Consider the following 57671-nt stretch of genomic DNA (forward strand, 5'->3'; position numbering starts at 1 on the left):
CGCAGGCTAACGGGTCAACGCGTATTGGCCATGCTTCTCGCTGGTGCAGCGTGGTCCGCTTTGCCGGCCGCGCATGCAGCTGCCGGCGACGCCGGCACGCGTGACTACGCGGCCGAAGACAAGCTGCTGGGGGGCCCGTCATCGTATGCCGGGTATGCCGATCCCTACGGCCAGGCGCCGAACGCAAATGGCAACGGCGCGAAAAACGGCGCGAAAGCGGGCACCGCCACCACATCTGCCGAGACCATGATGAACAACAATGCGGACCCCGCGCAAACCAATGCATCGTTTGTCAAGCCGGGCACGGTCGTCATGAAACGCGGCGCTCGGGTACAGGACGCGAACGGCAAGATCGTCGCCACGCCCGATACCGCCGCACAATCCGTGTACGGCGCGAACGGCGTCAAGGTTGCACGCAAGCCAATGGAGATCTACAAGTCGCCGTATTGAAGACGAACATACCCGCAGCAAATAGAAAAGCCGCCCGGCAAACATGCATTGGGCGGCTTGAAAATCCGGCATACATCAATCGATCTTCTCGATCTCCACGAGCTTCACCGCGGCACTCGCCTTGGGTGCGGCAACCCCTGAATTTCCCGTCTTGACGTCCTTGCGCTCCACCGTCCGCACGCCGGCACGTTCTCCCCGGAGCGTGCGCAACTTGTCGTCGAGCCGTCCGAGCACCCACGCCGGCGACAGATGCAGTTCCGCAAACACCCGGCCCTCTGCGCCGAGCGCTGCACGTTGCTCCGGGTTGGCCACCAGGGATTCGATCGCGGCAGCCAGCGCATCGACATTCTCGGGCGGCACGACCACACCACGCGATGAAACCACGTTATGCAATTCGGTTCCTGGGCGAGCCATTGCAATCACGACGCGCCCACTCGCGAACATGCCCGTGAGCTTGGACGGCATCACGAGATCTGCCGCATCGCCGCGTTGCGGGAGGACGTGGATATCGGCGAGATTGAGCAGTTCGTTCAGGCGTTCGACCGGCTGCAGCGCAATGAACCTGCAGTTGCTCAGGTTCTCGCAGGATTTCTCCAGGTCAGCTTTGGTCGCACCGTTGCCGCAAAAGACGAACGTGATGTCCTCGCGTCCAGCCAGCGCGTGCGCCGCGCCCGCAAGCACTTCTATGCCTTGCTTCGACCCCATGTTACCCGCGTACAGAACGACCTTGGCGTTCTCGGGAATGGCGAGCTCGTCGCGAAACTTGTTCGCACGTTGCAACGGATAGATCGCGCTGATGTCCACCCAGTTCGGCAAACGGAACATCTTCGATGACGACACGCCCTTCGTCATCGCGCGCTCGATCATCTTGTCGGAGATCGTCGATACCATGTCGAAGCGGCACAGGATCGCGCGCTCCAGGAACCGTGCGATCCGGCCCGCGCGTTCGCTCTTGAGCAAGCCAAGATCGAACGCAGCATCGACTTCGAAATCCTGAATGTGCAGCCACGAATGAGCGCCCGTCATTTTCGCGAGCATCAATGCGGCGGGCGCGTTGAGCATGGTCGGCGCAATCGTCATCACCACATCGGGACGCCACCTTGCCTGCTTCAAAAGCGCAGGCAACGAAGCCGCCGCAAACGATGCAAGATGAATCATCCGCTTCAAGCCACTCGGGTGAGCAGGCACCCATAACGGCGCACGCCAGATCCGCACGTGATTGCGCGTTTCACGTGCATTGCGCCACGCCGAAAAACCCTTGGCGATTTTCCATTCCGGATAATACGGAGGCGCGCATACCACACGAACCTCGTGGCCGTGCTGCTGCAGCGTCTCCGCCATCTCGGCAGTGTACTTTCCCGTACCCGTCAGCTCGGGCGCGTAGTTCAGCCCGTAGATTAGGATTCTCATCTTGCCTCCACTTCCGCCGGACAAGCGCGCTCCGGCGAAACGGATTTATGCCAGACATCACTCACGGGACTCGCTCCGGCGCGTGCGCGTCGGGGCGACCATGTGTGGCTCTCTTGGTTGTTGGGTCGAAACCGGAAGCGGATGGCGCAGTCAGTCGCTGAGCATCATCGCGCAGCCCCTTGCAATGTTTGCGGCCGCGGACGGCGGGTCGAAACGCTGGATCACATCCATACAGCGCCTCGCCGAACCTGCGGTATCGGCGAATGCTTCTATGGACTTGAGCATCGTGCGTTGCAAAGCCGGTACGTCACCGGCGGGGAATGCATAACCCGATACACCATCGATCACGAGTTCCGGCACGCAGCCGCAGCTCTCGCTCACAATCGACGGACAACCATGGCTCAACGCCTCGTTGACAACGAGACCCCACGGTTCGCTCATGCTCGGCAACACCATGCACGTCGCACCGAAGTATTCGATCGAAAGCGGCTCGTCCTGCAAGCTGCCGAGGAACGTGATCGAATCCGTCATGCTCATGTCCGCGACCTTGGCCTTGAGTTCGTCGCCCATTGGACCGGTGCCGACAATGCGCAGCGATGCATCGGGAATACGTTCTTTCAAGCCGCGGAACGCATCGATCAGCGTGCCAATGCCCTTCTCCGGCGACAACCGTCCCACGTAGACGAACACCGGCTTCGATCCCGCGCGGTAATGCATCCGGTCCTCCAGCGCGCGTTCAGGCGAGAACGAACGCGGCAACGCTGCTGCCTGGCACGGGATGAAAATCTTTTCCTGCTTTGCACCAAGCGACATCAGATATTCGCGGCTGCGTTCCCCGAAGCCGAAATAACCATCGCATAGCGAGAAGAACACGCGCTTCGGAATCGACGTAAGCATCTTGCGCGGCCGGTCACGTCCCGTGGAATCGCAGAATACGGCGCGGCGCTTGCCCGTGAGAATGCAGGCCGCCATCATCGCCCAGTATTCGGGGCGGTGATAACCCGGCAGCACGACCAGATCCGTCTTCGCCTTCAGCACTTCCCACGTAAGGCGCGCTGTCATGCGCCAGGTCGGAACGTCTTCATAACAGCCGTTGTAGAGCTTGCGCATCGGATAGCTGTGGAACGAATAATCCACGTCCGAAAATCCAATACGGTCATGTTCGGTATCGGCGATCTGCACCATCGAATACTTGATCGACCCCGAGCCTGAAATATTGTGCAGCGCAGACAAGACCGCGCCTTTATGCCGCGACCAGACGACATTATGGAAAATGGTGACCCTGGCGTTCATGTTCTAGTTATCCCTATTGGTAGCGTGTACTTCACGAGGCATGAGGCACCGCCGGCCTCATGCGTGAGCCGGCTGCTGGCTCAGCACCTCGTAGTGCTGCAAGAAGTCCTGGTAGGTCGCGCGAATGCCCTGCTCGAGCCCCGTCGATGCAAGCCATCCCATGTTGCCGAGCTTCGATACATCCAGCAGCTTGCGCATCGTGCCGTCGGGCTTGGTCGCGTCGAACACGAGTTCACCCTCGAAGCCGACAACGCTGCAGACCGTTTCTGCGAGTTCGCGGATCGACAGGTCTTCACCCACGCCCACGTTGAACACGCCTTCCTCATGCGCGCTTTCCATCAGGAACACGGACGCGTCCGCGAGGTCATCCACGTGCAGGAACTCACGGCGTGGCGTACCCGATCCCCATACCGTCAGCGTGCTTTCGCCGTTGAGCTTCGCTTCGTGCGCCTTGCGAATCAGCGCCGGCAATACGTGGCTGCTTTTCAGGTCGTAGTTGTCGTTCGGACCGTAAAGGTTGGTCGGCATCAGCGAGATGAATTTGCAACCGTACTGGCGGTTATAAGCCTCGCAAAGCTTCAACCCTGCAATCTTCGCAATCGCATACGCCTCGTTGGTCGGTTCCAGCGCGGAGGTCAGGAGGTACTCTTCCTTGATCGGCTGCGGACACGCTTTCGGGTAGATACAAGACGAACCAAAGAACACCAGTTTCGAAACATTCCAGCGGCATGCCGCATGGATCACGTTGGTTTCGATCGTGAGGTTTTCGTAAATGAACGATGCCGGCAGCGTCGAATTCGCAAGAATCCCGCCGACCTTCGCGGCCGCGAGCATCACGACGTCGATGCTCTCCTTCTCGAAGAACATGTTCACACCCACCTGATCCGTCAGGTCGAGCTGCGAACGCGTTCGCGTGATGATGTTCTTGTATCCTGCGTCGGTGAGCCGGCGCACCAGCGCGGAACCCACCATGCCCCGATGACCCGCTACAAAAATGCGTGCGTTTTTGTCCATGATTTTTTTACTCGTGGTGTTCAAGGGCTTTGAATCCGGCCAGCGTGACGAGGGCGTCACGCCGTGCGATCTGGTAATCCGAACGAACCATCTCCTTGACGAGCGCGGAGAAAGTCGTAGTGGGACGCCAGCCAAGTTTTGCGTGTGCCTTCGAAGGATCGCCAAGCAGGGTTTCGACTTCGGTCGGACGGAAATAACGCGGATCGACGCGGACGATCACATCACCCTTGACGAGTTTGGTTTCGCGCCCTTCAACCCGGTCGACGATACCGACCTCATCCACGCCCTTGCCTTCGAAGCGCAGATGCACGCCAAGCTCGGCCGCCGCCTGAATCACGAACTCGCGCACGCTGTGCTGCTCGCCCGTTGCGATCACGAAGTCTTCCGCCTTGTCCTGCTGCAGCATCAGCCATTGCATCTCTACATAGTCGCGCGCATGACCCCAGTCGCGCAGCGCCGAGAGATTGCCGAGATACATGTTCTCCTGCAGGCCGACTGCGATACGCGCCATGGCGCGCGTAATCTTGCGCGTGACGAACGTCTCGCCGCGCACCGGCGACTCGTGATTGAACAAGATGCCGTTGCACGCGTACATGCCATACGCTTCGCGATAATTCACCGTCATCCAGTACGCATACAACTTCGCAGCGGCATACGGACTGCGCGGATAGAACGGCGTGGTTTCGCGCTGCGGCGATTCCTGCACGAGGCCATAGAGCTCGGACGTCGATGCCTGGTAGAAGCGCGCTTTCTTCTCCATGCCCAGGATGCGGACCGCTTCGAGGATACGCAATGCACCCAGACCATCGGCATTCGCTGTGTACTCGGGCTCTTCGAACGACACCTGCACGTGGCTCTGCGCGCCCAGGTTGTAGATCTCGTCGGGCTCGGTGCGCTGCACGATATGCATGATGCTCGAGGTATCCGTCAGGTCCCCGTGGTGCAGCACCAGCTTCGGGCCGTCCTCATGCGGGTCGCTGTAGAGATGGTCGATGCGATCCGTATTGAAGAGCGAACTCCGGCGCTTGATGCCGTGTACCTCATAGCCTTTTTCCAACAAGAGCTGAGCCAGGTAGGACCCATCCTGTCCCGTCACGCCGGTGATCAAAGCGACCTTGTGTTTCATCTTGTGCCTCTCGTCTTTCTCAGTGAAAGTGGCGCGTCCCGCGCGCCGCGGCGTCAACGTGTCCAGGGCATCACTCAGGGATGCTCTCGTAGCCGTAGTAGTTGGTATATGAACTGCCTGACATCAGTTTCGATTGCGGCACGTCGGTGAGAAGCACACCCTTCATGTTCACGCCACCATGCTTCAGGCGCTTCATGGTTTCTCCGATTTCTTCGACCTGGTTGCGGCCATGGCGCACCACCAGCAGGCTCGTGCCAGCGTGTTTGCCGATCACGGTCGCGTCGGTGACCGCGAGAACCGGCGGGGTATCGATGATCACGAGGTCGTACTGGTGCTTCAGGAACTCGAGCACTTCGTGCATGCGGTCGCTCATCAGCAGTTCCGACGGATGCGACGGCAGCGAACCCTTGGTCAGCAAGTCCACGCCCGGCAGCACGTCATGCAGCACGGCCGCTTCGATATCCGAACCCATCAGCACGTCCGACAGACCCGGCATATGACGCACGCCAAAGTGCGAGTGAACGTCGCCGCGGCGCATGTCGCCGTCGATCAGCAATACGCGTTTGCGTGTCGATGCAACCAGCGTCGCCAGGTTGACCGAGAGGAACGACTTGCCGGCATCAGGACGCGAACCCGTGAGCATCACCACGTTGTTGCGGGCATCGGCCATCTGCAGTTGCAGCGAGGTCCGCAAGCCGCGAATGCCTTCAACCGCAGCATCTTCCGGCGATGTCGCAGCAAGCACGTGCAGGCCCTGACTACGCGAACCGACCTTCTGTTGCAGGCGAAGCTGCTGGTTGCTGCGCGGAACGATGGCGAACACACGCACGCCCAGACGGTTCTCGATTTCTTCCGGACGTTCCACGCCGCCGAACAGCGACTTGCGAACGAACGCCACGATGATGCCGAGCAGCAGTCCCGTACCCAGGCTGATCAGGATCACGATCAGGCGCTTCGGACGGACAGGATCATCAGCGGCTTCGGCGAAGTCAACCACACGCACGTTGCCCACTTGACCGGCCTTGGCGACGCGCAACTGCTGCGCGCTGTTGAGCAGGTTCGTGTAGAGCTCGGTATTCACGCGGACATCACGCAAGAGACGCAGCGCGGTCTGCTCGGTATCCGGCAGCACCGAAACGTTCTTGGTCAGCGAACCTTGCGCGGCTTGCAGTGCACCGATCTGTGCATCGAGCGCGGCCACCGACGGATGGTTCGCCGTGAAGCGCTGCGACAGTTCTGCGCGTTGCTGTTGCAGATCCATCAGCTTCGTCTTGTTGTCGACGACTTGCTGCAGCAGCAAACGGCTTTCTTCGCCGAGATCGACCGTGCCTTGCTTGTTACGGAAGTTGTTGTACTTCTGCTCGGCCTGGTCCAGTTGCGTACGCAGTTCCGGCAGTTGTTGCTCGAGGAACGCGAGGGTCTTGCCGGCTTCAGCGGAACGCGTATCCATGTCCTGCTGGACGAAGCGGCGTGCGATGTTGTTCACGATCGCCGACGTCAGCTTCGCGTCATGACCTTCGAGGCTCAACGCGATGATTCCCGACTGCAGCGTCGTCTCAGCAACCGTGAGGCGCTTTTGCAGCGCGTCCACCGTGCCGAGCGTCGATGCACGCGTCAGTTCGAACTTCGCGCCCGGCTCACCGGTCATCTGTTCGACGAGCAACGTCACCGGACCCAGCGCGCTCGAACCGTTCGCTTCCTGGCCGACCTTGCCGTTCAGGATGGCAATGCCGTCAGGATCGCTAAGGACGTAGCTGCCGCCCTCGCCTGCCGTCAGGATGTACGTCTTGTCGTACGCTTCTTTCGGCGTGTCGAACTTCGGCACCGAAATCGCTTCGTTGCCCCACGCAAAACCCGACAGCCAGCTCACCGGCGCCTGGCCATTGCGTGCGCCGAGAACGTCGCCGATCAGACCGCCCACAATCGGGAAATAACGCGGACGTGCCGTGATATCCAGATGCAGCTTGTTGACCGTGTCCTCGACCACGAGCCGCGAGCGCAAAAGCTCGATCTCAGCGGCGGTCGTCGACTTCGCGTCGAACATCTGCGAAACGGTTTGCACCGCGTTCGCATTGTTATTGTTATTGGCGCCTGCCTGGCTTTCAGTGACCTGGATCATCGCGTCGGCGCGATACACCGGCGGCGCAATGAACGCGTAGGCCGTGCCGAGCAGCAGCACTGCGAGCGTGACCATAACGATGATCCGCCAGCTCCCCAAGATGGCCGCCAGGTAATCGGACAAGCGCAGCTCGTCCCCCGTCGACACTACATCCGCATAGCGGTTTTCAAAATTGATGGCCATTTTTTGTCGCTCACTCAAACGATCAGACGATCAAACGAAACGCGCCGGCGCCTTTGAAAAGGACGGCGCCGGACACAGCTTCAGTAACTACTTGGTAACGATCGCGGCAGTCAGGCCCGCGTTGATTGCCGGGAGGAACAGATTCAGCACGCGGTTCGCACGGACCAGGCCGCTGTTATCGACGTAGACAATGTCTTTCGACTCCAGCGGGAACTGGTTCGCAAGCAGCATGGAAACCGGCGAACGCGCATCCAGGCGATAAATCACCGGCGTGTCCCCCGCTGTCGAGCGCAGCACGAAAAGCTGCTTCGGATTCGACGTTTCCTGGTTCAACTGGCCCGCTTGTGCAAGTGCTTCGGCAAGCGTGAGCGTGCCGTCGCGCAACGGCGGAACCGGTGCAGGCTTGTTCACTTCGCCCATCACGTAGACCGTGTTGTCTTCGCGTGCGTCCACATGCAGCATGTCGCCCGGTTGCAGCATGATGTCGGCGGGGTTCTTGCCGTTCTTCATCATCTGCGCAACGTTCACCGGGTAGGCCGTGCCGTTGCGCGTGATCGTCACGCGGCTCTGGTCGGCGGTCGGTGCAAAACCACCGGCACGGTTCACTGCTTCGGTCAGCGTCATCGGAATGTCGTTGACGGTCTGCGCACCAGGTGCACGCACATCACCATCCACATACACCTGCGATGACCGGAACGAAGCCACGCGAACCGTGACTTGCGGCTTCACGAATACCTTGCTCAGCTCGCCATAGATCTCGCGCTGAATCTGCTCGGCAGTCTTGCCCGATGCGTGGATTGAACGGTTCACATACGGAAACTGCACGTTGCCTTCGCCGTCCACCACGAAGCCGGGCGCCGCATCCGACGTCTTGGTGTTCTGCGCCGGCTGACCGACTGCAGCCGCGAGTTCAGGGTGATCCCATACCGTGATCTGCAGTACGTCGCCCGGTCCCAGCTTGTAGCCGGTCGCCTTCGCGAAGAGACCGAGCTGGCTGGTCGTCTTGTCCATGTTCTTCTGATCCGCGCGGATCTGACGGATCAGCGTCAGGTCGATCTGCTTGATCGGAATCTGGATGTCGCTTGTCACGTCGCCGTTGTCGGCGCTCGTGACAGGCAATGCAGCCGGTTCGATCATGTGCTGGCCAGGAGCCAGCGAACATGCAGAAAGCATCGCAGCGATCGCGAGGGAAAGGGCCACACGCGTTCCAGGCACGGCATGGCTGTTTTTGTTCGGCGCCGTGGCACCGGATATTTGTTGGCTGTTCATGTTGTCGTCCCCTGCTTCAATAAGCGTTGGTGTGGCGCAAACCTTTGAAGATCGTCGCAAAGATAATTTTCATATCAAGTCCGAACGACCAGTTACCCAAGTAGTACAAATCATGTGCAACCCGTCCCTCCATTTTTTCGATGCGATCAGTCTCGCCGCGAAATCCGTTGACCTGGGCCCAGCCGGTGATGCCTGGCTTGATCCGGTACCGATGGATGTAACCCGAGACGACTTTCTGATAAAGATCGTCATGCTCGAGTGCATGCGGACGCGGTCCCACCACCGACATGTCGCCGCGCAGCACGTTGAAGAATTGCGGCAACTCGTCGAGGCTCGTGCGGCGCAGGAACGCGCCAACACGGGTGATGCGCGGATCGTTGCGCGTGGCCTGCCGCAACTCCCCTTCTTTCTCCACGTGCATGCGCATGGAGCGGAACTTGTAGATGCTGAAGACACGGCCATCGGCGCCTTTTCTGCGCTGCTTGAAGAACACCGGGCCACGCGAACTGATCTTGACGGCGACCGCGCAAGCGATCATCACCGGCGCTACGGCAATGAGTGCTGCTGCTGCGAACACGCGATCGAAGATCTCTTTTTGCATCATCGCGTTCGGTGGCAATGGCGAAGCAGCCAGATTGATGGTCGGCACGCCGAGCAGGTTCGTCACGCTGCCTTCGAACAGCGAAAGCGTGCGGACGTCCGGCATGAAACGGATATTGATAAGGTCGTTGCGGAATTCGTCGACGAGCTTGAGGATCGTGCGTTCTTCCGTCAGCGGCAGCGCAAGCCATACTTCGCCCACGTTCTGCGTGCGGACATAATTGGCGAACGCTTCATGATCTTCGAAGACCGGCACGCGGGTATTCAGCTTGGCGCCAGTCTGTACGTTGTAGGCCGCCGTCGCACGAAAACCAGCGGCCGGTGCCAGGTCGATCTTGCGGACGATCTCGTCGCAATGATCACCGCAGCCTGCAACCGCCACCTGCTTCAGATTCAGGCCCGCGTTGCGGACCCGGCCGAGCACCGTATGGGTCACCATGCGGCCCGCGATCATTCCGGCACCCGCCAGCCCGGTCCAGTACACGAACCAGAGACGCGACACGAAGTCGATGCGGTGAAGCGAGAACATCAGCACCATCGCGCAAGCCTGCACAATGAGCCAGCTCAACGCGACCTGTCCGGCGAGCGCACTCTTCGAGCGGCCGCGCCATGATTCGTAGACGCCCAGCGCGGGAAACACGGCAAGCGAAAACGCCGCCGCGAAAGCCACGAACGCCAAATAAAAGCTGCGTTGCGATACATCGTCGAAACGGATCTGCGACGCCACGAGCGCACCCGCCACGATCATCGCGACGTCGAACATTCTCGCCAGCAGGTTGGTCATTCCGCGCATTTTTATTCTCCCCGAACCGCTCAAATCTTTCGCTTGACGGTTAATTAACTGCACCGGCCGTACTTGTCGTCAAATCTGACGATGTCGTCTTCGCCGAGGTAGGTCCCTGACTGCACTTCAATGATTTCGAGCGGCACGCGACCCGGGTTTTCCAGGCGATGACGCACACCGAGCGGGATGTAGGTCGATTCGTTTTCGCTCAGCAGAAACTCTTCTTCTCCGCGCGTCACGAGGGCCGTGCCACTCACAACGATCCAATGCTCCGCGCGGTGGTGATGCATTTGCAGCGACAGGCGCGCACCCGGATTCACCACGATGCGTTTAACCTGGAAGCGCTCGCCATGGTCGATGGAATCGTAAAAACCCCAGGGACGGCGAACCTTTCTGTGTGTATCGGCTTCGGGCGCCTTCTCGCGCTTGATCCGCGACACGAGGCCCTTGATGTCCTGAACGCGTGAGCGGTCAGCCACAAGAACAGCGTCATCGGTCTCGACCACGATCAGGTTGTTCGTCCCGACACACGCGACCAGCCTGCCACCTTCCGAACGCGCATAACTTGCGGTCGATCCTTCGAACAACACCCGGCCGCTTGACGCGTTGCCTTGATCGTCCTTGTCCATCGCATCCCAGACCGCATCCCATGAGCCGAGATCCGACCAGCCGGCTTGAAGCGGCACGACCACACCCATGAAAGGCGAATCGGGCTTGCCGAGATGCTCCATCACCGCATAATCGATGGAGTCAGATGGCGATTTCTGAAACGATGCAGCACATGGACGCAAGTATTCGTCAGTGTTAATCGCTTGTTCGTGCGACAAGACACATGCCGCGTACATCTCCGGCTGGAGCTTTTCGAGAGCGGCAAGCCATACCGATGCACGCACAATGAAGATGCCGCTGTTCCACCAGAAATTACCGGATGCGACGTATTGCGCGGCGAGTTCGGCTGCCGGCTTCTCGACAAAACGGTCGATGCGATGCGCGCCGTCTTCCAGCGCGTCGCCCAGACGGATGTAGCCGAAGCCGGTGTCCGGTCGTGTTGGCGGAATGCCGAGCGTGGCGATCTCGCCGGCTTGCGCGTGACGCGCGGCGGTATCGATGGCAGCATGCAGTGCCGGCACGTCTGCAATCGCGTGATCGGCAGGCATGGCAACGAGGATCGCGTCCTGGCCGTCAGCGCAAGCGGTGAGCGCTGCGAGCGTGAGTGCGGGCGCCGTATCGCGGCGCGCAGGTTCGACCACGATCCGCGCGCTCGCGCCGCTGTCGCGAACCTGTTCAGCCGTGGCAAAGCGATGTTCTTCGCCGCATACGATCACAGGCTCCGCAGCAACATCCCATGCAGCGGGAAAACCCTTCATGCGCAATACGGTTGCTTGCAGCAAGGACTCGGCGCCTACAACGCCAATGAGTTGCTTCGGAAAGTTTTCGCGCGATACGGGCCACAAGCGCGTGCCTGAGCCGCCTGCCAGGACCACCTGAACGAGACGCCGGCAGTCAGCCGGCAATCCTTCGGCGCCCGTGACTACGTCTCCTTCTCCCTGCCTCACCTTCGTGTTCATTTTAGTAATCCTATCTTCTTGAACGTCTTCCCCGGGTGAAGCTGCGCATTATGATTGCGCTCGCTGCACCGATGATTCGGCGCGGCCCGGTTCGAGCCGTCCTGCACGTCTATGGCCTGTGTCTGATCAGACGCCCGCGTCGCGGCGGCTTTGCATCCGGTATTCGGTAGGTGAAATGAGAAGGCGCTTGCGGAAGATCTTGGCGAGCCGATCGCCGTTGCCCATGCCGCTGCGACGCGCGATCTTGTCGACCGGCAGTTCGGAGTCGGTCAGCAACGTACACGTCACGGCAAGGCGCGCCTGCAGCAGATAGTCCGACGGCGTGATGCCCATCTCGATCTTGAAACGGCGCAGGAAATTGCGCTCGCTCATGGCCGCCACTTGCGCGGCGTCGACCACCGAGATCGGCCGTTCGCAGTTGTCCTGCAGCCAGCGGGCAGCCGCGCGAATCTTGTCGCCGGCAGAAGCCGTGCCGCTGTCGCCGAGTAACGGCACCAGCTTTGAAGCCGAGCCCGGCATCAAACGTTCGGCAACGCCGCGCGCCACGTCCACACCCAGATCGCGCTTGATCATCAGCAGCGCGCCCTTCATGGATTCATAGCGATCACCGGCTTCGCTTGCCTGCTCTTCGCGAACTGCGTTCATCATCGAATGTCCGATGCGGATTTGCGATTCCGCCGCGTGACCAATGCCGGCTGCGTCGAGCACCTTGCGCCCTTCTGCAATTGACTTGACCACGGTCGTCTTCGAATGAACGCGACGCAGCCATTCAACGATGCGTTCATCGCCCGCTGCGTTGTCCGCGCCCTTGCCGCCGGCCACGAACAACGCGTCGAAGCCGCCGTAATGACGCGCGTCGAGCCCGTCGGTCCAGACGCGCACCGACGAAGAACACGCCACGTTGCCGCCTTCGACGGAAAGGAAACGTACGTCGTAGTTCCAGTCGTTCCGGGCTTTCAGGACCGCCAGTTCGTTTGCGACATGGAAGACCTCAGCGACGATGCCGGCGCCGAGCAGCGAGAATCCGTCGTACAGCAGGATCGCGATGCGGCGGATCTCGGCTTGCGTGCTTCTGGGAGCCGGTTGCAGCCAGCCCATTACGGCGGGTTCAAGACTGGCGTAAGGCATGGCATTCCCCTGCGAACTTGTTGAATCCAACATGATTGGATAGTGCGTTCTCATTGCGGTGCATCATAGACACCCTCAAGTTTTATTAGGTTGTCGTGACTGAAAGTAGCGAGATGTTGGCGGAAAAATTCCGGCGTCGCCATTCAAATCCTTTCAATGCGTGCGCTGGCCATCATTCACCCCTTTTCCAATACGGCCGTTCGTTTCAAACACAACGAAATGGGCGGGGGGCGAATTGATTTCGAATAGGACATTGCAAGACGAATGCCAGTTGGACCAGATAGCGCATATCGGACAGGGCAGTCAAAACCTGCCAACGTCATACAAATCAACGCTCAGCGCGGTTTCTGAAGCCACGCGCCGCGGGGCTTTCCGGCGTGTCCGCAGCTTGTCGAAGAAGGCGATTCAAGCACTGGACGGTGTAAACGTATCGTCCGTGATACATCGAAAAAGCTGGTTAGCGAATTACACCGTAAGTAGCTGGCGTTTAAACCGTGGCGGAACGCACTGAGATAACCACTTCAAATTAAATTACAAGCGTTATGCGGCGCATTTAATCCCGTCTTCCGATTAGCAACACAAACTTTAAAAGTGCGGTGGCGCACATACATTCCCATACACGATAAATTCCACATAATCGCGTTTCATGCGAGTAACGAATTCCATTAATCCTATGAAATTATGTAACTCGCCTGACAAACAGTGCCAGAAGGCAATCGCCCTCGGACAAACAGGGTGCGACGGTCCGTAAGCGCGTCGGAGTCGCTTGCGCAGTGGCGTAAATAAGCGAACCTCTGGCGGTTCAGTCCGGCCCACTCCAACCAATTCGATACCACCTGTATTGAAGCGGTCTTCAACCGGGCTTGTGTGGGGCTGCCCACATAGACCGGTCGCAAACCTCCACTTGAGTGCGTCGTGCGATTTGATACAGATTAGTTACGCGTCTTTCCTTACAGTTTGGGACCACCCGGCCACGCCGGATCAGACACGTGGTCGCGCAATCCCGCCATCCATATACGATTGGGCAGCCCAATGCAGTGAGCATCCGCCAACGTTCATCGCCATGACTGGCGCGATTGTTTCGCCTCGCCTATCCTCAGCACATTAAAAAGCCTTATTCGATGGGCCCCGGCACGCCGGCAACCGGTTGCAGCAGCGCAAATGTGGCCCTTTTTGCTGCGTTGCAGTATCGAAAGTTTCGGGGGTTTCATCAGGACAAGGTACCGGACGGCAAACGGGCCAAAAACGTTTCATCCAAGTAGCACGAAGGTGGCGAAACGGCCTTTTCATCGGTGGAAACACTTAGGCCGCAGTCCGGACCATCCAGCTTTGAACTTCGGGGCGTAATGAAAACGACATCGACAACACATCCGGTTCGTGCGGGCCGCACGCTCGCCCGACGCACGAGGATCGCGCTGATCTGCATCCTGGCCGTGGCGGTATCAAGTTGCCGCGGGGAGTCGGCAGCCGCCCAGGATGCGGAGCCGTCGGACGATACGGTCAAGATAGACGGCGCCTTGTGGACGCCATGCGCAGCCGAATACGAGCGATGCTCCTTCGATGGCGCCAGAAAGGTGCTCTATGGCACGCCCGAAAAACACTCGGTCAAGACATTCACCGGCGGCACGGGCTGCGACAACGGCGTTTTCGACGACCCCGCTCCGGGCGCGACAAAGCGTTGCTGGGTGGAAACAAGCTCGAAACCGAGCGGCGTCGCACGCTTTATTGCCGATGCACCGCCGCCGTCCACCCCGCTCGCGATGCAATGCACGGCCGCCGCCCCGGTTGAAATCTCCGGTTCGAGCCCGACGGCGGACAGCGTCGAAGCCGATACCCCTGGCAGCAACGGCACGCGCATGTTCCCGAGGCGCCAACCGTTCGACGTGACGCTGACCACGCGAACGAAATCGACCGGCACGCTCGTCTGGCAGGTCCAGGACGCATGGAACACGGTCAAGGCGAGCGGCCGCATTGCCGTCGCGCCGGGCGTGCACGGGTCGTCCATCCGATGCATTTCGCAGGCAGCAGGGTATTTCGCCGTCTCGGCACGGCTCGAATCTCCCAATGCGTCGCCGGTGACGCTTCCGTCCAAAGGCACACGGCCGGCAGGCATCGCTACGTTCGGCGTGCTGCCCGACCTCTCGGGCGTGTTGCCGCCGGTCAAGTACAAGCACGTCGACCTGCATCGCTTTGGCGGTCAGGGCGCGGCATATCTGCGACCGGGTCAGTCATGTTGTTCCGGCGACGGCTACCGGCCGCTCTATACGGACCTCGGTCTCACGTGGGTGAACGACAACCGCAACTGGTACATGACGGAGCCGAAGGCGCCGAACACCTTCAACGCCGCCGCCGATAACCTCCAGCCTTTCTTTAAACCAGGCGACCTGCTGCGCCTGATCCAGCTCGATGGCATTCCGGGCTGGGCAAACCAGACAGGCAAGGACACACATAGCTACGCGCCCTCCTCGCTCACCGACTACAGCGCATACATGAAACGCGTGGGCGAAGAGTCGAACCGTGTGCGCTCGACCGTATTTCCGACGCAATCGAGCAATTACTACCAAGTGAGCTGGGAGCCTGATTATGAAGGTGGTCTTCCGTGGCGCGATTCCGACGCCAATCTCGTCGCGATGTACAAGGCCACGTACGAAGCTATCCACGCGACCGATCCGCATGCGGTGGTCATGGGGCTGACGTTGTCATCGCTGGGAAAAAACACCGAGTGGCTGAACCGTCTCGCACCGCTTGGGATTGCCAAATATATCGATGGCGTGAGCGCGCACGGTTATTACGATGTCGGCACGTCGCCATCGCATCCGCCCGAGCGCATGGCGGGCAACAGCGATCCGCAAAAGGCGGCGCAAAGCTTGCCGGCCATGATGCGCACGCTGCGCCACACCATGACGCAGATGCTCAAACCCGGCGCGAAGCTTTTCATAACCGAGTCCGGGATCAGCTATGACATCGGCACGAAGTACGGAAGCACGACGCCGTCCGCGAACGTGTTGTATGCGCAGGGCGCGCTCGTCGCACGCCTGCATCTGATCCTGCTCGGCGAAGGCGCCGACATGAGCTACATTTTCTACGCGACCGATCCGCCCGAAGTGGGGTACGGCATATTCTTCGACCTCGTGAACGCCGAAGGCGGTTTCGGCCAGACGCAGATCAGCCCGAAACCCGCCGCCATGGGCGTGGCGGCAATGACGCGTGCGATAGACGGCACGACCACTTTAGGCCACGTCAAGGACACCCCGCCCGGCGTGTATGCCTATGCGTTCCAGCGGCTGGACGGCGGCAAGGTCGTGACCGCGCTATGGACCCATGACAATGCCGCATGGCCCGGCGCCTCAGGCTTCAGCGCCACGCGGGGCGTGCGTTATTCGCTTGCCGTCGATGCACCCGGCACATCCGGAACGCTCACCGTGCTCGACATGATGGGCAATCCATCGACGCTGCCTTACGCAAACGGCCGAGTAGCGTTGACCCTCACCGAAGCGCCCGTGTACGTCATTTCGCAGAACGCCGAGGTGATGAAGAAGAACGTCGACGCGCCAGAGGGGTATGCCGCGAGGTAGCTTCATGTTCCATTGCGCTTCAGACTGTTTCGACGAAGCTGCCGGGCCTCTACGAAAGTTCCGACAGTTTCATCGTCAGGCGTCCCTTAAATTCGATCTCTCCAAGATCATTTGAGGTAACGGCGCATGCCGTTGTAATCGCCATGAACCAACACGATACATCGCGCGCTTCGTCGCTCGGCAGCAACCTTCTTCTCGCCGTATTGATCGGCTGCGCCACCGTGATGACCGCATGTCCGGTCGACACACCCGACCCCGCCGACACAACGCACGCTGAAAACACTACGCTCGTACCGAATGAACTGCGCTGACTTCCTTTTGGCTTACGAACACGATCTTTCGTCGGTTTCTGCCAGTCCATCGCCAATACGGCGGCTCTGGACGCGCGCTAAACTGAATTGCCTGCATTAAGTGCCGGAACAGTCATCGATGCACAGGAAAACTTTGCGTCCTGGCGCCACATGATTGTGTTCCAGTAAGCGGTATCTGAACACGCCTGTCCAAGAACAACGACCATGACTGAGGTATTTCGAGCGTGACAGACCTTTCTTCGTTTTCCGCAGTTGCCGATACTCACGGCACCGCCCACCCGGCGAAATCCCCGGCTACTGCCAGCGCTTCTCATCTGAATGAAGCGGATTTTCTCGATGTCGTTCGGCTGACACCGCTTGTGTCCATCGACCTGATCGTGACCGACGGCAATCGTCGCGTGCTGCTCGGGCAGCGGCGCAACCGTCCGGCGCAAGGCATGTGGTTCGTACCGGGCGGACGCGTGATGAAAGGCGAAACGCTCGATACCGCGTTCACGCGCGTGGTACGCGACGAGCTGGGTATAGCCAGCGTCCAGCGTTCAGCCTCGCGTTTGTTCGGCGTATTCGAGCACCACTACGACGACAACTTCGCCGGCGTTGCGGACATCAAGACGCATTATGTGGTGCTCGCTTACTCCATCACGCTCGGCGGCGCCGTGCCTATAGGCCGCTTCGTTCAGCACAGCGGTTACGCGTGGCTGCTGCCCACTGAAGTGCTCAGTCGTGACGACGTGCATCCGAACGCCAAGGCTTATTTTCGGTAACACGCAGCGACGCAGTCCACTTGATTGGCGAGCGGCTTCATGAGCCGCTTTTTTTTGGCCCATGCACATACGAAAAAAAGCCCGCACGAGGCGGGCTAAAGACCATAGCGCGCACCGGGGGGCTAGCGCTACTTGAAACACGGCACATGCTGCAATTGATTACGTGTCCCCGACACGGCCGGACCTGCCTGCAGCTGACAAACTCCGGCGACGTCGTTATCAGGCATCGACTGCGAGTTCGGGCGTTTCATCCAAAGGCGGTTCGTCTTTCGGCTCGACTTCGGGTTCGGCTTCGGGCGCAGGGCGACGGCTTGCAAGGAACGCCTTCAGATAGGCGTCAAACTGCTGCGCCACTTCCGGATGCCGTAATGCGAACTCGACAGTCGCTTTCAAATAGCCGAGCTTGCTGCCGCAATCGAAACGCTTGCCTTTGTACCGATACGCCAGCACCTGTTCGTCAGCGAGCAACGCCTGGATTGCATCGGTCAACTGGATCTCACCGCCCGCGCCCGGCTTCTGCGTGCGCAGATGCTGGAAGATGCGCGGCATCAAGACATACCGCCCCACCACGCCGAGGTTCGACGGCGCCAGCGCCGGTTCGGGCTTCTCGACCACACGCGCGATCTTGAACAGATGATCGTCCCACTGACGCCCGTCGATCACGCCATACGATCCTGATTCGCTCGGATCGATCTCCTCGACACCAAGCACCGACGAGTGATATCGATTGAACACTTCGACCATCTGCGCCATGACGGGTGGTTCGCCGTCGAGCAGATCGTCGGCGAGCATCACGGCAAATGGTTCGTTACCGATCAGCTTTTCAGCGCACAGCACGGCGTGGCCAAGGCCCAGCGGTTCGGCCTGACGCACGTACACGCAGTCCACATGCGACGGCTTGATGTTGCGCACGAGGTCGAGCAACTCACGTTTGCCGCGTGCCTCGAGCTCGCTTTCGATTTCATATGACTTGTCGAAGTGATCTTCTATGGCGCGCTTGCCGCGGCCCGTGACGAAGATCATTTCCGTAATGCCTGCGGCGACCGCTTCTTCCACCGCGTGCTGGATCAGCGGTTTATCGACGATCGGCAGCATCTCTTTCGGACTTGCCTTCGTTGCAGGAAGAAAACGCGTTCCCAGTCCTGCGACGGGAAACACCGCCTTGCGTACTTTCAGCATATCCGCCCCTTGTTTGTCCGGCGCTCGCGAGCGGGCCAGGATTTCTAGTGAGTGTGACTTGTTTGACTTATGTGGCTTATGTGGCTTATGTGGCTTGGCGAACGCATCACGCTCGTGCGCCATGCGCGTCGCAATTTCGATCACTAGCGATCACTAAGGGCCAGCTTATTACTCGAATATCGAAACCATCTGCCAACATCTCGTGCTTTTCAGACGACTGATATGACGCATCATCATCGCCGCGTATAGTGCGACGCATACGAGACCAAATACCCGCCGCTCTGACCGACAACGGAGAAAGTTGATGGGACACGCCAATGGCATGAGCCGGTTGCAGATTGTGCGCCCGACCGGTGCAGATATCGCACTCGCGCACGAGCTGCACGATCAATCATCGCCCGATGCAACTGAACACGATCTGTCCGCCCCCAGCCAGGATCCGGCACACGAAACTGCCAACGACGCAATGCAAGACGTTATGCACGAAGCCAGACTCGAAGGCACGCCGGCACCCAAGCGAATCGGCATTCTTATCTTCGAAGATTTTTCGCTTGTCGAAGTCAGTTCGATTTCCGAAGTGTTTTCGCTCGCCAATGAGATTCACGAACTGTCGGATGCAGCCGCGATCAAGGGTGGCGAGACGCCGGACTATGCGCTGCTGTTTTTATCGAGCGATGGCGGCAGCGTTGCCAGCAGTTGCTCCATGCGCATCTGGACCGAAAGTCTCGACACACGCTGGATGAGCGATTGCGATGCGCTGTTCATTGCCGGCGGAGAGGGCGCACAGCGCGCGAAACTCGACACGCAGTTGCTGCGCCGCTTGAGCCGCGTCGCGCCGAAGATTTCCTTCGTGAAGGCAATCGGCGAAGGCTCGCAGATTCTCGCCGCGGCGAACCTGTCGCTGCAGAATCGCGCGCCCGACTTCGAGGACCCCGCAGCGGCGTCCGCGTTGACGAGCTCGTTGTTCATTGCGGAACAGACGCTCACGCTCGATGACCCCAAGGGTCCGATCGCAGCCGCGTTGTCGATCATCAAGCGCGATTACGGTCCGGCGCTGGCGCGGGAAGTATCGGAGCGATCGATCCCCGGCGCGTGGCCGAAGCTGTCCGCCGTGCTCGAAGACACCGACGTGGGCGGCGTGCGGCAAAAAATCGACGCAGCCGCGCGCTGGATGCGTGAGAACTATATCCGCCCTATTTCCATCGCCGATGCCGCGCGTGTCGCCGCCATGAGCGAGCGCAACTTCCTGCGCCGGTTCAAGGCGCAGATCGGGCTGACGCCATCGGAATATTTATTGCGCGCCCGGCTCGATGCAAGCTGCATGTTGCTCGCGGCGACCGACCTGCCCGTCGACAAGATTGCACGCCGATGCGGCGCGGGAAGCGGCGACGGACTGGCGAAGATCTTTCGCAAACGCCTGTCTATCTCGCCGACGGAATACCGGCTTGCCGGACGCAGGAAAGCAGCAGAAGATTAAATAGATACGATGTAAAAGCACAGCGCGACAAGCCGTGCGCGACGTTTTCGGTCGCAGCACGGCGCGCGTTTTTCGGGGGAAGCATGACAAGTACCACCTTGATGGCCATGTTCACCAACCTGGGTGACGTGGCGGTGACCATTCCGGTCGCGGCGGGATGCGCGATCTGGCTGCGGGCAACGGACAAGCGCGAGGCGCTGGTCTGGATTGCATCGCTTGGCGCCGCGCTGGCGCTGGTCGGGATCAACAAGATTCTCTATGCGGGCTGCGGCATCGAAGTCCGATCGCTCGATTTTCGCGTGATCAGTGGCCATACCATGCTGACATCGGCGGTATGGGGCGTGACGTTCGGATTGCTGGCCGGGAGTTGGCGCGCGGGCTGGTACGGGCTTGGCGCCGCGGCAGGGTTGGCGCTCGGCGCGCTGATCGGGTTCTGCCGGGTCGTACAGGATGCACACACGCCCATTGAGGTCGTTGCCGGATGGTTCCTCGGCAGCGGCGTTGCGCTGTTTTTCCTGCGGCGCTTTTTCGGTCAGCCGCGCAAGATGACAGGGTCGATATTCGCGGGGCTCGGGCTGCTGGTTGTATCGACGATTGCTTACGGGCATCACGCCCCGATTCAGCAAATCCTGGTCGCTTACTCGCCGTGGTTATGCCGGTGGTTCGATTTCTGATTCTGTCCGGACTTTGCTCGCACCGGTCCATTCGATGATGCGAGCCGCGTCCTATTCAAGCACAGTCAGTTCCGCCTGTTCGATCTGCTCGGGCACGGGCGCCGGCATCAGCTCCGCCATGCATTCACGCAGATAAGCCTCGAAACCCTCCCGCACCTCCGGGTGTTGCAACGCGAGTTGCACGGTCGCCTTCAGATATCCGAGCTTGCTGCCGCAATCAAAGCGCGTGCCGTAATAACGGTAAGCGAGCACCTGTTCGGCTGAAAGCAATGACGCGATGGCATCGGTCAGTTGAATCTCGCCGCCGCTTCCTGGCGGCGTCTCGCGCAGATGCGAGAAGATCCCGGGCATGAATACGTAGCGTCCGACCACGCCGAGATTCGATGGCGCCAGCGCCGGCTGCGGCTTCTCCACGATGCCCGACAACTTGATGATGTCCTCCTCCCACTCGCGCCCTTCTATCACGCCGTAGGACGCGCTATCGATGCGGTTGATGCGCTCCACGCCGATCACCGAGCTATGGTAATGATTGAAGACATCGACGAGCTGCTTCATCACCGGCTCCTTGCTGTGGAGCAGATCATCCGCGAGGATGACGGCGAACGGGTTGTCGCCAATCAGCTTCTCGGCGCACAACACCGCATGTCCCAGGCCGAGCGCGTTCGGCTGGCGGACATAAAAACAATCCACGTTCGCAGGCTTGATCTTGCGGACGACGTCGAGGAGCGCCTGCTTGCCGCGCGCTTCGAGCTCCGCCTCGATCTCGTACGATTTATCGAAGTGATCCTCGATCGCACGTTTGCTACGGCCCGTCACGAAGATCATTTCCGTGATGCCGGCGGCAATCGCCTCTTCGACGGCGTACTGGATCAGCGGTTTATCGACGACGGGCAGCATCTCCTTCGGGCTCGCCTTGGTGGCGGGCAGGAAACGCGTTCCAAGTCCGGCGACAGGAAATACGGCTTTGGTGACTTTCAGCATCGCGCGCTTCCCAAATGAATTATTTTATTGAGGCACGAACAGCCGTTCGTGCGGTTTCGTACATACGCATTGCCGATGACCGTGGTTATCCACGAAGAATCCGCTTTGATTCAACAACCCGCTCCAGCTCGGTCGTTTCAATCGAGCACTATTCGATGTCCTCAGCCTGCGGAAAACGGATGCCTGATGCATTCATCTTCGACATCGGATCGTTGCGCAGCGCGTCTCTGTACGCCGAGACCGCGGCGAGGACCAATAAAACAGCAATACCAGCGAGTGCGTGCATGTCCATGGCGTTACCCTGTTTTCGAATGGTTTGAAATGAAGTTATCAGAAAAAAAACGGCAAATAATTGCCGCCGTTTCCAGCCGAATTAATTCGTTACCTTTCGAACAGACCCCGACGAGTTTTTTCCCGATCATGCGCAGTACGAGGTGTTTCCAGGCGGTTGCCGCGCATATTTTTCCATTATTTGCGGGACTAACATGACACTCACGACACCTACTGAGTGAGCGCGTCCCAAAGGCGCCGTAGGCCCGGCATTGACCGGTCCCGCTTATATGAACGAAACATCGCGGACATGAGGTTTTTAATGAGCGACTCCTCCCTGCTCGATCCGGCGGCTTCTTCCCTGCAGTTATCGCCGGAGCGGGTAGCCACGGTCAGCGTGGAAGACAAGGACATCGCCATCAATGCGTGGCGCGGTTTCGCCGCGCTCCTGGTCGCGTATTTTCATTGCCGCCAGATCACGTGGATCGGCATCCAGCAGTTTCACAAGACGGCTGCAGGCTTCGATCTCAACACGCTTTTCAGCTATCTCACCTTTCCAATTGCGTGGGGCTCGGCCGGTGTGCCGATCTTCTTTGTGATCAGCGGCTACTGCATTCATCGTGGAACGGCGCGCAAGCTGCTCACCAACCCGTCCGCACCCTTCGATACCGGCAATTTCCTCATGCGCCGGTTCGCGCGGATTTACCCGGTGCTGCTCGCGGCGCTCGTGCTGACGTATGTGCTCGATTCGTGGAGCCGCGGCTTTTCGCCGGTTAGCCCGAAGATCGGGACGCTTGACCTGCATTTGTTTATCGTCAATCTGCTTTCGCTGCAGGGTGTAGCAGGCGGGACATTCGGGTCGAACGGCGCGCTGTGGACGCTGTCGCTCGAGGTGCAGTTCTATCTTGTGTATCCGCTCTTGATTGCGCTACGCCGGCGGATCGGCATGAAGGCGGTGCTGGCGAGTGTGGGCGTGGTCAACGTGGTGTCCGCGCTCGTGTTCGAGCGTCACGAGATCATCTTGTTTGCGTCGTACTGGTTCTCGTGGACGCTCGGCGCGTGGATCGCCGAAGCGAAGGCCGCGCCGGATGCGGTCAAGTTGACGAAGGGATCGTGGAAACTGCTGGGTGCGGCACTCGTGGTTGCGTTGGCTGGATGTGCCGCGTTCCAGGTTGCGCAGTATCTGGCGTTCCAGCTTTGGGCAGTGGCGTTCGCGCTGTATCTGTATCAGGTACTCGATAAACCCATGCGAAATTCGTTGCCCGTACGGGGATTTTCATGGCTCGGCGAGTTCAGCTTCTCGCTGTATATCGTGCATATTCCGATTCTGATTTTCCTTGGATCGCTGCTGTTCCGCTCGACACTGCAGACCGCGATCTGGCCGTCGTTCGTGTTCATGATCGTGCCGGTGGCGGTGGGGTTCGTGTTTTATATGCTTGTAGAACGGCCTGCCATGCATTGGTCGGCAAGTTTTAAGCGGAGGTAGGTGAAGGGCGGTGAGGCCGTTGCCAAACAGCGCACGGATGTTTATAAACGACCAGCCGACCGCCGCTCAACGGATGACGCCGTTTCGGTTTGGCTACTGCGCAAGCCGATCAAATCACGGATTTACTTGTCGTCATCCACATCGCCGGCTTGTTTGAAGCGCCGTGCTTCCAGCTCCAGCCGCGTCTTGGCTAACTCTTTAGCCAGCAGCTTTTCGTCAGGCAATACGGTCTGGTACTCTGCGGCCAGCACTTTGTTCGGCAGGCCTTCGAGCGCGTAACGAGCTTCTGCCGCGCCTTTTTCGGCGCAGAGAATCAAGCCTACGGGTGGATTTTCTCCAGGCTTCATCCAATGTTCGCGCGCGTAGTTGAGGTACAGGTGCATTTGGCCGGCATCGGCATATCCAAATTTGCCGACCTTGAGGTCAATCACCAGCAGGCACTTGAGATGACGATGGAAGAAAAGCAGATCGACGCGGAACCAGGTGTCGTCGATGCGTAGCCGGCGCTGACGGCCTACAAACGCGAAGTCATCGCCCAATTCCAGCAGAAAGTCGGCCAGGTGCTGGATTAATGCGTCTTCCAAGTCGGATTCGGAGTATTCGTCCTTGAGATTGAGAAATTCCAGAACGAAGGGGTCTTTGATCGCCTGCTCGGGTGTAAGGGCGTCGCCTGGTTTGACCACCTCGCTTTTTTCCAGCATGGCAGCCTTGTTGCGGGATAAAGCCGTGCGTTCGTAAAACTGGCTGCCAATTTGTCGATCAAGCTGGCGTACCGACCACCCTCCACGCAGAGTTTCAGCTTCGTAGAAGGTCCGAGCCTGCTCACTTTTGACCGAAAGCAGACGCACATAGGCCGACCAAGGCAGGGGAAAGGCATTTGCAACGGTGAATAAGTCAACTACGTTACGCCGCAGGGAATCTGACGTTTTTGTGCTGAAAGAAACCGCAGACGGTATCTGCGGATTTTGATGTCCGCTCAATTTCGCAGACACTGTCTGCGAAATTCGCTCCGTCGGCCAAGCCTGGTAGAACGAGCGCATTTGCTCTAGGTTGCGCGCGGAGAAGCCGCGGCCGAATCGGGTAGACAAGTCGGCGGATAGTCGCTTGATCAGCGCGTCGCCGTATGCCGCCCGATCCTGCCCGCGTTGTTCGAACTCGACGACGCGTCTGCCAATCTCCCAGTAACTGGCAGTCATCAGCGCATTGACGCTGCGTGCGGCAGCGAGACGTGTACTTTCCAGCAAAGCCACGATATCGCCGTGGATGCCGACATAATCGGAATGCGAGGAAACGAGATCGGTCATACCGTGGTCTCGTTTTTCAACGTCGAGTTTCGGCGCAGCGAACGCTTCCCGCTTCTCACCGCGTCATTGTTCCTGTTCTCGATCACCTCTGCCTCCTCGCCCACTGTCCATAGCCTCTCGCACGCTAATCAGTTCAGGACGACGGCTTCGATGAAGTCGTGCCTGAAGCAGACGCACCTAACCCCGCGCAGCACCGGCACATTGTACCGGCGACACCCGCAGGCGATGCGCTACCGTTGGCAACGCTTAGCGTTTTCGAACAGTCCGGTAGGCGAGCTTTTTGCAACTCATCCCCGCTTCGACCTTCCCCTCCCGGCAACATCCGACAGGATCTTCTGCACGCTTTCTACATACCGCTCCGTGCCGAAGCGGTTGATCGCGTTTGCATAACCCTGCTCGACCAGGCGGCCGCGCAAGTCCGCATCGGCGGACAGCTCGCCAAGCACGCCCGCCAGTTCAGTCACATCTCCCGGCGTGCACAGGATGCCGTTCTCGCGATTCGTCACGATATCCACCACACCGCCGGCACGCGCGGCCACGACCGGCCGCTTCGCCAGCATGCCTTCGATGATCACGCGACCGAACGGCTCCGGACTGATCGACGTATGCGCGATGACATCGACTGCTTTCATGCACGCCGCAATGTCATGCTGGAACCCCAGAAAATGCACGCGATCCCCAATCCCGTGCTCAAGCACATAAGCCCGCAATTCCGCCTCGTAAGCATCCTCGCCAAAGAGGGCGGCGCCTACCAGCACGGCGTGCATGTCGGGCGCCTCCAGCAGCGCCTCGAGCAACACGTGCTGCCCTTTCCAGCGCGCGAGCCGGCTGAACGATCCGACCAGAAACGCATCCTGCGGCAAACCAAAACGCGAGCGCAATTCATGTTGCGCGACCGCTTCGAGTTCCGTGAACGGCTCGGCTGAAACGCCGTTGAACACCACATCCAGACGCTCTTCTTTCATCCGCGTCAACGCGGTAAGCGCGACCGCCGACGCAGTCGAATTGGCGATCACACGTTCCAGCATCAGCTTCGTGCACCACTTGATGATGGTGAGCTGCGTCTTGCCGAAATGCTCGGGGCTGACGATATCGCGAAGATGCCACACGACCGGCCGCCGTGAGATCAGGCCCGCGATTGCGCCAACGACCATCGCGCGCTGAGTGTTCACATAGATTACGTCGGAGTTGCGGGATTTTTCCAGCGTGCCGCGCACGAGTCCCATCACGCCGCCGATCATGCCGGCACTCGGCCGTTTCATGCCGCTGTCCTTGCTCACGCCGCCGAGCGCGGCGCCATCGAGCACGTCGACCTTGATGCCGACCGCTTCCAATGCAATGCGAAACGGACCGTCATCGAAGAGAACTGTCTCGTTGTTGCCGCGCATGTTCTTCATGACCTCGAGCAGCGATAATTCCGCGCCGCCGAGCACGCCGCTTTGATCGACTGCGAGTACGCGCATGCCATCGGCGGCTTCGTTGTCTTCGTCCTGCTTCGGCGTTGTCGTCTTGACCTTGCGCACGAGGGGAACCGGCGGCAACGCCGGCGGTGGCAGCGTGAACTGCGGTGCGACGCTTTGCACGTAGGCGCGCAGGTTATCGCGGAAATGCCTCACCGAAAAACGCTCGGCATTCGCGCGGCAATCCGCAGGTTCGATCTTCACCGCGCCGAGCTCGAAGCCATCGACGGCATCGATGATCGATTCGGTCGTTTGTTCATCGAAGAAGAGGCCCGTCGGACATGCGTTCGAACTGTCGAGCACGGTTTCCAGCGCACCGCCCTTCCCGTAAGCAATCACGGGCGTTCCGCACGCCTGCGCCTCGACCACCGAGATGCCGAAGTCTTCTTCGGCCGCAAACACGAACGCCTTCGCGCGACGCATCTTGTCCTGCAAGACCGCGAACGGCTGATATCCCATGATCTCGATGTTCGCGGTCGCCTTCGCTCGGATCTTGCGCATGTCGGGACCATCGCCGATCACCACCAGCTTGCGCTCGGGCATCTTTGCAAACGCCTCGACGATCAAGTCGATCTTCTTGTACGGCACCATGCGCGACGCGGTCAGATAGAAGTCCTCTTTCACCTCGCAAAGCTGGAATGCATCGACATCTACCGGCGGAAAGATCACATGCGAATCGCGGTGATACACCTTGTTGATCCGACGCGAAATGAACTCCGAATTCGCGATGAAATGATCCACCGAATTCGACGTCCGGATATCCCAGTTGCGCATGTAGTGCAGCACAAGACGCGCGAGTCCCGACTTGATGCCGACCGTGAGGTTGGATTGCTGCAGATACTGATGCTGCAGGTCCCACGCATAGCGGATGGGCGAATGCACGTAGCTCACGTGGATCTGATCCGGACCGGTGAGGATGCCCTTCGCAACCGCATGGCTGCTCGAGATCACGAGGTCGTAACCGGAGACATCGAGTTGCTCGATGGCAAGCGGCATCAACGGCAAGTACGATCGATACCGCTTCTTCGCCTGCGGCAACTTCTGGATGAACGACGTGGTGACCTGCTTGCCGCGCATCCACGCTCGCTCCTCCATGAAGTCGACCACGCTGAACAGATCGGCTTCCGGAAAGCAGATAAGGATCTGTTCGAGCACCTTCTCGGCGCCCGCAAACGCGACGAGCCAGTCGTGCACGATCGCTACGCGCGGTATCCGCTTTGCAACCCGTGCGCGATGCTTTGGCGGCGCATCCATCACGGAAGGCGGATTCACATCAGTGCGGTCAGCGTGATCCTGAACCGGGTCGATGAGCACTTCATCGAGATCATGTCTCATGCGCCACTCCTCACCTCAAACCGTGGATTTCACGCGTCGTTTCAGACGCGTACTCAACTCGCGAACGAAGCTGCGCGCCATGGAGCGCAGCGCGGGTCGCGTCAACAGGGAACAGCCGGCATTGAGGCCTGCAATAACGAACGCCGCGGCAATTGACTGCAACGGGTATTCAATTGGATCGATGAGGTAAGCGACACCGAGTCCCGCAACAAGAAACGCGAGGTGCAGGAGCATGTCGGCGGCGATTGGCCGGGCGTTGACGCGTGAGATCCACAGCAGCAGACCGTAGTCGACGAGCGAACGCGCGACGACCACGCTCGCCGCGCCGATGGGACCGAAGTGCGCAATACCGAACCACAGCGCCGTCACGAAGAACGGCAGTTGCACGAGGCCGATGCGCGCGGCTGTAGCGGGATTGATCTGCGACTGGATCATGATGCGTGTGACGCTTGCCTGCCCGACAAGCCACACGCCGATGATCAGGATCCGGCCAACGGGTGCGCTCGCGATGGCGATTTCCTGCCCGACCCACAGATGCAGAAACGGTGCGAGCACGAGCATCACGAACAACGCGATCGGTGTGAACACTCCGTTCAGGAACTCGAGCGACTGGCGGACCATTGCATCGGCGTGATCGCGCTTGATTGCCGACAGCCGCGGAAACAACGTGCGCACCAGCGAATTCGGCAACATGTTCAAACGCGTGACGAGGTTCTGCGGCACCGTGTAGTAGGTGACGAACCGCGCGCCGAGATTTGCGCCGAGAAGGATGCGATCGAGCGAATCGGTGATCATGCTGGAGATGGTTGCAACCAGCATCCATCCGCCGAACTTGAACAAACCGCCGGCCACGCCAAGTTGCGGCCATTCGATGCGTTTGATGTCGAGCACCTTGATGCTCGCGCGGGCAAGCAGCACGACCGCGATAACACGGGCGACCACGGCGGCGGCAAGCACCGTCTGCAAGTTCGGCGCGATCTTCCATGCAGCGGCGAGCGGCAACAACTGGAAGAGGAACGTGCCGATTGTCTGGTTCGTGTTGTAGATACCGAAGCGTTCGACGCCGTTGATGGCGCCCGCGCATACCCATGAAACGTTTGCGATGGGGATGGCGAGCGCGAGCCACGGAAGCGCGTGATAGACCTCGCGCTGCATGTACGGGGATGTGTGTGCCACGTAGGCCGTGTAGGCGAATGCGCCGAAGTAGATCAGCGCTCCGCCGATGATTCCCGTGCCCAGGTTGAGCCAGATGGCGCTCCAGAAAACGCGCGAGCGGGCTTCGGGGTCGTTTGCTGCGTGCGCCTTCGAAATTTGATGCTGCGCGGCCATGCCCATGCCGAGATCGAGAATGCCGAAGTAGCCGATAAGCGTCCAGACGAGGCTGATGACGCCATAGCGTTCGACACCTACGAGATGGATGTAGGCAGGTACGGTGATCAGGGAGACGAAGGTGGGCAGCACCAGTCCCGAGAAGTTGATCGCCATGTTTTTGATTAACGATTTTTCCATCGGGGGCGGGTCGTTGGCTGTTGGTTTTAGGAGGTTTTTGGGTGTTGTGGGGCGGGGTTAATGCCGGGTTGTTGCTCTTAATTTTTTCTCGGGTTTCTCGTTAGTAATCCTCTTTATCGCCGTTAGCCATTGTGCGTGGCGGCACTTCATTTCTTTTTCCAACGGCGAAAAAGAAACGAAGCAAAGAAAACGCCTCTCAACCGCTAATTCTTAAGTGTCCCGAGCGTGCACGTTTATCTGTTTGGTACTTCAGAAGCACGCTCGACGCCGGACTTCAGAACACTTGAAACCCTCCCCCTCCGTCAACGGCAACCCACACGCTTCGCCACCAGTGTGGGAATCCACTAATCAGGCTTCCGCGCTTACGCGCGCCGGCGCCCAAACCGAAGGGTCGGCTGTACTAGTTCCGTTGTGTGCCGTGCTTGCCGGCCCCCCGGCGGCGAGGTCTTGGGCAAGTTCAAATGCTGTAGAGCCGTTATGAGTTGAACGGTTGTTATGCGTTGCGCAGGTTTCCGTATTGACTGCCACAATTACTGGTGGCGAAGCGTGTGGGTATCCGTGTTCGGAGGGGGAGGTTTTCAACTGTTCGGGGTTATGGCGGTAACCGTTCTTCTGAAGTACCAAACAGTTCAAAACTGCACGCTCGGGACACTTATGTGCCGTCGTTTGAAAGGCGTTTTCTTTGCTTCGTTTCTTTTTCGCCGTTGGAAAAAGAAATGAAGTGCCGCCACGCACAGTGGCTAATAGTGCTAAAGAGAACGACTAACAATGAACGCGCGCAGACTCAGAAAGCAGCAACCCGGCACCAACCCCACCCCACACTTCCACCCCCCCAGAGACCCTTACGGTCTCCACCTGTACATCATCACCTTCCCCCGCGCATCCTCTTCTACAAAAATCAAATACTCACCATTAGCCTGCCGGCTAGCACTAATCCCATTCGGCACATCAACCCACCCAGACGCACCCCCCACTTCCGGCCCCGGCTTGATCACTCCAACTTCACGCCCCGTATCCTTCTCATACACATGAACCATCCCGACCGGCTCTATCGAAAAGAGATACTTGCCCTCCACCGTCAGCCCGATCGTGGTCGCAAGCGGCTTGCTCTTCGTATCCCACGGCAACGCAATCGAATAACGCTGCTTTGGCGTGTCCGAAGACCAACGGTCATAGCGCACCAGGCGTCGACCCACTTCCTTCCAGTACCCACGATCAAACGGCTCGTCGGCGGTGTATCCCGTCAGGTACATCGTGTCGGTATCGGCCTCGTATATGGCGCGCTTCACCACGTTGAACGACGCAGGCATCGGATAGTTTTGCGCGTTGTTGTACGTGTAAAGCGGATTGCCTACCTTGTCCACACCGCCATACCTGAAGCGATTGATGCCGCTCGAATCGCTCGTGTGCCAGATGTCACCCTTGGTGTCGACCCACCATCCCCAACCGCCCGGATTGGGCAGCATCGCGCTGTTCGACTCGAACTCGTTCGGCTCGAAGCGGCCGTTGCCGTTGTCATCGCGCCAGATCCAGTCGCCGCCAGCCGGATGATTCGGGATGTTCGCGGCGCCACGTTCGCGACCAGCGAAATACCCCGAAGGAATGGCCAGTTCACCATCGCGCTTTGCATCGAACCGATAAATCTTCAGGTGATCCGAATACATGTCGGTCAGATACAGGAACGTCCGGCCGTCGAGCTTGCGGGCGATCGGCTGGCCCGGCCAGTCATCCACGCTGAAACTCGGGTCCTCGGGATACTTGAAACGCCCCGATAGAAACCCCGCGTACTTCCATTCCTGTCCCACCGGTTTCGATAAATCCAGTTCAAAACGCTTGTTGCCGGTGTACACGCTGTTCGGCCGCGACGGATCCATCCACGCGCCGTCCACGAACAACAAGCCCTGCACTTCCCATAACTGCTTGCCATCTGGCGCGTAGCTTTCGAGCGTGGCGCCAAGCCCCGCGCCCGTCGACCCCTGGCGCACGCCAATGCCGTTCGTCGATACATAGATGTTGCCCGCCGCGTCGGCGCCCACGCCCGTCAGTCCATTGAAACGCTGCGGGCCAGGCTTGCCCGCGACGCCAGAGAAAATTCCGCCTCGCTCACCCAGCGCGCCCGTCTCGCGATACTTGTTCGCCCCGCCATCGCGCGTAAAAATCAACACCTGTTGACGTGGGCCGTTGTCTGCGACCAGCAAACGCCCTTGCGTATCGACAGCGACATCTACTGCATCCGTGCCGGTCGCGAACGCCGGCGCATCGTCGATCACCGCACCCGCCGGCGTGTAATGCGCGAGCCGCGCCTTTGCGCCTTGCGTGTTGGTCAGCGCCCAAAGCGTGCCGTCCTTCGCGAGCGCGAGACGCCCCGGTTGCGGCGCGCTCCAGTTGCTCTTTTGCTGCATCGTTTCGGCGTCGTACACTTCGATGCGATTCGCCGATGTGTTCGCGACATATAACAACGCATCGGTCGCCGCCAACCCGCCCACGTCCTGCCTGAACTCGGCCTTCGGTGCGCCCCGCTTCTCATCCGGCGCCTCGTTGACCATCAGGAACGCGGCCGCAAGCTGGGCGTGCCCGTCGGCTTTATCGGCGGCGAGGCTCGCCTGGAATGTGGCGGGCCGCTTCATATCGGCAAGTTCACGGCGCGACACGCCGAACCACTGCTTGCCCTTCGGCGGCCATACACCCGGCTTCGACAGACCGCCGCGTTCATTGCCTACGGCGACCGCCACAAACACATAGCGCTTGTTGATCGCTATTGCGTTGCCGCCGTAATGGCCCCAGCCGTGTGTGCCATCGGCTCTGCCGAGCACCTTGCCGTTCTTGTAGACACTGACCTCGGCGCCGCTCTCGTCCCACGGCGAGTTGGTGAACACGCGGCCGTCCGGGGCCACGGCGATCGCGGTGATGTTGATCTGCGTCCATGCGCCATCGCCGAAACCGAACGTGTTGCCAATCCAGGATGTGCGCGCCTGCAGCACCGTCGCCGGCGCCACGTACGCCGGATATGCCGGAGCCGCTGCCGCCACGCCAAGCGCACCCACCACTACGAACCGCGAAACAACAACTGAAAAACGATGCAAAGTGCGAAGCAAGAGGTTTTCTCCATCTGAGAGCGGCCGGCTCTGCTCGATCGGCCAATGGAGCAGTAGAGGCGTCACGGCCGTTACTCGGGTTAATCAAGCCTACCGTTCAAATATTGCAAAAAAATCTGAAATAAATGGAAGGTGAAATGAGAACTGGTGGGTCGGAATTCCGGTCCGACTTATTTTGTTCAAAAAAATTGTTTCGAAAAGTAATAGCGCGCTTGACTCAGGGCGCTTACAAAACGCCGTTGGATGCCATGACAAGCAAGGGGCCACCAAATATTTCCATAATTGTTTCGCCATAGAATTAATGACGATTTTGCGCGATTTATCTGTGCGGCCCGCATCGGAACGGTGGAGATCACGCGCGGGAGCTTCACATTCCAAAACCGCTCAACCCGATTTCAACGAGTTTTCCAGCCGTTTCCCGGCGCGAGCCCCACTGCCGCTGCAGCGAATAATCCGGTTTGTTCTGTCCCCTTGCGTAATGACCCGCATGTTAAAATTCTCGGCTGAATCGATGCGAAAAATGGCCCCGGCACCTCGTTGGCGCGCAGCACGAAGCTTGCTTACCAATAACTTGCTCAAGGGTCGCCATGTCGGAATGGCGCAAACAGAAGGCGCTGCAATCCACCCGCGACATGATCGCCGCACATACCAAGCGCAATGAACGACACAAAACATCCTGATGGCGGCAAGAAGCGTCGCCGCGCTCTCATCACGGGTCTTTCGGGATTCACCGGACGCCACATGGCTGAGCGTCTGCTGGACGAAGGCTACGACGTGTGGGGCACGACCTCGCCGGCATCGGAAGCCGATGTACCGGGGACGACCGGCGTGCCGGTCGATCTCCTGGATCTCGACGCCGTGCGCGCTTGCGTGTCCGACGCGAATCCGGACGTCGTCGTGCATCTGGCCGGTCTTGCGCACGTTACCGGCAATCCGCCGACACAAAGTTATCTCGTCAACATCATGGGATCGCGCAATCTGCTCGATGCCCTTGCGCTCCTCGATAAAAAACCTCGTGCGGTGCTGATGGCGAGCACATCGAATGTGTATGGCAACGCGAACGTGGAAGTCATCGACGAGAACGTGCCGCTCAATCCCGGCAACGACTACGCAGTCAGCAAGCTCGCCATGGAGAACATGGCGCGTTTATGGCTCGACCGCCTGCCTATTTTCTTTACGCGGCCGTTCAACTACACGGGAGTCGGCCAGGGCGAAGATTTCCTGTTGCCCAAGATCGTCAATCACCACGCGCGCCACGAACAAAAAATGTCGCTGGGTAACCTCGCGGTGAGCCGTGATTTTTCCGATGTCCGCGATGTCGTCGAGGTCTACACGCAATTGATCGAAAAAGCGCCCGTGGGCGAAGCGTTCAACACGTGTTCCGGTATCGGCCATTCGCTTGGTGAAATCCTCGGCATGATGCGCCGTATCGCGGGGTACGAAATCGAGGTGTTCGTCGACCCTCGCTTCATGCGCCGCAATGAGATTGCGAAGCTCGTTGGTTCGAATGTCAAGTTGCGTCGTGCGATTGGCCGCGTGCCGATTACGCCGATCTACGACACGCTCGAGTGGATGTACAACCACGCGCGTGCAAAATTTGAAAGCGCGGCGACCGTCAAGACGTAACGTGCCCGTTCCTGACTTGCCCGTTAGGCGGCGAGTGGTCTGCAAGCCGCGTCTGGCCGGCAAGCGGATCGTCCGCAGGCACTTGCAGCGATGATTGGCGCCTATACACCTCTGCTATCCATTCAATAAACACTTTCACGCGACGCGGCTGATGCCGGTTGGCCGCGTAAAGAATGGACACGATCCGCGGGTACGATGGATACGCCTGCAGCACCTCGCGCAGGTCCCCGCTTTCCACATACGATGTCAGCGTGTAGCCCGACGCCTGGATCAGTCCAAGTCCTTTCAAGCCACATTCCACGTACGATTCGGCGTCGTTCACGGCGAGCATCGCCTTGAGTGGAACGGTGCGCGTTTCCCCGTCCACGACGAATTCCCATGGCCTGACGCGTCCCGTCTTGCTTACCAGATAGTCCACACAATAATGATTCTCGAGATCCTCGAGCGTCTTCGGTTCGCCGTATTTCTCGATATACGATGGCGCCGCGACCGTGATTTGCGAATATCGTCCGATGGTCTTCGCGACCAGGCCAATATCGCCGACAGCGCCTACGCGGATCACGCAATCGACACCGGCTTCGATGATGTCGACTTGTTTATCGGTGAGACTCATTTCTACCCGGATATCCGGGTAGGCCGCGAAAAATTCCGGCAGCGCGCCGATGATCGTGCTTTTCGCCATGAGAGCTGGCAGGCTGACGCGCACGGTCCCTTTCGGGCTGAGTTTCGAGCGTGAGAGCACGGATTCCATGTCATCGACTTCGCCGAGGACGCGCACGCAGCGCTCGTAATAGATTTCGCCGTCTTCGGTGATGCTGATGCTGCGCGTGGTGCGGTTGAGCAGGCGCGCGCCGAGGTGAGCTTCGAGGGCTTGCACGGTGCGTGAGACGCTGGCGGCGGGAAGGCGCAAGGCATCGGCGGCCTTCGAGAAGCTGCCGCTCTCGACGACACGGACGAAGACTTTCATCGCTAGGAAACGGTCCATGGATGGGGGTTCCAGGCTAGAGGTTATACGGGGAGGCGCTGGGCGCGCGGGCCCTGAAAGATGAATATTACGATGGAAATGGGAATGGGGCGTTGGATGGGCGGGGCGGGGGTGGGGCGGGGGTGGGGCGGGGTAGCGGTCGGGGGTGATGCCGGGTTGTTGCTCTTCAGGTCTTCGCGCGTTCCGTTCTAGCTGATTTTTTTCGCACTATTAGCCACTGTCCGTGGCGGGACTTCATTTCTTTTTCCAACGGCGAAAAAGAAACGAAGCAAAGAAAACGCCTCTCAACCGCTAATTCTTAAGTGTCCCGAGCGTGCGGTTTTGAACTGTTTGGTACTTCAGAAGAACGGTTACCGCCATAACCACCAACACTTGAACCCCTCCCCCTCCGTCAACAGATACCCACACGCTTCGCCACCAGTAACTGTGGCAGTCAATACGGAAACCTGGCCCACACATAACAACGGGCGGATCCCATAACGGCTTCACAACAATTTGAATTTGCCTAAGACTTCGCCATCGATGATCCCAAACGAGCACGGGCGCAACGTAACCAGTACAGCCCCACCCCTCCGTTTGGGCGCCAGCGCGCAGCGCGGAGGCCTAATTAGCGGATTCCCACACTGGTGGCGAAGCGTGTGGGTTGCCGTTGACGGAGGGGGAGGGTTTCAAGTGTTCTTGATTGCGGCGTCGAGCGTTCTTGTGAAGTACCAAACAGTCTGGAACTGCACGCTCGGGACACTTATGTGCCATCGGTGGAGAGGCGTTTTCTTTGCTTCGTTTCTTTTTCGCCGTTGGAAAAAGAAATGAAGTCCCGCCACGCACAGTGGCTAATAGTGCTAAAAAAATCAGCCAAGACGTAACGCGCGAAGACCTAAAGAGTAGCAACCCAGCATCAAACCCCCACCGCAGCACAAGACCAACTCAATGCAAAACCCCCACCTCAATAGCCTCGCTATAAACCGAAGCCACGCGGCGAGCGATCACCGGCGTATCGAAATTAGCCTTGGCATAATCCCGACAAGCTTGCTCGCTTGGCAAAACAAGCGACCCATCGAGCGCACCGATCAACCCCTCGGCGATCGCATCAACCCCTGTAGAAGGCAAAACAAGATTCCCTGACAAAGGCGCAACCGCCTCCGGCAACCCGCCAACCGGCGTAACCAGCACCGGCGTGCCAGACGCCAGCGACTCCACCGTAATCAACCCGAACCCCTCGAGCGCAACCGTCGGCACGATACTCACATCAGCCGCCCGATAAAGCGCCGCCAAATGCCGATCAGGCACAAACCCGAGAAGACGCACGTTATCGTCGAGACCGGCTTCGGTAATGCGCGCCTGCAGCTCTTCAGCTAGCCGCCCCTTCCCCGCGATCAGCAACAACACATCGGGCTGCTTCGCCTTCACGCGCTTCATCGCTTCAATAAGATCTTCCAGTCCCATGCGCCGCACGAGTCGCCGCACTGCAAGCACGACCGGACGATCCTGCGGAAGCTGCAAACGCCGGCGCGCATCGGCACGGCTCAACGGCACGTTGAACTGCGAAACATCTACACATCCCGGCACCACGCGAATCCGGTCTGCAGGAATGGAATATCGCGACTGCAAGATCTCGCCGAATGCCTCCGATAAAACAATTAGCCGCGTCGAACGCGCATACACACGTTGCTCGAGCATCCGCTTGGTACGTTGCCCAATGGTGTCCGCGCCTTCGACATGACTCTCGTCGGCCCAAGGTCCCTGGAAATGCGAAACCTGCGGAATGCCACGCGTGACATCGAGTCCAGGGAATGTATAAAGCGCAAAATGCGACGAGACGACGTCGGGCGTTTCGCGGCTCAGCGAGGCACGCAACGCACGGCGGGCCGCCATCAGCCGGCGCGGCAACGATTGCGCGGCAGGACCGAAACCGTGAATGGCGCCTTCTGTATCGGATGCGACTCGCGCCGATCCCGCGACCACGCCACGCACGGTGACGCCCGCGCCCGGCAGCGCGCCAACCAGCGTGTGATACATGCGGTCGAGACCGCCCGCGCGCTCAGGGAACCAGTGCATCCCGATCTGCAGCGACTTGATGGCTTGTGTGCTCATATCCCTGACCCCGCTTCAATATCGTTGAAAAATAAATTGCTTATATGGAGGCCACGCTTTCGGCCTTTTGCGCATCGCTTGTATCGTTCGATGAAGCCACTGCACCCTTCTGATTCGCAAACCCGCGATACAGATCCAGATAGCGCCGCGCCATCCGCGCCCATCCGAACTGGTCCGCAAGCAGGCGCGCGGCCACGCCCATTTCACGGCGTAGCTCAGGTGCATCCGCGAGCTTCAAGACAGCTCCCGCGAGCGCAGTGGCATCGTCGGGATCGTCGAGCACGATGCCGCAATCCGTGCCGATGATCTCCGCCCCGCCCGCCGTCTTCGCCGTGATGACCGGCAAGCCGGCCGCGAGCGCCTCGAGCAGGGACAAGCTCATGGCTTCGTATCGCGAGGGGAAAACGAATGCGTCGACGGAATGCATGAGCGTCGGCATGTTCTTCACGAGCCCGAGAAAATGCACGCGATCGCCGATGCCGAGCGCCTTCGCTTCATCGGGGTAAGGGCTGCCCGGGATGTAACCGGCGACCGCCAGATGTACGCTCGACGGTAGCTCCAGTAGCGCCTTCAGGACGGTGTCGAGGTTCTTGCGCGGCGTGCGCAGGTCGCCCACGAACAACAGCAGGCAGGCATCGTCGGGAAGCTGGAACTGCGCCCTGTCGCTGCCAGTGCGACGTGCCGCTGTGAAAGCGGTCGTATCCACGCCGTTGTAGACGACCTCGATACGCTCGCTCTCCGTACCGTTTGCGCGAATCTCCACGGCGACCTTCTCCGACACGGCCGCGATGATCTTCGAGCGCTGGTACGCCCAGTGTTCCAGCTTCGCATTGACGTGGCTGTAGACGACTTGATATGCAGACCACAAACCGCCGGTGAGCTTGAATGGATAGTAAGGACTCCGCAGCCAGCCGCCATGCACGAAGTGAGCGGTGTTCACATCGGCTTTGGTCCACGATATGAATCCGTTCACATGCAGCACGTCATAGTCCTTTTTGTGTTTCTTTAGCCACAGTGCGGTCTTCAGCGCGAAGACCTGCTGCTTGAAAAGCTTGGTCGGCCAGAAGCGCCCGACCTTGATCGCGACCCATCGCAAACGCGTTTCCGATGCCAGTTCGGGCGCCACATGCGACGCAAGCAACGTGACCTGGTGGCCCTCCGCCAGCGCGGCGCGTGCGATCTCGTAGTTCACGCGGCCTTGCCCGTCGTTATGACGCACGACATGGGTGACGATGGCGATTCTCATCGGATTGCCTTGTGTGGAATGGATTGTTCGAAGACCGCGCGTGCCCGCTTCTTTTCGAGCCGCATGTGATGGCGAGCGGCCAGGACCGAGCACAGGCCCATGTAAAGGATCATTCCGCCAATCGATGTGAAGGTGTTGGTGAAGACCAGCATGCCGACAATCGCAAACGCCACGCTCAATGAGGCTTGCGCGTACTTGTCATCGCGCAGGGAAAACGACGCACGGAATGCGCGCATCAACAGCAGGCCGAGTCCGGCGAGGTACATCAGTGAACCTGGCCAGCCGAGCACGAACGGCACGTTCATCACGCCGCTGTCGAAGCTGCCGTATTTTCCCAGATCACCGTTCGATGACGAAAGCTTGGTAGAAGAACCTGTCGCCCCAAAACCTTCGCCCGACACATCCGTAAAGGCTGTTTTCGCAAACGATGCATAGAACTCGTTGCGCGCGGCGTAGCTGTTGTCATCGCTGAGATTGGTGATGGATTGCAGGCGCGTCGCCATCTTGTCGGCGATAGGACCGAAGGTCAGCAACGGCACCGAGAGCGCGACCAGCACCACTCCGCCAATCAGAATCCGCACGCGTACCTTGTTGCTCGCCTTGATGATTTGCAGGACCATCGCGATGACCCAGCCGCCCCACGTCGAGCGCACCATGCAAAGTCCGAACGAGATAAAGCCGAGACCACCGGCAAGCCATCGCACGCTCTGGGTGCCGGCCATGGTGAAAGTGAGCGCGGCCATCATCGCGAGGGCGAACGGGCCGGATGAATTCATGGTGCTGAACACACGCACGCCAAGGCGAACGGGGTCGCCCTGCGACGCCATTTGCGATCCGATCATCCACATTGCGTCCCATGCGGGCATGATGAAGAACTGCACGAGCCCGTAACCGCCCATGAACAGCATGCCCCAGATGAATGTATCGAGAATCGCCTGGCGATACTTTGGATATTCGCGTGCATGGACCATGATGTGGAATCCGATAAGCACCGGATAAAGCCACGCAGCGAGATCGTAGGTAGCCGCCATGGGGCCGTTTGACATCACGCCGATCAGATACGCATAAGCGAGCCCGAGGAAGATCAGCAGGACCGGCACGCCGCGTCTTTCGGCAAGCACGCGGTAATGCCGCACAACGGTCAGCGCGCATATCATCGTGACGACAACCGGCGCGATCTGGATCAGGCTCGTCGGCGTGAAGCCGCCCTTTGCGTAGTCGGCAAGGCGCCGGACTTCCGGGCTCAGGAACCATTGCCACCAGACAAAGCCGATGTATCGGGCGGGGCTCTTGATATAAAGCCACAAGCCGACCGCTGTCGATAAAAACGGAAAAGCCAGCGTCAGCACCGTGCCCTGATGCGCGAGGATGAGCAGCAGCGTGAACGCCCAGAAGCCGGTCTGCGGCACCCAGTGTTTGGGTTCATCGCGGAACAGTCCGAGGAACCCTGCGCGCGCGGGCTTACCGCCGTTCTCGATCAGATCGGCAATGAATTTGGGCGTGCGCGGAGCGGCTGGCGTGCTCATCGTCAGTGCGCCCTGCGTGATGATGCGATGCCGTGAAGATCGGCATGCGCCGGCGTTTCGACGGGACGCGCATTGCGCATGAACTCCTGCGTGATGCGGACGTGCTGCATCGCGAACTGATGGGTCGTGTAATCACGCGCCGCAAAGTGACGGCTCGCGGCCTGCGCGCGCTGCAGCGCGAGTTCGGGATTGGCGACGATTGTCTCGAGCGTGCCCTGCAACGCCTGCACGTCGTGCGGCGGCACATAAAACACATGCTCGGGTCCAAAGTAATCGCGCAACGAACCGACGTCGGAAACAATCACGGGCTTGCCCAGCGCAACGGCTTCCAGCACGACTGTGATGCCTGAAACATGCGTGTTATGGCGCAACGGCACGAAGATCACATCGGCCCAATCGTAGAGTTCACGGGCCGCCTTGAGGCCGATGGCCGGCGCGATTATCACGTTGCCGGCATGCAGTTCCTTCGATACCCGGCGACGCGTCGCAATCCGCACTTCACATGCAGGATTCTGCCGGAATGCCTTGACCAGCGATTCCCAATCGCGATCACGATCATTGCCAATCGCGCCAATTCGAACGGGCGTATCCGGTTTCCACGCCGCTGGTTCCTGCAACGGAAAGTCGCGCGGATTGATGCCGTAGAAAACCTGCTGCACCTCGCGCTTCAGGTAGTCACGCGCCATCTGCGCATTCTCGGTCGCGTGGGTGGTCAGCACATCGGCGCGTGCGAGCAGCTTCTTATAGAAGAATTTCCTTATCGCACCGTAGCTCGCCCATTTATCGAAGAGCCAGACGCTTTGCGCGAGCAACATTGGATTGCCGCGGGCGCGTCCCTTCAACAAAAGCAACAACGCCGCCGATAAATGCTCGTGCTCCGTATGCGTCCACACCACGTCCGAATTCAGGATCTCGTCGCGATTGCGCCACGTATGAACGAAATCGAAGCCGAGCACGGCTTTCAATCCGCGGCGAGCGAGACGCACGATCTTGTTCTCGGGTTTGTCGCGCGAATACGTCAGCGTCATCTCCGGCGACTCGGCGTGGTGATATCCGTAAAGACAACCAATGTTCTCGCCCTTCCGATAAAACCGCGGATCGGAGCCATAGAAAAGATGCACGTGAACCTTCGTAGGCTGCACGCCGGAAGCCTCGGCGTCGCCGTGTTGTCGCTGTGAATGCAGGACCCTCGATACGCGGCTCATGCGGCTTTCGCTCCATCGGAATGGCTGCGCATGGCGAGCGCATACGCTGCGGGTTCGTGCTGCGCGTCGCGGCGGGCGTCGCGGGCGCCTCGACGCATTGCGCGATAACGCGTCCAGCAAGCGGCATTGCGGGTACGTGCGAGCGCGAGGAGCGTCTGAGCGAATCCCGGCATGGCACGCGTGCCGATGGCCGCGTACCAGTACCAAGCGACATGCCGTGCGATGGGACCCAGATGTTCACGCAACACGAGATGCACGTTGTAGGCGGTGTCCGCCAGCGCGCCGAGCGTTTGCGCATCCCGGCCGTTGTCATCGAAACGCTCGGCCGGAAAATGATCGACAGCGACGCGCGGATCGTAGACCATCTTCCAGCCCGTGCGCTTCACGCTCAAGCTGAACGATAAATCGTTGCAAGGCTGCGCGCCCTTGCCTCGCAAGCGGGTATCGAAGCGCAACTGGCCGACAGCCGCGCGCCGGTAAATCATGTTCGCGCCCTTGAGCAACCAGACTTCGCGCGGCGCGCCAACGCCCAGATGATGATTCCCGATGATCTTCCCCGAGCGGCGAATCTGGCCGACCTCGGTGCGTTCGCCATCGAGCAATGAACCGTGTTCGAAGACCCAGTCGCGGCCGCCCAATGCGCCCAGTGACGCATCGCCGGAGAAAGCTTCATCTATGCGTGCAAGCCAGTCGATTCGCGGTGCCGCGTCGTCATCGGTAATCGCGACGATGTCACCGCGCGCTGCATCGAGGCCACGGTTCAACGCCGCGACCTGACCGCCGAGTCCGGTTTCGATCACGCGCAACTCGAACGGATTTCCCTCGGCCATTTCCGTTTCGATCGCGCGATGCGTGGCATCGTCCTCAGGCCGCGCGACGATCAGCACTTCATCGGCCGCGCGCGTTTGTGTACGCAACGCCGCGAGGCATCGCTTCAGATCGGCCGGACGGCGATACGTCGGAACCAGCACGGAAATAGTCAGGGTCGATGTCATGCGCGCTCCGATGCGTCAAACGTTCAGGTAGTCTTCAACCGCTGCGTAGTGCCCGCGGTTATAGCCGCGCGAGCGCTGCGCCATGCCGTTCATGATTGCGCCGGCGAGCGGAATGCCCGCTGTGCGCAGACGCCGGATGGCATCGGAGATTTCCATTTCGTTGTGCGCGCCCGAGCGCATCACGAGGAAGTTCGTGCCCGACAACTTGCCGATGATCGATGCGTCCGTCACCGCGAGAATCGGCGGGGTATCGATGAAGACCACGTCGTAGACACGTCCCAGGCCATCGAGATATTGCTGCAGGCGCGGCGACATCAGCAGCTCCGACGGATTCTCCGGGCGCTTGCCTGCGGGCATGAAACTGAGCAACGGTGTGCGCGTGGTACGTATTGCCTGTTCCAGCCCGATAGTTCCAGCAAGCAGTTCGGCCAAACCATTCGCACGATCGAGGCCGAATGACCGCTCGAGTTTGCCGCGCCGCATGTCGGCATCGATCAGCAAAACCTTTTTACCCGATGCCGCAAGCAGCACTGCCAGATTCACCGCCAGGAAACTCTTGCCGACGCCCGATGCCGGGCCAGTGAGCATCACCGTATGGTTGCGCGCTTCCATGAGCGTGAATTGCAGCGACGTGCGCAGGCTGCGCATGATCTCCACGCAGACGTCGTTCGGGCGCATGACTGCGAGAATGGGCAGGACACGATCGCGATCACGCTCGGTACGCTTGGCTTCGGCATCGAGCTTCGTTTGTTCCACGCTCAGCGGCACGAGTCCGATCAGCGGCAAACCGGCCAGGCGCTCGACCTTGTCCGGGTCCACGATGCCCTTGAACATCGCGCGGCGCAGGAACACGAAGCCCGTGCCGAGGATCAGTCCAAGGATCACCGCAGCCGACATGATCAGGACTTTCTTCGGCTTGATCGGCGCGCCGGGGCGCAAGGCGGCATCGACTATATGCACGTTGCCGCCCGTGCCGGCCTTCTGCACCGACAATTCCTGCACGCGGTTCAGCAGCAGAACGTAGATGTCCTCGGCCACTTTTGCATCGCGTTGCAGCGATACAGCCTTAACTTCCGACGCCGGCAAGTTACGAAAGCGCTCGCCAAACCTCGCGCGTTCCGCTTCGAGCTGACCGAGTTGCTGCTGCGCCACGATAAGCGCCGGATGAGCACTGTTGTAGCGCTGATTCAACGTCGCAATCTGCAACTTCAGTCCGGATATCTGCGCCTCGTAGCTGATGCTGCCTTCGAGGTAGACCTTGGCTTCATCGCTGGCGTTGATCGAACCGGACTTGCTTTGATATTCGGTCAGCGCAGCCTCGGCGTGCTCCAGATCACCCTTCAAACGCGGCTGTTCGCTCTTCAGGAACGCGAGCATCTTTTCGGCATCGGCTTGTTTGCTTTCGATGTGCTGATGCAGATATGAATCAGCCAGTGCATTCGCAATTTCCGCGGCGCGTGCCGGGTCGCCGTTCTCCAACGATATTTGAATGACGCCCGTCGCCTTCCCCTGCTCCGCCACCGTGATGCCCGACTGAAACGACGCGATGGCGTCCAGGTCGTTCGCCCGCAGCACGGTGAAGCGCGTGCCGGGACGCGCGACGAGTTTCGCCACGTTGATGTTCACGCCGTTGCCGCTTTCCATCGTGCCGACGGTGCCCTCAAGCAGCATGCGGCCATCCGGCGTCGCGAGCGAATAGCGGTTGTTGGCAAGCGCGGTCAACGTGAGCTTCTGCCCTTCGAGCGGCTGCACGACTTCAATGGAATCGATCGCCGCCTGCTCACCGCCCCAGGCATATGAGCTCATTCCAAGCCACGGCTTCGACGGCTTGCCCGGCGTCGCAAGGCGCCCTGCCAGGCTGCCGAGCAGCGGCACGGTCATAGGTGTGACGGAGAAGTTGAGCTTGCATTGGGTGACAACGGGCGCAACCACCCCACGGCTCTTGATGATCTCGATCTCCGCATCCGTTGGCAGCGCGCCCGACGAATTGCCGATAGCCGCGCCCGTCTGCGTTTGCGTGAGCGCTTGCGACGTGTTGTCGGATTGCTCGACACGCACATGGGCATCGGCGGAATACACGGGCTTGGCGACGTAGCAATACGCGCCAGCTGCGAGCACGATGAACGCCGCGATCCCGATCAGCCACCAGATGTCGTCGATGATCACCTGCAGCAACTGCCCGAGAACGACGTCCTCTTCTTCTGTCTTGCCCTGATAGGAATGTGCTGGCGTGCTCACGTTTCAATCCCGGTTGATATGACGCGCATTGACGATTAACGCGTCAGTTGCTTCAGGTAGAAGATTGTCTGCAGAGTCGGCAGGACCTGGTTGACCAGACGGTTGAACTGCACCGTCCCGGCCGTGCCCACATACACCACGTCGAGCGGTTGCAAACGGAATTGCGTGGACAGCAGCAACGAGTCCGGTTGCGTCAGGTCGAGCCGGTAGATATCGGGCGATTCGGGTTTTTCTCGCGCACCGCGCACCACGTAGATCTGCCGCGCGTTGGCGTCTGTATCGAGAATGCCGCCGGCTTGCGTGAGGGCATCGGCTATCGTGAGGCGGCCTTTCATCATCGATACAGGCAGCGGCGTCTTGACCTCACCCATCACGAATACCCGGCTGTCCGTGCGGTCCGGAACGTTGACGATATCGCCTGCTTGAAGCATCACGTTCTGATCTATTTCACCGCGATCGAGCACGCCGTCGGCATCGAGTTGATACAGCTTGCCGTTGCGCGTAAGACGCACGCGTTGCAGGTCGGCGTCGGCAGTCGTTCCGCCGGAACGCGTGATGGCATCGACGAGCGTAAGCGGCACGTCGCTCATTGCAAGCGGCCCGGGGGTCTTCACTTCGCCCGTCACCGACACCTTCTGGCTTCTGTACGCAAGCACGCGCACATCGACCTGCGGCTTCTTGAAATACGGCGTCAAGGCTGCTGCAAGCTGATCGCGGATCTCGCCTGCGGTCTTGCCCGCCACGCGGACCTTGTCGAGAAACGGAAAGAAGATCGTGCCGTCGGGAGAGACGGTCTGACCGAACGGATCGGCCTGGCCCGGCAGCGCCGTGGTGTACGGCTGCGCGAGCGCGCCGGCCACCGTTTGCGTGGTGTTGCCACCGGCAGACAAGGTCTGCCCCTGCTGCGTGGTCAGTTCGGGATGATCCCAGACCGTGACGCCAATAATGTCCTGCGGCGCCACGCGATACACATATTGCGCCGGATCGGCAAAACGCGCAGGCGGTAACGGCGCGGCAGCGGCCGGACGATTTTGCTGCAGGATGACATCGGCCGAAATCAGGCGGACCGGATAAGTCGCCGTTGGCGTAGGGTCGTTGTCCTGCAGGCGCGATGTATTCAGGCTATAGCCCGGCAGCGCGCCACAAGCCGACAGAAAAGTCGTCAGCGAAAGGACCACGGAAACAGTAAAAGCTAGAGACCGGTTCACCATATTTTATTCAGCCATCCCTGGACCAGACGTTCAATAAGCCCGAAGCTCTCGCGATAGGCGCTTTCATGGCGACCATATGGATCGATCACTTCCGAGTCTTCCCACTTTCCGAGCAAGTGCACCTTGCCGCGCGTGACCGGTTCCATCTCCTCGATCGCCGTGATGTGCTTGCGTTCAGGTACCAGAATCAGATCGACTGCACGAGCCATGGCGCGATCGAGCTGGCGTGCAGCATGTCCCGATGAATCGACGTCGCATTCCATCAAGAGCCGCGACATGGTCGTATCGATAGCGCGGCCCTCTTGCGCAAAGAGCCCTGCCGATCCGAACTCGATTCCGCGTCTCGCATGTTTGTTGACCATCCGGGCCGAGTGCGCGCGAAACAGCATCTCGGCGACGGGGCTCCGGCAGACATTTGCATGGCAGACAATCAAGACGCTTTGAAACATGTGGGCGGTGTCCGTGAATATGTTCGATACTGCGGCGCATGGCGCGAGCACCGGGTCCTTCGGCCGGTCTTCGCGCATGAGAGTTCTACGGGTTAAGCCGTGACCGGCGACTTGGCCGCTTGCCGGACGCCGCGCCCGATCGCGTGATATTCAATACCGATCTCAGCCATCGTTTCCGGCTCGTAGAGATTGCGGCCATCGAAAATAAGTGGTGTTTTCAGGCGGCGTTTCATGCCATCGAAGTCCGGGCTCTTGAACGCCTTCCACTCCGTCACGATGATCAACGCATCCGCGCCATCGAGCGTATCGGCGTGGTCCTTTGCGTAGCTCAAACGCGCGAGTTGCTCGGGGGTATCGCGTAGATCGAGCGCGATCACACGTTGGGCTTCGTCCGTTGCGACGGGGTCGTAGGCGCTGATCGTCGCGCCGCGTTCCAGCAGCGCCGCGATCAACACGCGGCTCGGGGCGTCGCGCATGTCGTCGGTATTCGGCTTGAACGCGAGGCCCCACAGCGCAAATTTCTTGCCGCTCAGATCATTGCCGAGGCGTGCAACAATCTTGTTCGCAAGCGTCTGTTTCTGCGCCTCATTCACCGATGTCACCGCCTTCAGGATTTCCATCTGCTCGTTGTGCTCGCCGGCCGTCTGGATCAGCGAGCGCACGTCCTTCGGAAAACACGATCCGCCATAACCGCAACCCGCATACAGGAAGTCGTACCCAATGCGCGGATCGGAACCAATACCGCGACGCACCGCTTCAATATCCGCGCCCACACGATCCGCGAAATTCGCGAGTTCGTTCATGAACGAGATGCGCGTGGCAAGCATGGCGTTGGCCGCGTATTTCGTGAACTCGGCCGACCGTACATCCATGTAAAGCGTGCGTTCGTGGTTCCGGTTGAACGGCGAATAAAGACGCTTCATGCGTTCGCGCGCGCGTTCGCCGGGGACATCGTCGTCACAACCGAGCACGATTCGATCGGGCCGCGTGAAGTCGTCGATAGCCGCGCCTTCCTTCAGGAACTCCGGGTTCGACACCACGGAGAACATGTGTGTCTCGCCGCGCTCGGCGAGTTCATGATCGATCGCCGCTTTCACGCGGCGCGCGGTACCGACGGGCACCGTGGATTTGTCGACGATGACCTTGAAGTTGTTCATGTAACGGCCAATGTCGCGCGCCGCAGCGAGCACGTATTTCAGATCGGCGGAGCCGTCTTCGTCGGACGGCGTACCGACCGCAATGAACAGCACTTCGCCGTGCTCGACAGCAGCTTTCACATCGGTCGAAAACGTCAGGCGCCCCGCTGCGCGATTGCGCGCAATGACTTCCTGCAGGCCCGGTTCATGGATCGGCACGCCGCCGCTGTTGAGAATGGCGATCTTGCGTTCGTCGAGGTCAAGACAGAACACGTCGTTGCCGATGTCGGCGAGGCACGCGCCCGTCACGAGGCCTACATAGCCGCTTCCGATGATGGTGAGTTTCATAGCACGTGCTCCAGGGTTGGCAAATTATTCAAGCGTTATTCGATGATTCTTCTAGTAGGCGTTGGCGCCCGCAAAACCCTTCCACAAAGTCATCGCGACGATCTTCATGTCGAGTCCGAAGGTCCAGTGCTGCATGTAGTACAGGTCGAGCTTCACGCGTCCCATCATCTTTTCGATGCGGTCCGTTTCGCCGCGAAAACCGTTCACCTGCGCCCAGCCGGTAATGCCGGGTTTGATGCGATACCGGTACATGTAGCCCTTCACGAGATCCTTGTAGATGTCGTCGTGTTCGAGCGCATGCGGGCGCGGACCGACCACCGACATCTCGCCGCGCAGCACATTGATGAACTGCGGCAGTTCGTCGAGGCTCGTGCGCCGAAGGAAAGCACCTACGCGCGTCACCCGCTTGTCGCCCTTCTTCGCTTGTGTCACGTGCCCGGCGGTTTCCTTGTGCACGCGCATGGAGCGGAACTTGAAAATCTCGAACTCGTTTCCATCGATACCCTTGCGCTTTTGCTTGAAGAACACCGGTCCTGGCGACGAAAACTTCACCGCAACCGCGAGCGCGATCAACAGCGGTGCGAGACTCAGCAACACGATGGCGGCAAACATGCGATCGAACACGCGCTTGGGCAGTACCTTCAAATCCGTGATCGGCGACGCCGCCAGGTTGATCGCCGGCACGCCGAGCAGATCGACCACGGCGTGATTGAAGAACGACAGGCTGCGTACGTCCGGGATGAAGCGGATGTTCACGAAGTCATCGCGGAACTCGGTAACCAGTTTGTGGATGGTGCGTTCCTGTGAAATCGGCAACGCCAGCCACAGTTCACGAATTGCGCGACGCCGAACGAGTTGTGTCAGGTCGGCCAGATCTCGGCTCACCGGCACGCCTGCGAGCGTCTCTTCGGCGAAGGCATCATCGAACACATACACCGGACGAAAACCCGCTTCCGGTCGGCTGCGCATCTGCTCGATCAGGAACTGGCCATAAGGCGCCGCGCCAACGATCGCCACCGCTTTCTGATTGAAACCTTCGCGCCGCAGCGACTTGAGCGCTGCATGCACGCTCGCCTTCGAAATCATCAACAGCGCTGCCGTGGCCACGCCCCAATAAAGCAACCACATACGCGACAGCAAATCTGCACGATGCACGCTGAACGTAAGCAGCACGCCCGCGCCTTCCACCATCAGCCATGCGACCGTCACGCGCAGCAACAGGTCGTAGACGGGCTTGCCGCGCCACGACTTGTAGATTCCAAACGACGGGAACGTCATGATCACCAGCACGCAATTGAATGCCAGCAGCGTGCTTTGCATGTCGTCGAGCCATACCGCATTTCCCGCGTGCAGCGACGCGGCGAGCAACGCGCCCAGCGCGACCATCGCTATGTCGATCATTCTCGAAAGCACGCTCAACATGTAGAACACCTCGGGTGAAATGCGCGGCGCGCTGGAACTCGTTCTGGCGTCGAAGCCGCTTCAAAGCGAGTACGCCAATTACCTTGGTACATACCCGTATAAGGCTGGAATTTAATTCATGCTGCAACCGCAAAATAATGCGTGAATTAATTCACCGTTTTCAACGGATTTATTTTCGTCATATGCGGGATTGACTGGCGTTTCGATCGTCGGTTGTCGCGCGGCGTTGCGGATTTTTCGCGGACGTCGTCAACGACTTCGATGCTTACTCCGCAAGGGTTTCGGCCGAATCTTAGGCAATTATTTTCGAATAAAAAATTCGCGCTTCGTAAGAAAAAAATTCAGGCGTCAGTCTCAGTTACATCGAATGGCCGGCATACCGGCCCGCATATAGCTGTCGATTATTTTCTGGTTTTTTGATTTATCGGCTATTTACTCCGTGCTAAAAATTGCAATACCCGTTCAAGCCCAGGAGTTCCCTCTTCATGACCGCCATCGATACAACGCTTGTCAGCGCGCCACACTTTCCTGCCGCCTCCGAAACCCGGCTGAGAATCCAGCCCGTCATCCTCGCCGGTGGCGCCGGAACCCGTCTCTGGCCCATGTCTCGCGAGCATTTCCCGAAGCAGTTGATCGGCTTGATTGGCGAACAGTCGCTTTTGCAATCCACCGCGCAACGGCTCGACGGCCTGACATACGGCACGGCCCGCGTCGACGACGCCATCATTGTGTGCGGCGAGGATCATCGTTTCACGACGGCAGACCAGTTGCGCTCGTCGGGCCGCAAAGCCGACCTGCTGCTCGAACCGGTCGCGCGCAATACGGCCCCTGCGTTGACCGTTGCCGCCATGCATGCATTGGCGTACGGCGATGACGCCGTTCTCGTCGTGATGCCCGCAGACCATGTTGTTACGGATACCGAAGCGTTTCACAAGGCAATTGGTGCGGGCGCGAAATGCGCGGAAGACGGTGCGATTGTCACGATGTGCATCGTCCCGACACATGCGGAAACAGGCTACGGGTATATCAAGGTCGGGCAGCGGATGCTTGGCTCGGGCGCATGGCCGCTCGAAAGATTCGTCGAAAAACCGCATCTCGAACTTGCACGCCAATATGTGAGTTCCGGCGAGTACTGGTGGAACGCGGGAATTTTTATCGTACGGGCGTCAGTGTGGCTGAAAGCCATTCAACACTTCCAGCCCGCAATACATGCGGCCTGCCGCGCCGCGTGCGATGCCGGCACGCGCGACGGCGAATTTTTCCGCCTCGACAAACAAGCGTTCGCGGCCTCGCCTTCGGATTCCATCGACTATGCGGTGATGGAGCAGCTCGCCGCCGATCAAAGCACCTGCACGGGCGCCGTCATACCGCTTAACGCGGGCTGGTCCGACGTCGGTTCATGGGACGCAATCTGGAACATCCTGCCGAAGGACAGCGAAGAAAACGTCGCACGCGGACGTGTGATGTTCCAGGGATCGACATCCACATACGCGCATTCCGAAGGCCGGCTGATCGCGTGCGTGGGAACGCATAACCTCGTGGTCGTGGAAACGGCCGATGCCATTCTCGTTGCCGACAAGTCGTGCGTGCAGGACGTGAAGGCAATCGTCGGGCGCATCAAGGCCGAGCAAGGCAAGGAGGCAGCAGATCATCGCAAGGTGCACCGGCCCTGGGGCCATTACGATTCCGTCGATAACGGCGACCGGTTCCAGGTCAAGCGCATCGTGGTGAAACCGGGCGCGAGGTTATCGCTGCAAATGCATCACCACCGCGCTGAACATTGGGTCGTGGTGCGCGGCACGGCGCTGGTGACGCGCGGCCAGGAGGAGTTCATCCTTGCCGAAAACGAGTCGGTCTACATTCCGATTGGCGTGCAGCATCGGCTGGAAAATCCGGGAAAGATGCCGCTCGAAATCATCGAAGTCCAGTCGGGCACGTATCTGGGCGAAGACGACATCGTTCGTTTCGACGACAAATACGGTCGCCAATGAGAAACGTCATGCGGCGCGCGCTTTATGCGCGCCGCATGACGTGAAGTCTTGCGACGTCTAACCTTGCACGTCCGCAAAACGCCGCGCTTCGACGGGCGTCGCGCGTTCCAGTTGCGCATGATCGAGGTTGGCAGCAGCATCCATTGCGACTTCCGTCGACGCAGCCTGACCCGGATGCGAGACCCGCGTGGATTGCGACGCGATCCATCTACGCGACCATTCCAGCGCGTACGCCGCCGCTTCCTCCGCATTTCCGTACCGCGGACCAATCAGGCCCGAGCGCTCGACGCGCCGCCCGTCTTTCACGATCTCGGCCCAGCCGCGGAACATGCTGCCCGCGACCGGGCGCGCGATCGCATAGATGGCGTAGCCGTGCGCGTCATGCACCGGCGTGCAGTCGGGTTCGAAGGCCATGGGCACCGGATCGAGCCGACGTCCGGCCATGCGCGACGCATCGTGATACATGGGACGCGGCACATTCATGAGCATCGCGGCGCGACTCGCGGACAACGCCGTGGACGCATTCGCGCGTGCGACATCATGCGCATCCGGCAAGCGGCGCGGCACGGCAGCGAACAGCGCGTCGACGGCATTTGCACCGCGTCCGTCGCCGGCGCCCCACGATTCCGGGTTCTGCCAGAACACGCCGCGCAAGCGGTCGCATTCATACGCGCTTTGTGTTTGCCGCTGCGGCGCTTCGACCGGCGGCGAGGGAACAATGGCGAATGACCGGCCGCGCGTGGCGAGCTGGGTGACCATTTCTATCAGTGTGCCGTCCATTTGCCAGTCATTGAAACGACGGCGGCATGTCGGCACGGTTGGATAGTGGCTGGGAAGCTTCGACCACGTGTCACCGGTTGTCAGGATCCACAACACCGCGTTCACGATGGTGCGCGGATGTGCGCGCGGCCGGCCCCGACGATGTTCACGGACTTCGCCTTCGGCCACTAGCGGGGCGATCAGCGCCCACTCTTCATTGCTGAGTTCGTCGAAAAACATTGGGTTGCTCCGTGCAGCCAGACCGCTCTGCGAAAGTTGAACCAGGCGTTGAACCATGCGCGAAGGTGGAATCCACCCGCGCGACGCTGAATCAGGAAATTCGATGTGTTCGCAAACGTTTGCTAAAAACGACAAGTTGGTGCATACGAAATGCATCTAATCTGCGCCGTGGTGCACAACCAGTTCCATCTCGGCGCACAAATCGTCCTACGTCATAGGATATGAAGAATACGTGCAGGAAGCATACCATCCTAATGGTTTGCCCGAATATGACAAAAGAGTAGATTTTCAGCGACTCATATCATATTTTATTCTTACAACTTCAGGTAATTTATTCCGACTACATTGCCGACGCTTGAGTGCATTGAATTTAACGACGTTAAGTAGTTTCTGAAAAGAATGCCGGTGTTGCTATCCCGCGATACGCACGCTCGATCATTCGTATGTCGCCTGCCTGATTGCTCGCTTGAATGCCCTCCAATTGCGGCAGCGGCAACTCACCGAATGACAAAACGGGTAATCGCGGACCCGCAAGTCAGGGGAAATCGTGGTGAAAAAAGCCGTGGTGGGAATGTCGAAGCCGGCAGCAATATGAAGTGCGGCGGTATCGGGAGTGAAAAGATAACGTGCACCCCGGATCCACGCGATGAAGTCTGCAGTGCGCGGTGAGCGCGACGTGAGATCGATGTAATGCGCATGGTCGATCGCGCCAAAGCCCGCCACAGGCAGCCCGAAGCGCTGCCACAGCGCTTCAGCCAAGCGCGCGTGCTGCGACGCTGGAATACTTCGTACAGGCGTGCTCGCCGTGGGGCACAGCAGGACGTAATCGCCGCTCGTCGCCTGTGGCGCCGGCAAGCACAGATCCTCAAGCCAATGGTTGCGCTTGAGTTCGGCGGGAATTGATTCCGGCTTCACGCCCAATGCATCGATGAAAAAATCGATCATCGGCATTCGCGTGAATTTTGGCCAGAACAAATGGTTGCCGATATCAATGCGTAACTCCCCCTCTTCAGGGGCGGCGAGCCGGATTGGCAAATCGACAATTTCGCCAAGTTGCGGCGCGGCGATTTCATAAAGCTGCTTGACGTATGCGGGCGTATGTTTCGGTCGATAAATAGTAAAGGAAATTTGCGAAAAATTCGCTTTGATCGCGTGCAACGCCGTTATGCCAATGATGGAATCCCCAAGTGTCACGCCCATGCCGTTAATGACGCTCACCCTTGAGACAGTTGCATAATCAGGATCAAATTCAGCCAATGCAGCGTTGAAGACACCATTAGACAAACCTAGCGCACAATAATCGGCAGCTGCGGTATCAGAGACTTCAAGATCGTACGGCGCTACGATCTCTTTTTTGGCAGAAATTAGTGATCCCATGTTAGTTAAGGCAGAAATTTCATCCAGTAACATTGCGCTTTCCAGTTAGTATTGTGACATCTCCGACTTGGCCGCCCCGTTTCGAAATACGCGGCAGTGGGTTTGCAACGCACAACTCAAACTAAAAAGACAGAAGGCCTTGTAACAACATTATGCCGGACTGCGAGAACCTCAGGCAACGGTCTCAAGACATAAGCCTGAGCATACTGAGTGCTGCTGGACAAGCTCAGTTCGGCCATACTGTCGAGCACCCTCATCTCCGAAATGGTTTTTGGTGGTAACGGCGCAATGAGGACAGCTTTCTAGGTAACGGACGCGGACGAAATTTATTACGATCGATATGTTAGACGTGCGAAGACAAGGTCAGCAATAACCAACGGTAAAAAATCTCCTAAAATAAATCGAAATAGTCCATGTTTACGCTAATCCTTTCGTTCAACTTTTTGCTCACTCGTCACCAAGCGGTAGTTAAATCAAGATTATATCGCGACGTATTTTTAATCTAAAAAGACAATAGCTAGCATCTATACAACATCATTCTTCGCCATGAGGTATTGATTACTGTTAGTCTAATATAAAGCAATTATTTTTTATTTATTAAAAAGTCGAGAAATTACTTCAAGGAATTTGTTCGTAAATCAGCGAGCTAATAATAAAATACGTTTTTTCATACAAACCAATTCCACTAAAGAGTCGCGCAAAAAAACCTCTTTGTCCGAACGAACAAATTTAAGTATTTCTTTGGACAACAACTCACTCTAACTCCCAGATTGCACTGCTTGCAACCAAAACTTGTTTGTATATTCAAATAATTAACTAGAAAGGTTTTTAAGTTGTTTTGGTTAACTAAGGTGGTTCCAGCTATGTCTCGGCAGCTTTGTTGTGCCCATTGATTTGGACACTTACAGTGGCCGGAATGTTCAAGCGAATGCAGAGAAGAACATCTCATGTGGAGGTCAGGTGCGATTGTTCCTCTCCTCACCCTAGAAGGTCTTGAAGATTAATCGATGGCAAAAACCGGCCGCGACTTCACAGCGGAATGCCCCACCGAGGTAATTGAAAAAGTGATCCGGCAGAGCGCCAGTGTTGTTCTGTGCGATGAAGGCTATCACCAGATATGACCGACTCGACCCGGCTATGACACGGAGTTCTTTTCCTCCAGATCCCTCGGATAGAATCGTTTGCAGATCAGGTGCGCCTTTCTTAATGCTCTTGAAGCGAGTGCGTATGTCGTGGCTCGGGTCGATCGGCCAATCTTCTCTCTGGTTTCTCAGGGGATTTGCCCGCGTTCACCGTATGTCATGATGCTCGACTGACTGGCGATCCAATAGCGAGGTCTGCGCAGCCTTTCGCGAGATGCAGCTCCTGATACCCGTCCCACCTGTGTGCGAGACCAATTCGCTCTGGCAGCTTAAGCGCCATCGACTTCGCCTCCGGTTTCGTCATGCGCCCGAGCTTAACCGGCGCGAAGGTAATGTTACGCAGATTGGACATATGCGGAAACAGCGTCTATTCCTGAGACATCATGCCAACATCCTCACGCAGTTTTGTCATTTCGCGACGATCATGGGCGTTGGTCGTGACGTCACCAAGCGTAACGGTGCCTTCAGTCGGTATTTCCAGATCGTTCACGCAGTGAATAAAAGTGGATTTGCCAAAACCACTCGGCCCGTTAATCGTCACTATTTCGCCGCGGTGAACATCACGCCCCACGCCCCGTACGACTTCAAGAGGGCCAAAGTGCTTGCGCAGTCCTTGGATCGAAAGAAGAGGTTCATCTCGATGCCACCATCCGAGTTACGGCCTAGAGATCTGCGTGCGCCTGATCGATACGATCGCGCCATCCCTTGATCGCCACTTTTGCTTCGCTCAGACGTTCGAACGCGGTGCTCGCATGCGCGCGTAACATCAACGGGCTCGGGTCGCCGGTCGAGATGCGTGCATTGACGTTTTTGATTGGGTCGAGACACGCGCACGGCCTCAGCGTCGATGCCAAGCGGCTTGCCGAGCTGCTCAATCGCGGCGGACTCAACCATCTCGGCATCGATCAGATCAGCGGGCACCCGATTGTCCATGGCGCGGTGCACGACTGCGCCCTCGACAAGATGTGCCGCGCGAAATGACAGATCGTGATCCCGGACCATCAGGTCGACCAGCGCCTTTATGGTGGAAAGGTCGCGTGCCGCTTGACGCTGCGCGTTCTCGCGCATCGGTCGTGCGGTGCGCAGAACTCGGTCAAAAAGGTCGAGACAGCGCACGACTTCGCGCGCCGTATCTTAAAAGCCGCTAATCGCCTCACGGCTTGACTCACCAGAGTAGCTGAAGTGGGTACCTAATACCCATGGTGGCGGCCACCAGCGCGGCCACGATATGACCGCAGCGTCCCTTTAGGTATTCGAGCACTACGGATTATTCTTTTGCGGCATGTTGTTTGACGTCGTTGCGACGCTGTCGGGCAACTCGATTAGTCCGAATTCGTGCGTGGTCCAGACGTAATAATCCTGTGCGGCCCGGCTCCGGAGAATTGCGAGGAGACTCATGCCCGAGATGCTCTCCAGCAGGAAATTACGCGATGCGACCGCGTCAAGCGCGTTGTCCACGTAATCGTCAAAGCCAAGCAAGTCCGCGGTGCGCTTGCGGTCGATTCCGAATGGCGTGCCCGCGAAAGCTGCCGCGCCGAGCGGACACACGTTCATGCTCTTGAGCGTACCGATGAGTCGCTGGCTATCTTGCTCAAGCGCCTGTGCGACGCCCGCGAGACAGAAGCCGTAGGTCATCGGCTGGGCAGGTTGGAGATGTATGTACTCGGGCATAACCGCGTCCGCATATTTCTCGGCTTGTTCGAGCGCCGTGGTACGCACCTTCGACAGCGCATCGATCACGTTGACCAGCACCTTGCGTCCACGCAAGCGGTGGAGCGTCGCCATAATATAGTTGTGGCTGCGGCCCGTGTGCATGCGTGCGCCGACGTCCGCGCCGACTTCATTCATCAGATGCGCCTCGTAATTGAAATAGGCTTCCTCGCGGCCCGGATCACGTGCGACAACACCCGCGCCAGTCGCTTTCATCTTCTGAATGCCGCGTACCAAGCAGGCAGCGTGCGCCTCGCTCAAGAGAGCCTGCTCCATAAGCATGATCACGTGTGCCTTGTTGATGTCGTATAGCCGGCCGAAGATGTCCTCAAAGCTCTGCAGACGCGGCGCAAAGATACCGCTCTAAATTTCAGGCCAGCCCGCTTCGGTCAAACGCGCATGCGACGTTAATAGTAGCGTGAAAGAGCGCTCAGCGACGAGCAGATGACAAAGTAGACGAGCAGCATCAGCGCATACACCTGAAAGGTCGGGCTTCGCCCTCGCATGATGGTCGCCCGCTCGATCACGTTCTGGCCGACCTTAGAAACTCGCCGACCCCGACAAGCGCACCGATCGCAGTGGACTGCACAAGCAAAGTCAGCAAGCCTGTGAAGGCCGGTGGAGGATCGACTTGAGTGATTGCGGGCCGGCGATGAACGCCTAAATCTGCTAGCGGCGCAGGCCGAGCGCCGTCGCGCTCTTCCACTGATGCGGCGGCACCGAGTTCAGGCCGCCCGATACCTTCACCGTGTCGTCTGCGCCGCCCCCAGCGACAGTCACCGTCGCGGCAACGAACGGCGGCAGGTCGAGCCCGAGCAAAGGCACGCCGAAAAACGCGAAGAAGACGTTGACCACCAGCGGAATCCAGCGGAAAAGCTCGAAAAAGCCATGAATCGCCCATTTGATCGTGCGGTTTGGCAGCGCCGCAAGCACACCGAGAAGCGACGAGATCACCGTCGTGCAGCGTGGTTAGAAAGCAGATCGTTTAAACCATGCACGGCGACTTTGGTCAACATCCTGTGAACACTCTCCAGCCCAATTCGGGCCCGTTATTGGACAGTGACGGTGATCCGATGCCACGCTGTGCTCAGATAGCCTTTGAAATTCCATACATCGGCTGCTTGCGATACCTGAGTCTGTCCCGCCGCGTCCCATGCTCGTACTGAGAGTTCATGAGTGCCCCTCGTCAGCGTCAATTCAACGTTCCAGAGCGTCCAACTCCACGGGGTGCGAGGCTCAACGTTGAGTGCGGCTTGTGTCCACGTCACCCCGTCATCTAACGACACTTCTACGCGCGCTACCGATGTTCCCGTCGCCACGGCGTATCCGGAGACCCGGACAGGACCTGTGCACAATGTCGCTCCTTCGTTCGGTTCGCAAATGGCCGAGTTCAGCGGCATATCGTTGATCGTCGTCCCGTTCTCCCAGTTCGCGCTGGTTTCATCGACGGAAGCGGGGAACAATTTGTACTCGCGTTGCTGCATGTGATTGTCCGATGGTTTGTCGCGCACCTCGATTGATGCCAGCCACTTCGGACTGCGCACGCCCGCGTATCCTGGAACCACTACGCGCAACGGATACCCATGCTCCGGGCTCAACACTTCGCCGTT

41 protein-coding genes and 1 pseudogene (2 of these 42 cut by a window edge) are annotated in these 57671 nt (G+C 59.1%); 9 read left to right on the top strand and 33 right to left on the bottom strand.

Annotation, left to right across the window (positions count from 1 at the left end; all coding sequences use genetic code 11):
- A protein-coding gene (locus AXG89_RS01925) for a hypothetical protein (RefSeq protein ID WP_162915991.1) crosses the window boundary here: on the top strand, nucleotides 1–450 show its 3' portion. It extends 15 nt beyond the left edge of the window; 450 of the gene's 465 nt are visible here — the last part of the coding sequence; the start codon falls outside the window, past its left edge; the stop codon is at nucleotides 448–450.
- A 75-nt stretch (nucleotides 451–525) separates the two neighbouring features.
- Here AXG89_RS01925 and AXG89_RS01930 read toward each other — a convergent pair whose 3' ends face one another.
- The 9 genes from AXG89_RS01930 to AXG89_RS01970 all read right to left on the bottom strand — a co-directional run bounded on the left by AXG89_RS01930 (nucleotide 526) and on the right by AXG89_RS01970 (nucleotide 12944).
- Nucleotides 526–1860, bottom strand: coding sequence for a glycosyltransferase WbuB (locus tag AXG89_RS01930; protein ID WP_062167445.1), 1335 nt, complete (start codon nucleotides 1858–1860; stop codon nucleotides 526–528).
- Between the two features lie 150 nt (nucleotides 1861–2010).
- The gene (locus AXG89_RS01935) at nucleotides 2011–3153 is read right to left on the bottom strand and encodes a glycosyltransferase family 4 protein (RefSeq protein WP_062000090.1); all 1143 of its coding nucleotides are present in this window, start codon (nucleotides 3151–3153) and stop codon (nucleotides 2011–2013) included.
- A gap of 57 nt (nucleotides 3154–3210) precedes the next feature.
- Nucleotides 3211–4167 carry a GDP-L-fucose synthase gene (fcl, locus tag AXG89_RS01940; RefSeq protein WP_062000091.1) on the bottom strand — a complete coding sequence of 319 codons (957 nt, stop codon included), beginning with the start codon at nucleotides 4165–4167 and terminating at the stop codon, nucleotides 3211–3213.
- 7 nt (nucleotides 4168–4174) lie between these two features.
- Complete coding sequence (gene gmd, locus AXG89_RS01945; RefSeq protein WP_062000092.1) at nucleotides 4175–5293, bottom strand: GDP-mannose 4,6-dehydratase; 1119 nt, start codon at nucleotides 5291–5293, stop codon at nucleotides 4175–4177.
- A 70-nt stretch (nucleotides 5294–5363) separates the two neighbouring features.
- Nucleotides 5364–7595 (bottom strand): polysaccharide biosynthesis tyrosine autokinase, encoded by a 2232-nt coding sequence (locus tag AXG89_RS01950; RefSeq protein WP_062167447.1) that lies wholly within the window; start codon nucleotides 7593–7595, stop codon nucleotides 5364–5366.
- An 87-nt stretch (nucleotides 7596–7682) separates the two neighbouring features.
- The gene (locus AXG89_RS01955; protein ID WP_082771311.1) at nucleotides 7683–8864 is read right to left on the bottom strand and encodes a polysaccharide biosynthesis/export family protein; all 1182 of its coding nucleotides are present in this window, start codon (nucleotides 8862–8864) and stop codon (nucleotides 7683–7685) included.
- Nucleotides 8865–8880: 16 nt separating this feature from the next.
- Entirely contained in the window at nucleotides 8881–10257 is a 1377-nt protein-coding gene (locus AXG89_RS01960; RefSeq protein ID WP_062000094.1) for an undecaprenyl-phosphate glucose phosphotransferase, read from the bottom strand.
- A 44-nt stretch (nucleotides 10258–10301) separates the two neighbouring features.
- Entirely contained in the window at nucleotides 10302–11816 is a 1515-nt protein-coding gene (locus tag AXG89_RS01965) for a mannose-1-phosphate guanylyltransferase/mannose-6-phosphate isomerase (RefSeq protein ID WP_062167449.1), read from the bottom strand.
- Nucleotides 11817–11942: 126 nt separating this feature from the next.
- Nucleotides 11943–12944 (bottom strand): GlxA family transcriptional regulator, encoded by a 1002-nt coding sequence (locus AXG89_RS01970; RefSeq protein WP_062000096.1) that lies wholly within the window; start codon nucleotides 12942–12944, stop codon nucleotides 11943–11945.
- A 1346-nt stretch (nucleotides 12945–14290) separates the two neighbouring features.
- Here AXG89_RS01970 and AXG89_RS01975 point away from each other — a divergent pair.
- The 3 genes from AXG89_RS01975 (at nucleotide 14291) to AXG89_RS01980 (ending at nucleotide 17594) form a co-directional block, all read left to right on the top strand.
- On the top strand, nucleotides 14291–16519 hold the full coding sequence (locus tag AXG89_RS01975) for a hypothetical protein (protein WP_082771312.1): 2229 nt from the start codon (nucleotides 14291–14293) through the stop codon (nucleotides 16517–16519).
- 143 nt (nucleotides 16520–16662) lie between these two features.
- Nucleotides 16663–16830 (top strand): hypothetical protein, encoded by a 168-nt coding sequence (locus tag AXG89_RS41950; RefSeq protein ID WP_155524231.1) that lies wholly within the window; start codon nucleotides 16663–16665, stop codon nucleotides 16828–16830.
- 314 nt (nucleotides 16831–17144) lie between these two features.
- Complete coding sequence (locus AXG89_RS01980) at nucleotides 17145–17594, top strand: GDP-mannose mannosyl hydrolase (RefSeq protein ID WP_062000954.1); 450 nt, start codon at nucleotides 17145–17147, stop codon at nucleotides 17592–17594.
- Nucleotides 17595–17813: 219 nt separating this feature from the next.
- Here the strand turns inward: AXG89_RS01980 and galU (AXG89_RS01985) are convergent, their stop codons facing one another.
- On the bottom strand, nucleotides 17814–18773 hold the full coding sequence (gene galU / locus AXG89_RS01985; RefSeq protein WP_082771313.1) for a UTP--glucose-1-phosphate uridylyltransferase GalU: 960 nt from the start codon (nucleotides 18771–18773) through the stop codon (nucleotides 17814–17816).
- 304 nt (nucleotides 18774–19077) lie between these two features.
- On the opposite strand from galU (AXG89_RS01985), the gene AXG89_RS01990 reads away from it, so the two are divergent.
- The gene (locus AXG89_RS01990; RefSeq protein ID WP_236873361.1) at nucleotides 19078–20250 is read left to right on the top strand and encodes a GlxA family transcriptional regulator; all 1173 of its coding nucleotides are present in this window, start codon (nucleotides 19078–19080) and stop codon (nucleotides 20248–20250) included.
- Nucleotides 20251–20333: 83 nt separating this feature from the next.
- A complete protein-coding gene (locus tag AXG89_RS01995; RefSeq protein WP_172811945.1) occupies nucleotides 20334–20924 on the top strand; it encodes a phosphatase PAP2 family protein in 591 nt (196 codons plus the stop codon).
- Nucleotides 20925–20975: 51 nt separating this feature from the next.
- Here AXG89_RS01995 and galU (AXG89_RS02000) read toward each other — a convergent pair whose 3' ends face one another.
- Together galU (AXG89_RS02000) and AXG89_RS41955 are read right to left on the bottom strand one after the other, a co-directional pair.
- The gene (gene galU / locus AXG89_RS02000; RefSeq protein ID WP_062167451.1) at nucleotides 20976–21905 is read right to left on the bottom strand and encodes a UTP--glucose-1-phosphate uridylyltransferase GalU; all 930 of its coding nucleotides are present in this window, start codon (nucleotides 21903–21905) and stop codon (nucleotides 20976–20978) included.
- 148 nt (nucleotides 21906–22053) lie between these two features.
- On the bottom strand, nucleotides 22054–22197 hold the full coding sequence (locus AXG89_RS41955; RefSeq protein ID WP_162915992.1) for a hypothetical protein: 144 nt from the start codon (nucleotides 22195–22197) through the stop codon (nucleotides 22054–22056).
- A gap of 300 nt (nucleotides 22198–22497) precedes the next feature.
- Between AXG89_RS41955 and AXG89_RS02005 the strand changes: the two genes are divergently transcribed.
- Nucleotides 22498–23661 carry an acyltransferase family protein gene (locus tag AXG89_RS02005; RefSeq protein WP_062167453.1) on the top strand — a complete coding sequence of 388 codons (1164 nt, stop codon included), beginning with the start codon at nucleotides 22498–22500 and terminating at the stop codon, nucleotides 23659–23661.
- 122 nt (nucleotides 23662–23783) lie between these two features.
- On the opposite strand, the gene AXG89_RS02010 is transcribed toward AXG89_RS02005, so the two are convergent.
- The 4 genes from AXG89_RS02010 to AXG89_RS02025 all read right to left on the bottom strand — a co-directional run bounded on the left by AXG89_RS02010 (nucleotide 23784) and on the right by AXG89_RS02025 (nucleotide 32352).
- Nucleotides 23784–24965, bottom strand: a complete 1182-nt coding sequence (locus tag AXG89_RS02010; protein ID WP_062167455.1) for a PDDEXK nuclease domain-containing protein — start codon at nucleotides 24963–24965, stop codon at nucleotides 23784–23786.
- 287 nt (nucleotides 24966–25252) lie between these two features.
- Nucleotides 25253–27760, bottom strand: a complete 2508-nt coding sequence (locus AXG89_RS02015) for a glycosyltransferase family 4 protein (protein WP_062167457.1) — start codon at nucleotides 27758–27760, stop codon at nucleotides 25253–25255.
- A gap of 15 nt (nucleotides 27761–27775) precedes the next feature.
- The gene (locus AXG89_RS02020) at nucleotides 27776–29269 is read right to left on the bottom strand and encodes an oligosaccharide flippase family protein (protein WP_062167459.1); all 1494 of its coding nucleotides are present in this window, start codon (nucleotides 29267–29269) and stop codon (nucleotides 27776–27778) included.
- An 842-nt stretch (nucleotides 29270–30111) separates the two neighbouring features.
- The gene (locus AXG89_RS02025; protein ID WP_062170211.1) at nucleotides 30112–32352 is read right to left on the bottom strand and encodes a hypothetical protein; all 2241 of its coding nucleotides are present in this window, start codon (nucleotides 32350–32352) and stop codon (nucleotides 30112–30114) included.
- Nucleotides 32353–33021: 669 nt separating this feature from the next.
- Between AXG89_RS02025 and AXG89_RS02030 the strand changes: the two genes are divergently transcribed.
- Complete coding sequence (locus AXG89_RS02030) at nucleotides 33022–33990, top strand: GDP-mannose 4,6-dehydratase (protein WP_062167461.1); 969 nt, start codon at nucleotides 33022–33024, stop codon at nucleotides 33988–33990.
- On the opposite strand, the gene AXG89_RS02035 is transcribed toward AXG89_RS02030, so the two are convergent.
- The 11 genes from AXG89_RS02035 to AXG89_RS02085 all read right to left on the bottom strand — a co-directional run bounded on the left by AXG89_RS02035 (nucleotide 33980) and on the right by AXG89_RS02085 (nucleotide 48842).
- Nucleotides 33980–34975: a LysR family transcriptional regulator gene (locus AXG89_RS02035; RefSeq protein ID WP_082771314.1), complete on the bottom strand. Its 996-nt coding sequence runs from the start codon at nucleotides 34973–34975 to the stop codon at nucleotides 33980–33982. The two genes, AXG89_RS02030 and AXG89_RS02035, sit on opposite strands and share 11 nt — an antisense overlap.
- Nucleotides 34976–35899: 924 nt before the next feature.
- Nucleotides 35900–37066 carry a glycosyltransferase family 4 protein gene (locus AXG89_RS02040; protein WP_062167463.1) on the bottom strand — a complete coding sequence of 389 codons (1167 nt, stop codon included), beginning with the start codon at nucleotides 37064–37066 and terminating at the stop codon, nucleotides 35900–35902.
- Between the two features lie 40 nt (nucleotides 37067–37106).
- Nucleotides 37107–38312: a glycosyltransferase family 4 protein gene (locus AXG89_RS02045; protein ID WP_062167465.1), complete on the bottom strand. Its 1206-nt coding sequence runs from the start codon at nucleotides 38310–38312 to the stop codon at nucleotides 37107–37109.
- Nucleotides 38309–39838, bottom strand: coding sequence for a glucose-6-phosphate isomerase (locus AXG89_RS02050; protein WP_062167466.1), 1530 nt, complete (start codon nucleotides 39836–39838; stop codon nucleotides 38309–38311). Before AXG89_RS02050 ends, AXG89_RS02045 begins: the two co-directional genes overlap by 4 nt.
- Nucleotides 39839–39840: 2 nt before the next feature.
- A complete protein-coding gene (locus AXG89_RS02055; protein WP_062170213.1) occupies nucleotides 39841–40980 on the bottom strand; it encodes a glycosyltransferase family 4 protein in 1140 nt (379 codons plus the stop codon).
- 59 nt (nucleotides 40981–41039) lie between these two features.
- Nucleotides 41040–42026: a glycosyltransferase family 2 protein gene (locus AXG89_RS02060; protein WP_062170215.1), complete on the bottom strand. Its 987-nt coding sequence runs from the start codon at nucleotides 42024–42026 to the stop codon at nucleotides 41040–41042.
- A gap of 27 nt (nucleotides 42027–42053) precedes the next feature.
- Entirely contained in the window at nucleotides 42054–44276 is a 2223-nt protein-coding gene (locus AXG89_RS02065) for a polysaccharide biosynthesis tyrosine autokinase (protein ID WP_062167467.1), read from the bottom strand.
- Between the two features lie 35 nt (nucleotides 44277–44311).
- Nucleotides 44312–45487, bottom strand: coding sequence for a polysaccharide biosynthesis/export family protein (locus AXG89_RS02070; RefSeq protein ID WP_062167468.1), 1176 nt, complete (start codon nucleotides 45485–45487; stop codon nucleotides 44312–44314).
- On the bottom strand, nucleotides 45481–45936 hold the full coding sequence (locus AXG89_RS02075) for a low molecular weight protein-tyrosine-phosphatase (RefSeq protein WP_062170217.1): 456 nt from the start codon (nucleotides 45934–45936) through the stop codon (nucleotides 45481–45483). The genes AXG89_RS02070 and AXG89_RS02075 overlap by 7 nt, the downstream gene beginning before the upstream one ends.
- Nucleotides 45937–46028: 92 nt before the next feature.
- On the bottom strand, nucleotides 46029–47420 hold the full coding sequence (locus AXG89_RS02080) for a UDP-glucose dehydrogenase family protein (protein WP_062000107.1): 1392 nt from the start codon (nucleotides 47418–47420) through the stop codon (nucleotides 46029–46031).
- 51 nt (nucleotides 47421–47471) lie between these two features.
- Nucleotides 47472–48842, bottom strand: a complete 1371-nt coding sequence (locus tag AXG89_RS02085; protein WP_062167470.1) for an undecaprenyl-phosphate glucose phosphotransferase — start codon at nucleotides 48840–48842, stop codon at nucleotides 47472–47474.
- Between the two features lie 485 nt (nucleotides 48843–49327).
- On the opposite strand from AXG89_RS02085, the gene AXG89_RS02090 reads away from it, so the two are divergent.
- Nucleotides 49328–50833 (top strand): mannose-1-phosphate guanylyltransferase/mannose-6-phosphate isomerase, encoded by a 1506-nt coding sequence (locus AXG89_RS02090; RefSeq protein ID WP_062167472.1) that lies wholly within the window; start codon nucleotides 49328–49330, stop codon nucleotides 50831–50833.
- A gap of 57 nt (nucleotides 50834–50890) precedes the next feature.
- Here AXG89_RS02090 and AXG89_RS02095 read toward each other — a convergent pair whose 3' ends face one another.
- From AXG89_RS02095 to AXG89_RS02130, 6 genes and pseudogenes are all read right to left on the bottom strand, one after another.
- Nucleotides 50891–51832 carry a transposase gene (locus tag AXG89_RS02095; protein WP_236873362.1) on the bottom strand — a complete coding sequence of 314 codons (942 nt, stop codon included), beginning with the start codon at nucleotides 51830–51832 and terminating at the stop codon, nucleotides 50891–50893.
- Between the two features lie 435 nt (nucleotides 51833–52267).
- The gene (locus AXG89_RS02100) at nucleotides 52268–53242 is read right to left on the bottom strand and encodes a glycosyltransferase family 9 protein (RefSeq protein WP_236873363.1); all 975 of its coding nucleotides are present in this window, start codon (nucleotides 53240–53242) and stop codon (nucleotides 52268–52270) included.
- Between the two features lie 1476 nt (nucleotides 53243–54718).
- A complete protein-coding gene (locus AXG89_RS02110; protein WP_269467672.1) occupies nucleotides 54719–54892 on the bottom strand; it encodes an ATP-binding cassette domain-containing protein in 174 nt (57 codons plus the stop codon).
- A gap of 121 nt (nucleotides 54893–55013) precedes the next feature.
- Nucleotides 55014–56505: pseudogene (argH, locus tag AXG89_RS44570) on the bottom strand (argininosuccinate lyase).
- A gap of 225 nt (nucleotides 56506–56730) precedes the next feature.
- Nucleotides 56731–57015, bottom strand: a complete 285-nt coding sequence (locus AXG89_RS42725) for an ABC transporter permease subunit (RefSeq protein ID WP_062167479.1) — start codon at nucleotides 57013–57015, stop codon at nucleotides 56731–56733.
- Between the two features lie 95 nt (nucleotides 57016–57110).
- Nucleotides 57111–57671, bottom strand: the 3' portion of a protein-coding gene (locus AXG89_RS02130; RefSeq protein ID WP_062167481.1) for a molybdopterin-dependent oxidoreductase. Its footprint extends 522 nt past the window's final position; 561 of the gene's 1083 nt are visible here — the last part of the coding sequence; the start codon falls outside the window, past its right edge — the gene reads right to left on this strand; it ends in the stop codon at nucleotides 57111–57113.

Source organism: Burkholderia sp. PAMC 26561 (assembly GCF_001557535.2).
GTDB lineage: Bacteria > Pseudomonadota > Gammaproteobacteria > Burkholderiales > Burkholderiaceae > Caballeronia.

Coding starts and splice junctions, on each gene's coding strand:
- AXG89_RS01930 (WP_062167445.1), bottom strand. CDS start 1,860: ATGAGAATCCTAATCTACGGGCTGAACTACGCGCCCGAGCTGACGGGT.
- AXG89_RS01935 (WP_062000090.1), bottom strand. CDS start 3,153: ATGAACGCCAGGGTCACCATTTTCCATAATGTCGTCTGGTCGCGGCAT.
- fcl (WP_062000091.1), bottom strand. CDS start 4,167: ATGGACAAAAACGCACGCATTTTTGTAGCGGGTCATCGGGGCATGGTG.
- gmd (WP_062000092.1), bottom strand. CDS start 5,293: ATGAAACACAAGGTCGCTTTGATCACCGGCGTGACGGGACAGGATGGG.
- AXG89_RS01950 (WP_062167447.1), bottom strand. CDS start 7,595: ATGGCCATCAATTTTGAAAACCGCTATGCGGATGTAGTGTCGACGGGG.
- AXG89_RS01955 (WP_082771311.1), bottom strand. CDS start 8,864: ATGAACAGCCAACAAATATCCGGTGCCACGGCGCCGAACAAAAACAGC.
- AXG89_RS01960 (WP_062000094.1), bottom strand. CDS start 10,257: ATGCGCGGAATGACCAACCTGCTGGCGAGAATGTTCGACGTCGCGATG.
- AXG89_RS01965 (WP_062167449.1), bottom strand. CDS start 11,816: ATGAACACGAAGGTGAGGCAGGGAGAAGGAGACGTAGTCACGGGCGCC.
- AXG89_RS01970 (WP_062000096.1), bottom strand. CDS start 12,944: ATGCCTTACGCCAGTCTTGAACCCGCCGTAATGGGCTGGCTGCAACCG.
- AXG89_RS01975 (WP_082771312.1), top strand. CDS start 14,291: ATGAAAACGACATCGACAACACATCCGGTTCGTGCGGGCCGCACGCTC.
- AXG89_RS41950 (WP_155524231.1), top strand. CDS start 16,663: ATGAACCAACACGATACATCGCGCGCTTCGTCGCTCGGCAGCAACCTT.
- galU (WP_082771313.1), bottom strand. CDS start 18,773: ATGCTGAAAGTACGCAAGGCGGTGTTTCCCGTCGCAGGACTGGGAACG.
- AXG89_RS01990 (WP_236873361.1), top strand. CDS start 19,078: ATGGGACACGCCAATGGCATGAGCCGGTTGCAGATTGTGCGCCCGACC.
- AXG89_RS01995 (WP_172811945.1), top strand. CDS start 20,334: ATGACAAGTACCACCTTGATGGCCATGTTCACCAACCTGGGTGACGTG.
- galU (WP_062167451.1), bottom strand. CDS start 21,905: ATGCTGAAAGTCACCAAAGCCGTATTTCCTGTCGCCGGACTTGGAACG.
- AXG89_RS41955 (WP_162915992.1), bottom strand. CDS start 22,197: ATGGACATGCACGCACTCGCTGGTATTGCTGTTTTATTGGTCCTCGCC.
- AXG89_RS02005 (WP_062167453.1), top strand. CDS start 22,498: ATGAGCGACTCCTCCCTGCTCGATCCGGCGGCTTCTTCCCTGCAGTTA.
- AXG89_RS02010 (WP_062167455.1), bottom strand. CDS start 24,965: ATGACCGATCTCGTTTCCTCGCATTCCGATTATGTCGGCATCCACGGC.
- AXG89_RS02015 (WP_062167457.1), bottom strand. CDS start 27,760: ATGAGACATGATCTCGATGAAGTGCTCATCGACCCGGTTCAGGATCAC.
- AXG89_RS02020 (WP_062167459.1), bottom strand. CDS start 29,269: ATGGAAAAATCGTTAATCAAAAACATGGCGATCAACTTCTCGGGACTG.
- AXG89_RS02030 (WP_062167461.1), top strand. CDS start 33,022: ATGAACGACACAAAACATCCTGATGGCGGCAAGAAGCGTCGCCGCGCT.
- AXG89_RS02035 (WP_082771314.1), bottom strand. CDS start 34,975: ATGGACCGTTTCCTAGCGATGAAAGTCTTCGTCCGTGTCGTCGAGAGC.
- AXG89_RS02040 (WP_062167463.1), bottom strand. CDS start 37,066: ATGAGCACACAAGCCATCAAGTCGCTGCAGATCGGGATGCACTGGTTC.
- AXG89_RS02045 (WP_062167465.1), bottom strand. CDS start 38,312: ATGAGAATCGCCATCGTCACCCATGTCGTGCGTCATAACGACGGGCAA.
- AXG89_RS02050 (WP_062167466.1), bottom strand. CDS start 39,838: ATGAGCACGCCAGCCGCTCCGCGCACGCCCAAATTCATTGCCGATCTG.
- AXG89_RS02070 (WP_062167468.1), bottom strand. CDS start 45,487: ATGGTGAACCGGTCTCTAGCTTTTACTGTTTCCGTGGTCCTTTCGCTG.
- AXG89_RS02075 (WP_062170217.1), bottom strand. CDS start 45,936: ATGTTTCAAAGCGTCTTGATTGTCTGCCATGCAAATGTCTGCCGGAGC.
- AXG89_RS02080 (WP_062000107.1), bottom strand. CDS start 47,420: ATGAAACTCACCATCATCGGAAGCGGCTATGTAGGCCTCGTGACGGGC.
- AXG89_RS02085 (WP_062167470.1), bottom strand. CDS start 48,842: ATGTTGAGCGTGCTTTCGAGAATGATCGACATAGCGATGGTCGCGCTG.
- AXG89_RS02090 (WP_062167472.1), top strand. CDS start 49,328: ATGACCGCCATCGATACAACGCTTGTCAGCGCGCCACACTTTCCTGCC.
- AXG89_RS02095 (WP_236873362.1), bottom strand. CDS start 51,832: ATGTTTTTCGACGAACTCAGCAATGAAGAGTGGGCGCTGATCGCCCCG.
- AXG89_RS02100 (WP_236873363.1), bottom strand. CDS start 53,242: ATGTTACTGGATGAAATTTCTGCCTTAACTAACATGGGATCACTAATT.